Below are 41,073 nucleotides of genomic sequence, written 5' to 3'. Positions count from 1 at the left end.
TTTTTTGGAGTGATGGGCATTTCAAATGCGGACAAAGAGTTCGTGGTGAAGGTGCGATCCACTTGTTCGCACCTTCCCTAGTTCTGTGGCCTGCGGGTTCTTGTCATAGGTCATTTGCTCTCATTCCAGCTAACTCTTGCCAGCAGGTTACGAGCGTTCAAGCACCATGTCAACACATTTCGATCACACATTTTTATGGATGTCAATATTTATATTTACAAATATTTATAGGGGCTAATATTGACATGGGCGCATGATATGAATTGGTACTGCAACGACCCACCGTATTGAGATGGGTTGGCTCCTGCGCCCTGGCTATGGCACCAGATGTCATGCTGTCTGGGAGGGGCGCTAACCGCTACATACAGCGCTTAGCGACATATCCAGAGCTCAGGTGGCCTCTCTTCAAATGACGGTCACTAGATCCGCCGGTATCAACTCGATCTTCGCTTTCAACAGGGCAATGCTCACCCGTTTGCCGTAGCGGCCAAAGGTCAGCCCCTCCTTGCTGTGTCCTACCAGCTCCGCCACGATGTGCTCTGCCACATCCGCCTGCTGCAACTCATCAACAAAGGTGTGGCGCATGCCATAGATCGTCGGCCGCCCCTTACCGACAATGCCTGCATTGGTGAGATGGCGCTGGAACCGACACACCAGGTTGTGTGACCAGTCGGCGTCCTGGCCCGAGGGTTTATCGTCAAACAGGTACTGGCTGCCCTGGCTACGGCAGTGGCCGACATACTCTAGGAAGTGATGTCTGATCAGTGCACTGTGCAGCGGAACATCACGGTAGGCGTTGGCCGTCTTGAGCTGCTGATCTTCTTCGCCCGCCTCGACCACCAGACACCAGATCCCCTCGATCTGTTTGACGTTCCGGGTCTTGAGTTGACATGCCTCAGACGGGCGCAGTCCGGCGTAGAGGCAGAGCAGCGGCACCCAGAAGTCCTGGGGCTTGAGTTTTTTGCCTTTTTGGGATTGTTTGGCTCGCAGGCTCGCAAACAGGGTGTCCAGTTGCGGGCGATGCCAGCGTACCCTGGCTTCATCTGCCCGCTTTTTCACTGGCTTCTTGCCCGCCGTTAAGCTGTCGAACGGGTTGCGGCTGCAATAGCCCAGGATCATGCACCAGCGGAAGAACTGCTTGGTGGCGGCAAGGTAATCTGATTTGGTTTTGAAGCTGATACTGTCGTTACGGAGCAGAGTGTTACGGAAGGCTTGAGCTAGGGCAGGCGTTATCTCATCGACCATGTGCCCCTTGGCCCAAGTGACGAACGCCTGAACCCGCAGTTGGAGTTGTCCGACGGATTTATGCTGGATCCCCTCACTGGCCTTACTCTCAATAAACTTCGTCAGCGCCTGTCTGAGGGGGACCCCTGTAGTAGGTGGAGAGGTATCGACGGGTTGCTTGATGGTCTGGGGAACGGACGAAAGCGCAACAGAAAGAGCATGATATTGCGGTACGGTAAAGCCCGCCGCTTTGAATGCATCGATCTCAGCTCTGATCCAGGCATGAAAACTATGGGTCGTGGCATCGGCAGGTGTCGCCGCAATGAGGGTGCGGACACGCGCCGCCAGCACCAGATTACGGTCTACGGCAACTTGACGTTCTTTGGTAAGGAGGGAAGTGCGGATAGCAAACGGCAAGCCTCGGTCACGCAAATTCTTGGGCAAGGGAAGCCGAGTGTAGTAGGTGCCGGAGGCATTTTTGCTCAGATACATGATTGTTCCACCCAGTTGATCCAGGAAAAAAATCACGTAAGTCTAGAAATGNACGCAAATTCTTGGGCAAGGGAAGCCGAGTGTAGTAGGTGCCGGAGGCATTTTTGCTCAGATACATGATTGTTCCACCCAGTTGATCCAGGAAAAAAATCACGTAAGTCTAGAAATGAAAAAACCCGTTGAAATTCAACGGGTTATATTTGGCGGTGAGGGAGGGATTCGAACCCTCGATACGTTGCCGTATACACACTTTCCAGGCGTGCTCCTTCAGCCACTCGGACACCTCACCAAATTTTTGTCTGTGGTTTAACGTGTTCAGCCAACACGTTGTTCGCTGCGCTGTTGCGCTGGAACGGGGCGTAATTTAGGGGAAAGCCCCGCCCGCGTCAACGGCTTTTTTCACCTGGCGAATCATTCGAACACTTAATGCACAGATTCCGGAGCAACCTGGATTTCCGCCAGGTTGAGGAAGCCGGAACGTTCACATTCGGCAACCAGTTCGTGGGTGGCGGCGATGGTGCTTTGCACGAACAGCAGGAACTGCTCGACGCTGAGTCCGGCCTTGGTAAAGACGGTGTGGCCGACAACCAGCCGCGGCAGGTTGTCATCGATGATATCGAGGAACACCTTGAGGGAGGGGTACTGCATATTGAGTCGGCCCAGTTCGGCGACCAGCGGCAGCATTGCGGAGGGGCGCACTTCCAGCTCGGAGGAGAACAGCAGGCCTTCCTCTTCCACGAAGATCCGGCTCTCCTGAATACCATCGACCGACTGCAAAGAGACAATGTGGATACCGTGACACTGGTCGCAGACATAGTGCTCGATACGAGCCTGTTGCAACCAACGCATTATCATTTCGGAGCTGGGGATATTCATCATTTCCACGACAAGATTGAGATCAAGGGGCGCAGTCTAAACCAATTTGCTAGCAACAAAAAGCACGCCAACCCGATAACCCTGCGGCTCGCTTCTTTTTGGCAAGCGCTATGCATATACTCAGCCAAATCCACGACGACGCTTGCCCCACAGGGGGCCCCATGACCATCCAAGAAAAGTATCGCCTCCATCTGAAATCCCTCTCGGATGAGCTGCTCACCCTGCAAAAACCCATCCGTATTCTGGATGCCATCAAGTGGCCACGCCATCTGCAAGAGCGCTTTCTGGCAAGCGGTGGCAGAGAGCTGCCCGCTATCGACAGGCACTTCTATGATGCCCTCCCCCTCGGCTTCGATCCGCGCAACAAGTATCTGGAGCTCAAGGAGCTGCGGGACAGGATCCGCAGAAAGCTGGGGCCGCAGGACGATCTTGGCCGGATCCTGCAAGAGACGGTCGATCAGTACATGGTGGTGATCGAGATGCTGCGCCAGCGCGGCCAACCCGATTTTCAGCGTTACAGCCAACTGCTCTATGGCTCTGCCAGCGATCACCTTCGCGGGGATCGCAAGACCCTAAAGGAGCTGGGTGCCCGCCTGTGCGACATCTTCTCCCTGCCCGGGGCGCGCCATCTGGTGCGTCCCTATCCCAAGGAGTTCGAAGGAGAAGCCGCGGTCGCCAAACTGCAGGGCAAGCTGTCGAGCTACTTCAGTGACGGCACGGTGCAAGTGAAGCTGAGCGATGGCATCGTCTCCGACGCCGCGGCCGGTGGTGACTACATCAAGCTCAACTCCCACGCCCGTTTCTCCGAGCTGGACTTGCAGGTGCTGGAGGTACACGAGGGGTGGGTCCATGTCGGCACCACCCTCAACGGTCGCCAGCAGCCCTATGCCACCTGGCTGAGCGCCGGTTCACCGCGGATCACGGCGTGCCAGGAAGGGCTGGCAGTATTGATTGAGACGCTCACCTTCAGCTCCTTTCCGGATCGGGCCAAGCGCATCTCCGATCGGGTGATGGCCATCGACATGGCCGAGCGGGGCGCCGATTTTATCGAGGTGTTTCAGCACTTCGTGCAGCAGGGCACCAGCGAGCACGACGCCTACAAGATCACCCAGCGGGTCTTTCGTGGCGGTATGGTGGGCGGCGGCGCCTGCTTTACCAAGGATCTCTCCTACGTGCGTGGCTATGTGGAGACGGTCAACTTTATCCGCAGTGCCGTGCTGGAAGGGGTACCCGAAATCCTGCCGATGCTGTTTGTCGGCAAGGTGACGCTGGATGATATTCCGGTGCTCTATCAGCACTATCTGGAGGGGCTGATTGCCGCTCCTCGCTACCTGCCGCCGATGTTTCGCGATCTCACCGGCCTCTATGTCTGGTTCGGTTTTGCCTCCGGCATGTCGCTGGTCGATATCGGCCGGGTACAGCACCATTTTCGCCAGCTGTTTCAACGCCTGCCAGTGGCCGACCCCATCATCGCGCCGGTGGATATCGAGATTGACTGAACCGCAGTGAAGCAAGCAGGAAAATAAAAAGGGCGCCAGATTGGCGCCCTTCTCGACTATACAAATATCGCAGCCGGATTACTTGTAGGCCCGACCTTCCAGATAGTGCTTGCGGCACAGTGACACATAGCGATCGTTGCCACCGATCTCCACCTGTTCGCCATCGCGCATCACCTGACCCGCTTCGTTGACCCGGGAGTTCATGTGGGCCTTGTTGCCGCACCAGCAGATGCTCTTCAACTCTTCAAACTTGTCGGCCAGACAGAGCAGATGGTAGGAACCGGGGAACAGCTCGCCACGAAAATCGGTCTTGAGGCCATAGGCCATCACCGGAATATCCTGCTCATCGACGATGCGGGCCAGCTGGTAGACCTGCTCACGGGTCAGGAACTGGGCCTCGTCCACGATGAAAACATCGATATGTTTCTTCGCATGGCGCGCTTTCACCATTTCAAACAGATCACAGCTGTCGCTGAACACGTCCACCTTCAGCTCAAGGCCAACCCGGGCACTGATCACCCCGACCCCGAAACGGTCATCGATGGCTGGCGTCATCGCCAGAGGATGCATGCCCCGCTCCAGATAGTTGAAGTGCGCCTGAATGAGCTGGGTGGATTTGCCTGAATTCATGGTGGCAAATTTGTAGTGCAGAGAAGCCATGATACTGTTCCGAAACTGAATTTATGGGGCGCATGCTAACCAAAGCCCCCGACAAAACCAAGGGGCCCGCGGGCCCCTTGCTCTATAAATGTTACGCGGTGGCCAGAGCTGGCCGCGCTTTGGCCTTTTTCAGGTGATAGCTGGTAAAAAGCACGAACCAGAGGGCACTGACGCTGAAACCGGCCAGGCTGGAGTGCATCACCCCCATCGCCAGGTAACCGATAGCCGCACCGAAGGCGATGGCCAGTGCATAGGGCAGCTGGGTCATCACGTGATCGATGTGATGGCAGCCGGCGCCGGTGGCAGAGAGGATGCTGGTGCTGGAGATGGGTGAGCTGTGATCCCCGAATACCGAACCGGCCAGTACCGCGGCCAGCATCGGCAACATCAGGCTGATATCGCTGGCGGCGGCCATGTCACCGGCCAGCGGCAGCATGATGCCGAAGGTGCCCCAGCTGGTGCCGGTGGCAAACGCCATAGCGCAGGAGAGAATAAAGACCACGGCGGGCAGCACTTCGATCGGCAGGTTGCCGTTAGCCAGCGAAGCCAGGTACTTGCCGGTCTCCACATCGCGCACCACGGCACCGATGGTCCAGGCGAACAGCAGGATGTTGATGGCCGGCAGCATGGCCATGACACCTTGCGGCGCGGCCTTGATCCAGTTTTTGGCACCCAGCTTCAAGCGCATGGCCAGACCGATGGAGACCACCAGACTGCACAGGGCACCGTAGACCAGCGAAGAGCCGACGTTGGTGTTTTCGAACGAACCGAGCACGCTAAACGGCAGCCCTTTCTCGCTCAGCACCGCCGCACCGGAATCGATCATGAAATAGATGGTGGCAGCTGTCAGGGTCAGGATCGGCAAGACCATGTCGATCATGCCGCCGTTGCTCTCTTCCGGGCTCTCCATATCCAGACCGATGGGGCGCCCCTTGGACTCATCCCACAGCTTGCCTTCCAGCGCCCACTCTTCGTGTTGGCGCATCGGGCCGATATCGAGCTGACAGGCGATCACCACCAGCACCATGATCAGGGTGAAGACGGCGTAAAGGTTCATCGGGATCATCTCGACAAACGCCGCGATGGGGCTCTGTTCGGTCAGACCGTGGGCCGCCATGATGCCGCCAACCAGGGCGATGATATAGGCGCCCCAGGAGGAGATGGGCATCAGCACGCAGACCGGCGCCGCGGTGGAGTCCAGCAGATAGGCTAGTTTGGCGCGGGAAATCTGGAAGCGGTCGGTGACCGGACGGCAGATGGCCCCCACCGACAGGCTGTGGAAGAAGTCATCGATAAAGAAGGCAAACACCATCATGCCGGTCAGTGCTTTGGCACCCTTGCGGGTCTTGGCACGACGCTCGGCCCACTCGGCAAAGGCACGGGTCGCCCCGGAGACGCTCATCAGGCTGATGAGGCCACCCAGCAGCAGCATAAACAGGATCATGTTGACGTTGTCACGGTTGAGCGCGCCATCTACCCAGAAGATCTTGAGCACGGTATTCAACATGTAATGCAGGGAGTCGAGGGGGGAAAAATGATTGAGCAGCAGACTGCCGGTGACGATGCCCACACCAAGGGACAACAGTACGCGGCGGGTCAGGATCGCCAGCGCAACAGCCAACAGAGGGGGAAGTACGGACCAACCGGAGTCGGCGAAATGACTAATGTCCATGATCTCTTTGCACCTAAAGATTACAGGTGGAGATCTACCGAGAGGATCTAAAGAAACAAAACCTATGGGGAGGTCATACTCCTCAGCCCCTTCAGGTAGCGCTCCATAGTGGATGACTATGGCAGTCCTGCACCTATTAGATGCAGAACCAGCAGCCCGGTATGATGGCCTGGCCACTTCGGCGCTGACTCCTTTCCTTGTGCATCACAGGCATCACCCTCCGCACAAATACTCATAGGCAGCGCGCCTCTACTTAAAGGTATTCGCCAAGCATTTTATCGAGATGGCAGCTTATAGCAAGTTTTTTGATTAAATAGTCATGATAAACATATCAACGTCGGAAAATGGTAGTCAAATGATGCAACAACGCCAGCTTTGACGCTATTTTCACCTACTGCGGTTTCATTGGCATCCAATCACCAAGCCCTATTGCTGGGCATATTAAATATCTGCATTGATGATCGCTACGGATATAATATTTAACCCGGCTTGACTTATTTAAATCGCCAAGCAAGAATCAGCTGGAACATAATATTTTCTCTGACTCGACGTGGTAACTCCTATGAATGAATTTTTAAAGGTACTGCTTAATATCCGCAGTCTGCGTGCGACCTGCCGCGAACTTTCTCTGGAACAACTGGAAGAGGCACTGGAAAAACTCTCTGCTATCGTTGCTGAGCGTCAGCAGGATGAAGCTGCCGAGCGTCAGGCCCGTGAAGAGCATCTGCGGAAAATTAACGAATATAGCGAAATGCTGAAAGCCGCCGGTATTGACCCGGCAGAATTGGTAAGCGTTGTCGCCACCGCCCCCGGCAAATCAGAAAAAGCCAAACGCGCGCCACGTCCGGCCAAATATCGCTATCAGGATAATGGCGTAGAGAAAACCTGGACCGGCCAGGGCCGTATGCCTTCGGCCATTGCCAGTGCGGTGGCAGCAGGCAAATCACTGGAAGATTTTGCTATCTGACAGCTTTTGTGTTGCGAATAAAAAAACCTCGCCAAGGCGAGGTTTTTTATTGCCGCTTAAACGTGAAATATCAGATAGCCGATTGCGGGCGATCTGCAGCCTTTACCCACAGCACTTCACGCGCTCCTGCCACGCAGATGAGGTAGCGGGCAACGGTAAAGAACCAGTCACTCATCCGGTTCAGATAGGGCAGCACCTCGGGATTGACCCGCTCTTCCCGGCTCAAAGTCAGCAGCAAGCGCTCGCAATGACGCACCAAAGTTCGCACCACATGTGCTTGCGCCGCGGCACGGGAACCACCGGGCAATATAAATTGGCGCAGTGGTGGCAATGGCTCACTATAACGATCTATCTGCTGTTCAAGGCGAGTGGTCCAGGCGGCATTAACCTGCCAAATCGATTCATTCTGGGCATCGCTGGAGAATGCCAACTCGCCCCCCAGATCAAACAACTCCTGTTGCAACAACTGTAAATCAGCCAATAAGCCGACCTCTTGCGACGGCACATCACAAATCAGCAAGCCAATATGGGAGTTGAGCTCATCGATATAACCGTAGGTCTCGACCCGCAAATGATCCTTGGGCAACTGGATACCATCGGCCAGCCGGGTCATGCCCTTGTCGCCCTGCCTCGTATATATTCTCATACCGACATCCTGTTAATAATGGGAATAATCATGGACTCGAGTCCATTGAGTTTGATCTCGTAAGCCAGCGCCAGCGTCTGGCCCAATTTACCCGCCGGAAAACCGCTGCGCGCCATCCACACCAGATAGGGCTCGGGAATATCGATGATGCGCCGCCCCTGATATTTACCGTAAGGCATCTTGTTAGTCAGCGTCAGCAGCACCTGTTCGTCGGAGAGCCAATCCATATTAATCGATATCCAGATATTTATGAGTCTGGATGGAGAGTCGCCAGTTACGCGCGATACAGGTATCCATCGCCAATTGGGTAGCCCTTGGCTTCTGGCTGATCGGCTGCAAGGCAATGACCACATCCGGGCGCAGAGTCGCGGTAGCCAGCAGCGCATCCAGCTCTTCAATATGGTGCTCGGTGGCCACCGGATGCTTGATCTCGTTGGCCCGCTCCAGCGCCGAGACCAGCACAGGCAGCCCCCCTTTCATGCCAATCTTGGGGGAGACGGTCACCCAGGTCTGCTCATGGGTCTTGATCTCGCTGGTACCACTGGTTTCAATCTGCACCTGATAACCCGCCGCCAGCAGGGCTGACGAGAGTTCGTGCAGATCATAAAGGCAGGGCTCGCCACCGGTGATCACCACATGGCGCGCCTGATAACCCAGCTGGGCAAAGCTGGCGATGATCTGCGCGGTGCTGAGTTGGCTCCAGCAATCGGATTCGTTGGAGCGATCCAGCACCGCCTCTTTACCCACTTCACGAGCCGGATCAACAACCCAGGTATGGCGGGTATCGCACCAGGGGCAGCCCACCGGGCAACCCTGCAGGCGAACAAAGATGGCGGGCAGGCCGGTAAAGATGCCCTCCCCCTGGATGGTCTGGAAAATCTCGTTGATTGGGTAGTGCATCTCGATCACGGCTTGTTGCAAAAGTCGCGGATTATACCCCAAGCCACGGCAAGACGCAGGCTCACTCTGCGCTTTTCTCGCCCAGCCCGGTTTTCTCATACAGCCTAGTCATGATACCCGCCTTGTCGGCCAGATAGTTATTCAGACCGCGACTGCGCAGCTCGCAAGCCGGACACGTGCCGCAACCGTCACCGGCAATACCGTTGTAGCAGGTCAGGGTCTGCTGGCGTACCGTGTCGAGGTGACCATAGTGATCCGCCAGTGCCCAGGTCTCGGCCTTGTCGAGCCACATCAAGGGAGTGTCAAAACGAATGTCGCGACCCAGCCCCAGCGACACCGCCTGATTGAGGGCTTTGACGAACTCGTCACGGCAATCGGGATAGCCGGAAAAATCGGTCTCGCAGACACCGGTGATCACCGCTTCGGCGCCCACCTGATAGGCATAGATAGAGGCCAGCGTCAGGAACAGGATATTGCGGCCCGGCACGAAGGTGTTGGGCAATCCGTTATCCTGCAGCTCGCAGCTGACCGGGATGTCGTCACGGGTCAGGGCAGAGACCGCCAGCTCATTGAGCAGCGTCACATCCATCACCTTGTGGGCGGCAATCCCCAGCGCACTGCCCAGACGGCGCGCGGTGTCGATCTCTTCCCGATGGCGCTGGCCATAGTCGAAGGTGATGGCGTGCACTTCATCATACTGAGCCAATGCCTGTACCAGACAGGTGGTGCTGTCCTGACCGCCACTGAAAACCACGACTGCTTTTTTCATCTTGATAACTCCTTCAAATGTCACGCGCGGCGGCCTTCGGCAAAGTCCTGCCACTGAGTATTCAACCGGTTAAACAGGGTCAGCAAGGGCGCATAGCGCTCCGGCCTCCCCTCCCACCGGGACAAGAGGTGATAGCCCGCCTCTATGGTAGAGAGGGCATCGGGAAAGGGTTTCTTGCGAATGGCATATTGACCGGCAATAGCGCCAATGCCGATGCGGGGCAAGCGGGCCAATGCCGGATTGCTCTGCAACATGCGATAAGCTTTGCGCCAGGTGCCGTCGAGCAAGATAAAAGCAACGGCGGCCGAGTCAGAGGACTCACTCTCCCGCTGTTGGCGAAGATCAACCAGCGAAATAGCACCCTCATCCGGCCAGAGTAGATAGCAGCGACGGGAAGGATCGGCGAGCAGCCCGTTCAGCCACTCATCACGGGAAAAGTCCTCCCCCACATGGATCTCGCACTGTTGCAAAGAGGCCGCCAGCAGCGCCGCGGTGCCCTTGGGATGTGCCACCTCGTTGGGGTGCTGCAAGATGTAGAGGGGCGTGTGATTGTCAACCGGCACAATATAATCGCACAGGCAGGCTTTGAGGGCTCGGGTGCAACGTGTACAGTATCGACTGTTCTTGTCGTTGGACTGTTTCATGTTGTCAGACAAATCTGGATTGCTCTGGGTTATCACGCTCTCTCTCACCAGCTTGCTACTCTTCTTTACCGTTCCCAATCTTCAGCTCTGCTTCGATCGGCCCTTGATCGCAGGTGGCGAAGGGTGGCGGATCATAACAGGCAATCTGGCTCATACCAATCTGTGGCACCTGCTGCTCAACCTAAGTGGCCTCGCCATCCTCTACAGCCTGTTTCGCGACTATCTGGGTCAGGCCCGCCTGCCGCTGCTGATGTTGCTGCTCTGGCTGGCCGTGGGCTTGGGGATCTGGTGGTGGTGCCCGCAGACCCAGTGGTACATGGGGCTATCCGGCTCGCTGCATGGCCTGTTTGTCTGGGGAGCGATGCAGGATATCCGCCACGGACGCCGCACATCGGGCTGGCTGCTGCTGGCAGGGATGGGGCTCAAACTGGTGATGGACTTCTACAACGCAGGAGAGAGCCCGATCTCCACCCTGATCAATGCCAGGGTACACATCGGCTCTCATCTTATCGGGGCCGGTGCAGGCCTGTTGCTCGGCCTGCACCGTGTTTCACTGAGTGAGCCTGTTACGCACCAGCCAGCTCGGCATTGATACTGGCCAGCATGGCGGCCGGATCGGTAGCCTGGGTAATGGGGCGACCGATAACCAGATAATCGGCACCCGCCTCGACCGCCGCTTTGGGTGTCATCACCCGGCGTTGATCCCCCGCCGCTGAACCGGTCGGGCGAATACCCGGGGTCACCAGCTTGAAATCGACGCCCAGCAAGGCTTTCAGCTCATGGGCCTCGTTGGCAGAGCAGACCACCCCATCCAGACCGGATGCCTTGGTCAAGGTAGCCAGCCGGATCACCTGCTCGGCCGGGCTCACATCCAGACCAAGGGGGAGCATGTCGGACTGCTCCATGCTGGTCAGCACGGTCACGCCGATAAGCAGCGGCGCCTTGTCGCCATATGGCAGCAGCGCCTCTTTGGCGGCACGCATCATCCGCTCACCACCACTGGCATGCACGTTGACCATCCAGACACCGAGCTCGGCACTGGCTGCCACGGCTTTGGCAACGGTATTGGGAATATCGTGAAACTTCAGATCCAGAAAGACATCGAATCCCTTGGCCACCAGCTGACGTACAAACTGCGGGCCAAACAGGGTAAACATCTCCTTGCCTACCTTGAGACGGCACTGGGCCGGAGAGATACGTTCAACGAACGCTAAGGCATCTGCCTCGTGCTGATAATCCAGCGCTACCAGTACTTTGGGATCTTGCATCTCACATCCTATTGCTTGTTATTCACCGTCCAGACCACGGATCGGCTTGATGGAACCCCACTGGCGACAAGACGGGCACTGCCAGAACAGTGAGTGAGTGGCAAAGCCGCACTGCCGACACTTGTGGGTTGACTTGATTTTGATCTGCTCGCCGACCAGCTGTTGCAGCAGTTCGAGGCTCTCCTTGGCAGGTCCCTCCTCCGCACTGGCCAGCTGAAAACCCACCAGCTGGTAAAAACCTTTCATCGACGGATGACGACGCAGCTGACGCAACACCAGCGAACGGGCCTGGCTCAGGCCATCACGCTCTTCAACCAGCTTGGCAAGGGCAAGGGTCACGCTGACACCGGCGTGATCTTCCACCGCCTTTTCAAGCAGCGGGATCAAGGCAGGCGTGCGGTCCAACTGCTGATAGCACTCGAGCAATTTGGGCATTGCCTCGGACGCAAAATCGATATCCTGCTCGAACACCCGCAGCAGCTCCTTGCTGGCCTGCTCATACTCCCCCTCTGCCATGGCGAGCTCAGCGAGGCGCAAACTGGCTCGGGCACAGGCCGGATTGATACTGAGCGCCCGTTTGAGCTTGGCCTGCCCCTCCCCTTTATTGCCGTCGCGCAGCGCGATCTCGGCTTGTTCGCAATAGAAATGGGAGATGGGGTCGGCCAGCTTCTTGCCCTGATATTTTTGCAGACGAACCGCCACATCGATGGCCTTGTCCCAATCCCGCAACTGCTGATGGATGATCAACAGCTGTGCTAGCGCCGTCTCTTCATAATCACTGTCGTCACACAGCTCATTCCAGAGGGCTTCGGCCCGATCGAGCAGACCGGCAGCCAGAAAGTCACGAGCCAGCTCCTGCAAGGCCAGCTGGCGCTGCTCCCGGGTCAGTTGGCGGGTAACCAGATTCTGGTGGATCTTGATGGCACGATCGACCTCCCCGCGCTGGCGAAACAGGTTGCCGAGGGAGAGGTGTGTTTCGATGGTTTCACTGTCCACCTCAAGCAGCTGGATAAAGAGATCCACCGCCTTGTCGGATTCATCGGACAGCAAATAGTTGAGGCCCGCCACATACTGGCGGGAAAACTGGTTACTCTGTTTTTGGGTGTCCTGGCGAACACTCCTGCGACCCATGTACCAGCCATAACCGGCAGCGATGGGCAACAGCAGGAAAAGCAGTTCAAGCATTGAGGAACATTATTCCTTACCCGGTGACCGGGCCAGCTCCAACTCGCGGGATTGACGACGCATGGTGCGGTTGAGGGTGCGGTTTTGCATTTTCAGGCGCAGGAACAGCAGGCCGAATACCAGCCAACCCAGCAAAAAACCACCTGCGAAGAAGAAGCCCAACAACATGGCAAGCGAGAACTCGCCCTGAGCAATCAGGTAATTGAACTGAACCAGCTGGCCATTTTGTGAGCCCAGCGCCAGGGTCAGAACAAACACCAGCACCAGCGGAATGAGGGCCAAAATACGCTTCATAAGAGCTCCCTGTCAGTATCTAATGAGAGGCTGATTATCCTTAAAATCGCAGGCAGACTCTAGAGTGAATGGGAAAAGAGTTTAAGAAACAAGACGATTGGCACAGGAATAGGCGCCAAAAACAAAAAAGGCATACCCGAGGTATGCCCATTTCTGCATTATTCAATGATGTTGACGCGCTCGCGCAACTCTTTGCCAGGTTTGAAGTGCGGGACATATTTCCCGGTCAGTTCAACCTTGTCCCCGGTCTTGGGGTTGCGTCCCACGCGGGGCGCACGATAGTGCAGTGAAAAACTGCCAAATCCGCGGATTTCAATCCGGTCGCCGTTTTGCAAGGTCGACGCCATCTGTTCAAGGATCTCCTTGATGGCGGCTTCGACATCCTTGGCCGGCATATGCATGCGGCTGGATGCCAGTTGTTCGATGAGATCTGATTTGGTCATAACGTTAAATCTCCTTCCCCGATCACATGCAATATTCATTTTGCCAGGATAAAAAAGGGCGGCGCAATGCCGCCCTTTTCTTGCATCAAGGATTACTCACCCTTGGCGGCTTTGAACGCTTCCATCATAGCATTGCTGAACACAACTTCTTCTTGTTGGTTCAGGCTATCGATAGCAACACGCTCATCAGCCTCGTCCTTAGCACGGACAGACAGGCTTACGGTGCGGTTCTTACGATCAACGCCCATGAATTTAGCTTCTACTTCGTCACCAACAGACAGCACCAGAGTGGCGTCTTCTACGCGGTCACGAGCAGCGTCGGAGGCACGCAGGTAGCCTTCTACGCCGTCAGCCAGTTCGATAACGGCACCTTTGGCATCAACCTCGGTAACCTTACCCTTCACGATAGCACCTTTCTTGTTGTCAGCCAGGTACTTGTTGAACGGGTCTTCTTCGATCTGCTTGACACCCAGGGAGATGCGCTCACGCTCCGGATCCACTTGCAGAACAACGGCTTCGATCTCGTCGCCTTTCTTGAATTCACGCACGGCTTCTTCGCCCTGGTTGTTCCAGGAGATGTCAGACAGGTGAACCAGGCCGTCGATGCCGCCATCCAGACCGATGAAGATACCGAAGTCAGTGATGGACTTGATCTTGCCGGAAACACGGTCGCCTTTGGCGTGAGTTTCGGCAAACAGCTGCCACGGGTTGGATTTGCACTGCTTCAGACCCAAGGAGATACGACGACGCTCTTCGTCGATGTCCAGAACCATCACGTCAACCACGTCGCCAACGTTAACAACTTTGGACGGGTGGATGTTCTTGTTGGTCCAATCCATCTCTGATACGTGTACCAGGCCTTCAACGCCTTCTTCGATTTCAACGAAGCAGCCGTAGTCGGTCAGGTTGGTCACGCGGCCAGACAGACGGGTGGTCTCCGGGTAACGCTTGGCGATAGCAACCCAGGGATCTTCGCCCAGCTGCTTCAGACCCAGGGATACACGGGTACGCTCGCGGTCGAACTTCAGAACCTTGACAGCGATCTCGTCGCCAACGTTGACGATTTCGGAAGGATGCTTAACGCGCTTCCACGCCATGTCGGTGATGTGCAGCAGGCCGTCAACACCGCCCAGATCTACGAATGCACCGTAGTCGGTCAGGTTCTTGACGATACCCTTAACTTCTTGACCTTCTTGCAGGTTAGCCAGCAGGCTTTCACGCTCGGAGGTGTTCTCGGTCTCGATCACGGCACGACGGGAAACAACAACGTTGTTGCGCTTCTGGTCCAGCTTGATGACTTTGAACTCGAGTTCTTTGTTTTCCAGGTGAGCGGTGTCACGGATCGGACGCACGTCAACCAGAGAACCCGGCAGGAAGGCACGGATGCCGTTCAGTTCAACGGTGAAACCACCCTTGACCTTGCCGTTGATGATACCGATAACGGTAGCTTGCTCTTCGTATGCCTTCTCAAGCTGCAGCCAGGCTTCGTGGCGCTTGGCTTTTTCGCGGGACAGCTTGGTTTCGCCGAAACCATCTTCGATAGAGTCCAGAGCCACATCAACGGTATCGCCGACGTTGATTTCCAGCTCGCCCATGGCGTTCTTGAATTCTTCAGCCGGAATAGCGGACTCGGATTTCAGACCGGCGTCAACCAGTACGAAACCGTTCTCGATAGCAACGACAGTACCCTTGACGATGGAACCTTGACGGGTTTCAACGGCGTTCAGGGACTCTTCAAAGAGTTGAGCAAAAGATTCGATCATTGTTTATGTCACAAATGAAACATCCACTTGCAATCCGGCGCAAGCGGGGCTGTTTTAAATAATCTGCGCCATCCTTGGTGCAGACGACCGGGTGTCAGCTTGCGCTGGCATCACCAAGTTGTTGCTCTGCATAGGCGAGCACTGTTGCCAGTACTTCATCTATGGTCATGGCGGTAGAGTCTACCACCAGAGCATCTTCTGCCGGTTTCAGGGGCGCAGTAGCGCGATTTCTGTCGCGATCGTCACGTTCCCGGATCTCGGTTAAAAGACGCTCAAAGTTAACATCAAAGCCCTTATCTTGCAACTGCTTATAGCGGCGCTGGGCCCGTTCTTCGGCGCTGGCGTCGAGGAAAATCTTCACCTCGGCCTCGGGGAAAACCACGGTGCCCATGTCGCGGCCATCGGCGATCAGACCCGGGGCCTGACGAAATGCCCGTTGACGGCGCAGCAAGGCTTCGCGCACCCGGGGGAAGGCGGCGATTTTACTGGCGGCATTACCCACCTCTTCGGTGCGGATGGTGCGCGAGACATCTTCCCCTTCCAGGATCACCTTGACCAGATCCCCTTCAACCTGGAATTGCACATCCAGATTGGCGGCCAGCGGTACTAATGAGGCTTCACTGTCCAGCGCTACATCGTGATGCAGAGCGGCCAGGGACAACACCCGATAGATGGCGCCCGAGTCCAGCAAGTGCCAACCCAGCTTCTCGGCTAGCAGCTGACACAAGGTGCCTTTTCCTGCGCCACTGGGGCCATCAATTGTCATCACGGGGGCCATCTGAGGCATAACTTCTCTCCTGCACTGTGTTGCTCCCATCCCGAGGGGGTGGGTTAATGGGCGCCGATTATACCCGAATGTGGTGAGCCTGGCAGTCATCAATCCGCACAAAGGACCAAAACCCCGGCGGGCAGCGGTGCTTGTCTCTTACCTGGACATTTCATTAAGCAATGCAGGGACTTGTTCTTATGGTCGTTGCCGACAAGGCGCGCTAAACTGGCCCCCTTTTTTGAGCCGTTAGCAGTAAGGAGCAACCTATGAGCAGCGTTACCCTCGTGGCCAAATCAAAATTGCCAACCCCCTGGGGCACCTTCACGCTGGTAGGTTTTCAGGAAACCGGCACAGGCAAGGATCACGCCGCACTGGTGATGGGCGACATTACCGGTGAAGAGCCTGTACTGGGCCGGATCCACTCAGAGTGCCTGACCGGCGATGCCCTGTTCAGTCTGCGTTGTGACTGCGGTTTCCAGTTGCAGGCCGCCATGGAAAATATCGCCAAGGCGGGTCGTGGCGTGTTGTTGTATGTGCGTCAAGAGGGCCGTGGCATCGGTTTGCTCAACAAGATCCGTGCCTATCACCTGCAGGATCAGGGTGCCGATACTGTTGAGGCCAACGTGGCCCTGGGTTTCGCCGCCGATATGCGCGATTACACCATCTGCGCCGACATGCTCAAGCAGCTTGAGGTCAAGTCACTCAAACTGATGACCAACAACCCGCGCAAGATGAAGGCGATGGAATCCTTCGGCATTCCGGTGGCCGAACGGGTGCCGTTGCAGGAAGGGCGTAATCCCCACAACGAGTTCTATCTGTCGACCAAGGCCAACAAGCTGGATCACATGCTGAAGAAGTGAGCCTGCCTTGATGGATGCCAGATCGTCAAACGCCTCCAATTCGGAGGCGTTTTTCTTGAGACAGCCACATACCGACCCAGGCTATCGCACTGGCACGGTCAGATTGGCCAGCAGTGCATCAAGCTCTTCGCCAGTGCGGGCAGCGCAGTATTGGTCGACCAGCTCCCGGGTCAATTGCGGCGCGAGACGTCCAATCAGGTCATACAGATAGCCGCACAAAAACGCCCCCCTGCGCAGACCGATAGCGGCCACACCACCTGGTAGCCAGGGCACCGCCTTGAGCAGCAGATCGCCATCGCGCTGGGGCTCCCAGGCAAAGGTTGCCATCACCCCAATCCCCATCCCTTGTCTGACATAGGTCTTGAGCACATCGCTGTCGCTCGCACAACAGGCGATCCGGCTCTCGGCATGAGCGCAATCGCTACCATGAGTGGCAGAAAGCGGCCTTCCGTCGGTCACCAGTGCAAACTCAACCAGCTCGGCCGGGGTCAGCGATGTCGCTTTGGCCAACGGATGATCCTTTGGCAGCACCAAGCCCCGTTGCCACTGAAATGAGGGGAGCATCAGCAGATCGCTCCCCTCCTCCGGTTCATCCACCAGCAGCAGATCGGCAGCGCCATCATGCACGGCAGTACGGCACTGCGCCGCACTCCCCTGCATCACCGTTACGGCAACTTTGGGAAAGCGGGCCATGAATCCCTTGAGGATGGCGGGCAAGATATAGCGGGCCTGCAGATGAGTGGCCGCAATGGTGAGGGTTCCCTGCTCCGGATGCACATGCTGCCTGGCCATCACCTTGATGGTGGCGACCTTGTCCAGCACCTCGGCGGCCACCTTGATCACATCCCGACCGATGGGGGTGATCTGGGTCAGGTGTTTGCCACTGCGCTCGAAGATCTGGATCCCCAGTTCATCTTCCAGCATCCGCACCTGCTTGCTGATCCCGGGCTGGGAGGTAAAGAGGCTCTCGGCGGTGGCCGACAGATTCAGCCTGTGGTTCGCCACCTCGACGATATAGCGCAATTGCTGCAGTTTCATGGTGTAGCCCTCAAGCGAACCCACCATTAATAGTAACAAATTTTCAGCAATGACCCGCCGCCATCAGGTCGGGCGATCCTTGAGCAGGAAATCTCGCAAGGCACGATTGGCCATGGAGAGCGGATCGCCACGCCGCCACGCCACACAGAGATCGAGATAGATGGGCGGGTCGAAGGGCACACCACTCAGATCCGGCTCCTCTTCCAGCACCATCCGCAAGAAGGTGGTCACCGCAAAGCCTTGCCGCACCACCGCCTTGAGCAGAGGGATGAGATTGCTCTCGAAGGCGATATCGGGTTCTACGCCAAGGCTCTGGGCCTGCGCCTCCATATGCTCGCGGTGATAGAAACCGCGGCGAAACAGCGCCAACTCCTGAGCAAAAAACTGCGAGAGGGTCACGGCCGGTTCGCCGCGCAGGGGGTGATCGTCCCCCACCACCATCAACATCTCTTCGCTTAGCAGATGTGCCCCCTCGATGGCGGGCGGCAGATCACTGGTGATGAGGATGGCCAGATCGAGGGAGCCATCCACCATCCGGCTGAGCAACTCGCGGGTACCTGCCTCTTCGACCCGGATCTTGAGCCCGGGATAGCGATGCTTGAAGGCCATCAGACGAGGGGGAAAATAGTAGGAGCCCATCATATAGGGGATCCCGATCCGCACCTCCCCCCGCTCCAACCCCTTCAGTTCGGCCATCTCGGCCTCGGCCTGATGCATTTGCAACAGCAGGCGCTCGGCATGGCGACAGAGCACCTCCCCCTCCGGGGTGAGCCGTACCGTCCGGTCCTGCCGATCAAACAGCCGCAACTCGAGCTGCTGCTCCAGTTTGGCGATGGCCATGCTGATGGCAGGTTGTGCCACATGCAGGCTGTTGGCAGCCTTGGTAAACGAACCGGCATCCCTGACCGCCAGCAGATAGGTGAGCTGTTTCAGATCCATGTATCAATTCGTCTTATGAGATAGATAACTTAAATATATTATATTTATAACCGCAAGGACTCTACCCTGACCAAAAGCTGTCAGGACAATACGCAATGATTGAAGTCGGAAGTCGCGAGTGGATACGTGCAACCCTGGCCCTCAGCCTGGGCTCTTTTCTGGTGTTTCTGAACCTCTACCAGACCCACCCCCTGTTACCCCTGATTGCCGAGGTCTTCTCGGTCAACTCCCTCTCGGCCAGCTGGACCCTGGCAGGCTGTACCGCGGGCCTCGCCGCCTCCCTGCTGATCTGCGCCAGACTGGCGGATCGCCATGGCCGTCGGCAGGTCATGCTGGGCACCCTCACCCTGGCCATCATGCTCTCATTGTTGATCCCGCTGGTTGAACAGTTCAGCTCCCTGCTATTGCTGCGCATCCTGCAGGGGGCGCTGCTGGCCGGGTTACCAGCCACTGCGATTGCCTATATGGGGGAAGAGTTCAGCAAACGGGCGCTGCTCTCGGCGGTGGGGGTCTATATTGCAGCCAACTCCCTCGGTGGCATTGCCGGTCGGGTGGTCGGCGGCCTGCTGGCGGGCTGGTTTGGCGACTGGCAGCACACCTTTCTGGGGATTGGTGTTATCAGCCTGTCGCTGTTGCCGCTGGTCTTCTGGCTGCTGCCCCATCAGACCCGCTTTGTGGCAAGCGCCCCCGTTCGCGGTCAATTTGCCCGCGCCTTGCAGCAACACCTGACCAACCCCTTGCTGGTAGGGGCTTACCTTATCGGGGGACTTAACTTCATGGTGTTTCTGAACCAGTTCAGCTATCTCACCTTCCTGCTGGCCAAGCCCCCCTTCTCCCTGCCCACTCAATGGCTCGGCATGCTGTTTCTCACCTATCTTTCGGGGACGGTGGCCTCCTCCCTGAGCGGCCGCTTTGCCAACCGCTGGGGGGCACAACGGATGCTGCTGGTCGGGATCGCGCTGATGGCCATCGGCAGTCTGTGGCTGCTGCAGGGCAGTCTGCTTGGGATCCTGAGTGGCTTGCTGATCTCCAGCTTCGGCTTTTTTATTGCACACGCCTGCGCCAGTGCCTGGGTGGGTCATCATGTCGAACACAACCGGGCCCTCGCCTCCTCCCTCTATCTGGTGGCCTACTATCTGGGTGCCAGTCTGGGTGGACTTTACTTGCACCCGTTCTGGGAACGGGGTGAGCTGGGCGGTCTGGTCATGGGAATTGAACTGGTCCTCATCCTGACGGCAGGCTTGAGCCTCTGGCTCGGTCGTCTCAAGCAACGAACAGAATCGCCACTGCCCACCCAGCAGCCCCACCGGCACGGGTAACGGGATCCGTGCAACCAGGGTCACCCACGAGCAGATCACTATCTCGCTACCAAGTACCGCCAGATAGCAAAAGGGGTCACACCAGTGACCCCTTTTGCTGCGCTATTTACGAACCTGTCAGGCTCGCTCGGCATTGTGCGCAGGATCACTCCTGCTCGAAATAATCCGCAGGCACCGCCACCACAGAGCCGGTCGCCACCTCTTCGGCGATCACCTCTGCCAGCGGGCGCAGGTGAAACTTGATCTGACCGGAGGGCAACATCAGGCCAATATCGGGGTTGCGGGTATCTTGCATGTTGCCGGTTTTGCACGGCAGCCCGGGATAGCGAGCCACCAGCTCCTGCAGTGAGGCGACCACCAGTTCGATATGCTCCAGTCCGGCCTGATGGACACGACCCGGTTTCGGCGCCGCCAGTTCGATACAGGGTACCTGCACCTCACCGACCAGCAGCGGCTGATGCAACTGATAAGTGGCGATGGGACGACCGCCGATCATCCCCTCCACCAGCAAGGTGCCCGCCTCTGCCAGCACAGCGCATCGCGCGCGATACTCCGGCAAGGTGGCCGCCCGATAACAGAGGTGATCGACCGTTGGCTGGGGAATATTGATGCCAGTGGCGGCCAGTTCGGCCAACAGCTGAGAAACAAATGGGGCCATGGGCCCCAGTGTGGAATCGAGTGGATGAGACATGCTTACCATTTCTTCTTGGGTTGAAACAGGACATCGAGCTCGTCGGCTTCCTTGTCCTTGATGTTTTGCAGATCCTGCGCGCTGTTCTGCTGTTGCAGCTCTTCCAGCTCCTTGAGCCCCTGACGCATATCCTCTTCACGGGCCAGCAGATAGGGATCCTTGTCAGCCACGCTCGCCATCGCCGACAGGCCCTTGGTATAGAGCTGGCGGCAAGTGCCATATTGGCCCTGAATGCGAGCATCCATCGCCCGCTTGACCAGATTGGAGATATTGATCTTGAGCTGCATCAGCTCGAGGCGGCGCTCTTCCTGGGCGAACCCCTGCGGGTCAATCTTGCCCTTGTTGTGCTCGACACGCAGCACCGCCCGCAGCTTCTTGACCAGCTGCAACATCTGGATCGCCTGACGGTCGGACTCCGGCGTTTTGAAGTGCCCTTCATCCTGACTGCTGTAATTTTCCTGCACGTTCTTGATCTGGATCTGCACATCGGCGATGCGCTGTTTGATCTGGTTGTTGGGCATCACCTGCACGATGGCGCGATAGGCATCGAGGATCCGGTGCTGCAACAGCAACACCATGTTCTTGGAGAAAGGCACCAGATTGACGTTCAGCAGCACCTCTTCGGTCTCGTCGGCCACCGTCTTGTGTCTGGCAATGGCGTGACGCTTTTCCGCTTCTGCCTTCTGCTTATATTGCTGCACCACGTTATAGGCGATAACCAAAAACAGGAGTGCGCCGATAGACAGCAATACCAAAGTTAAAATCATAGGATGTCCAAACCCCTGTTCCTATCCAATTGCGTGATCCTACAACAGCTTACCCACTTAAGGTAGCCTGCAGATCCCCCCTTGCCCACGATTTGTCGCCAAGCTGTGCCCCCGGTCTCAGGGAGAGATTGCAGGATCAGGGGATGATGACCATGGTGGTCATCTCCCCATAGTATCGCCCATCAGCGCCATTACTTGAGGTTAAAGCCCCGTGATTGCAGGAAGCCCAGCATGAAAGGACGGGACTCCTTGCCCAGAATGGCGCGGATCTGGCCACTCCAGGTCTGCTGCTTGTTGTTGCTGCTGCGGGCCTGATAGTAGTCCGCGATCTGCTGATCGTATTGAGCCAGTAGGTCGCGATCCAGCTCGTGCCGGTAGCGCTCCTGATGCACCACCAACCCCCTGGGCAGACGGGGTTTCTGCTCCGGCTGCTGGGCAGGATGGCCAAGGCATAGTCCAAACAGCGGGATCACCTGATGGGGCAAGCCGAGCAGCTCGCTCACCTCGGCCGGATGGTTGCGAATGCCGCCGATATAGACCCCGCCCAGCCCCAGCGACTGCGCCGCCAGCAGGGCATTTTGCGCCATCAGGGCGCCGTCGATGGCACCGATCAGCAGCTGCTCCGCATAACCGGTATGGGCCTCAGGCACGATCTGGCTGTGACGATGGTAATCGGCGCAGAACACCAGAAACTCGGCTGCCTGCACCACATAAGGCTGATTGCCCGCCAGCACGGCCAGCTGCTGACGCGCCTCGGGCTCGCTGACTCGCACAATGCTGGTCACCTGCAAGAAGCTCGAGGTCGAGGCTGACTGGGCGGCGGCGAGAATGGCATCCAGCTGCTGCGGGGCGATCGGCTCGACTGTGAACTGACGAATAGAGCGATGGGAAAGGATAAGATCGATGGTCTGATTCATGGCACCTCCAAAATGAGGTAACACCATAACGAAAAAAACGAGGGAGCCCAAGGCTCCCTCGCACACCCGGCTTAAGGGGCCGGATAGACGTAAGGGGCTTGCAACCCGAGCGGGAAGCCGAGCGCCCAGTAAAGCAGCAGGAAGATGGTCCAGCTCACCAGGAAGGCCAGCGAATACGGCAGCATCATGGAGACCAGAGTACCGATCCCGGTGCTCTTCACATACTGCTGGCAATAGACCACCACCAGCGGGAAGAAGACCATCAGCGGGGTGATGATGTTGGAGGCAGAATCCCCGACCCGGTAGGCCGCCTGGGTCAGCTCGGGGGAGATCCCCACCGCCATCAGCATGGGCACCAGGATCGGGCTGATCAGCGCCCACTTGGCCGAGGCCGACCCCACCACCAGATTGACGCTGGCGGTGAGCAGGATCATCCCGACGATGGTCACCTCACCGGGCAGCGCCAGCGCATGGAGCACTTCGGCGCCGGAGAGCGCCAGCAGGGTGCCCAGATTGGAGTCGCCAAACGCCTTGATAAAGAGCGCGCAGAAGAAGGCCATCACCATGTAGGAGCCCATCTTGTTCATGGTGGCCGACATGGCGTCGATCACATCCTTGCCACTCTTGAAGCTGCCTGCGACAAAGCCGTAGACAATCCCGGGCAGGATAAAGAGCAGGAAGATGAGCGGTACGATGGACTTCATCACCGGCGCGGCGAAGGTGGTCAGGGAACCATCGGCGGCACGCAGCGGCGAATCGCTCGGGGAGAGCGCCAGCGCCAACAGCACGATGGCTGCCAGCATGGCAAACCCGGCCCAGTTGAAGGCCCGGCTCTCTTGCGCGCTGTAGCGCCCCATCTCGTCGGCACTCTCCAGATCCTCGTTGAGCGCGACATGCTTGAGGCGCGGCTCCACAACCTTCTCGGTAATAAACCAGCCGACGCAGATGATCAGCAGCGAAGAGGCACCGGTAAAGATGATGTTGCACAGGGTGTTGACCATGTACTCGGGGTCGAGGATCTGGGCGGCGGACTGGGTAAAGCCCTGCAGCAACGCATCCCCGCCGGAGGGCAGGAAGTTGGCGGCAAAACCGCCGGAGACGCCGGCAAAGGCGGCGGCGATCCCCGCCAGCGGATGGCGCCCGGCCGCGTGGAAGATGATGCCGCCAATGGGGATCACCAGCACATAACCCGCATCTGCGGCGGTATGGCTGACGATCGCCACCAGGATCAGCATGGGGGTGAGAAAACGGGCAGGCGTCACTTTCAGCAATTTTTTCAGACCGGTATTGATAAAACCGGACTGCTCGGCCACCCCGACCCCCAGCATGGCCACCAGCACAATACCAAGAGGTGCAAAGCCGGTGAAGGTAGTCACCATGGTGGAGAGAAACCCGGCCAGACCGGCGCCGGTCAGCAGGTTGTTGACCACCACGGCCTCCCCGGTGCGGGGATTGACCAGATCAAACTGGAATTGTGACAGCACCCAGGAGCCGACCCAGACGATCAGCAAGGCGTAGAGGAACAGCATGGCGGGGTCGGGTAATTTGTTCCCGGCTTTCTCGACGCCATTGAGGAAACGGTTCAGCCAGCCCTTGGGAGAGCTGGCCGGACGGTCATTGACAGCAGCATGACTCATTATTGCGATACTCCTTTCCCTAGAAATGAGCTCGCATGCTAACAATTCCTGCCAATCCGTCTCATGACGGGCCGCAAAAAGATGATTAATATTGATTAAATACGGCGGGATAAAATCCCAAATTGTGGCCTAACGCACACTTGTTACTCTGCCATTACAGCATTAAGTAGTGGATAACGCCCAACCTGACACTCCACCACGAAGCCGCTCGCCTCGACTTGCGCCACCGTCAGCGGCTTGCTGAACAGATACCCCTGGAACACATGGCACCCCTGGGTCTGCAGGGCTGCCAGCTCGTGAGGCTCCTCCACCCCTTCCGCCATAATCCCCAACCCCAAATTGGTGGCCATGGCCGCAGTCGCCCGGATCACCGGCAAGTTGAGACCGACCACGAAGGATCGATCCAGCTTGATATTGTTGATCGGCAAGCGGTTGAGGTAGGCCAGCGAGGAGTAGCCGGTGCCGAAATCGTCGATGGCAATCTTGATCCCCTGCTCGCTCAAATCATCGAGGATGCCGAGGCACCCCTTCATATCCAGCATCAGCACGGTTTCGGTCAGCTCCAGTGTCAACAGGGAGGCATCCACCCCGTGCAGCTCCAGCTGCTGGCGAACTTGCCCGGGCAGCGCCGACGAGAGCTGGAAACCGGAGAGGTTGACGGAAACCGGCACCCGCTGCTGGAAACGCTTCTGCCAGCTTGCCATCTGGGCCAACGCGGTGGAGAGCACCCAACTGCCGATCTCGCGGATCAGCCCCATCTCTTCGGCCAGCGGGATAAACTCCACCGGCGAGACATGGCCCAGCACCGGGTTGTACCAGCGCAACAGCGCCTCGTAACCGATCAGGCGCTTTTTGGCGGCATCGACCTGTGGCTGGTAACAGAGACTCAGCTCCTGACGACCGATGGCCTTGGCCAGAAACTGCTTGAGGTTGAGCTTGCGCTGCAGGGTCTGCTGCATGCTGGGGGTGAAACGCTGCCAGCGCAGCCGCCCCATCTGTTTGGCCTGATACATCGCCATGTCGGCACGGGTGATGAGGTTGTCCCCGTCATCGGCATCATCGGGATAGATGGCAATGCCGATACTGCCGCCAATGGTCACCTCCGGCAGCCCGCTCAGTTGCAGCGGTTTGGTCATCTGGGAGAGCATCTGATCGGCCACCTCTTGCGCCCGATCCCCCTGGTTGCCCAGCGGCACCAGCGCAGTGAACTCGTCGCCACCGAGGCGAGCCAGCTCCACATCCCGCGGGCAAATCTGCTTGAGGCGACCGGCAACGCGCTCCAGCAGGCGATCTCCCGCCTTGTGGCCGTAGTTGTCGTTGACCAGCTTGAAGTTGTCCAGATCCATGAACACCAGCGCGAAACGCTCACCCAGACCGCAATAGGCCTCGAGGGATTTCATCAAACCATAACGGTTGAGCAGGCCAGTCAGGGAGTCGTGCCAGGCGAGGTGGCGATGCTCCAGCTCCTCGAGTTTGCGGTCGGTGATATCGCGCATGGTGAGCAGAATGCGGGCACCCTGCTGGATATAGCGGAACTGATACTGGAACCAGCGCATCCCTTTGAGGGTGCGGCACTCTCCCTCGGTCACCACCTCATCGAGGCGGGAGAGCTTCTGGTAAAAGCTGTCGTCATTACCGGAGAAGACCTGGGAGAGCCGGGCAACCTGTTGACCGAAACAGATCTCGAAGTGGTAGTTACCGCTCTCGAAATTGCCCTTGCTATCAAACAGGCTGGCCAGGGTATCGCCGCTCGCCAGAGATGACTCCTGATAGAGGGCATCGGAGTCGAGCACCGCCTCGGTCATCATCATCAGACGACCAGCCAGCTGAATGCCGGAGAGGCGCAGATAGATCTGCTTCTTGACCCCCTTCGGGGAGAGGGTCCACCACTCGTTGTAACTGCGCCCCTGCTGGAAATCCCCCAGATAGCGCTGCAACAGCAGATCGATGGCGGTCGCCATATCGGCAGAAAAGTCGCGAGCGCAGAGCTCGTCGAGTGAGGTCGCCTCCCACACCGGGAGCGCGGCGCTGTTTGCCCAGAAAATACGATGATGCTCGATGTCATAGACCCAGATCGGGGTATGCAGAACATCCATCGTCTTCAGTAACCGTTCGTCAAGCGTATTCATCTGGTCAAGGTCATTCATGCGGGATGGTCACTGGTTAAAAACAGATCTAGCAAACCGCTAGATGGAGAATGCAAGGTGCGAACACCTCCCGGCCATCATCTTTTTTAACATGGCCAAGAGCAGACAACACTATTTCAGACATGAGCAACAGGGGGAGCATATCCTGAAATACAGAAACGGACTCAGCCAAACAACCTGTTAATCAGAACAAATCACACTGTCGATTTTTATCTTTTTTCCCCAGTAAAAACAAGTACTAAGAGCTACCCACTCGAGACCTTGAAACACAAATTCATTATTCGCTGCAACAACACAACTATTAACAATTAAATCAACGACAGAAATAGTCGTCATTCATTGCCACAAAGCTTTCATTAATTAACCAAGTGGGTGGGTAAACAGCCAAAAAACCACCAAGATGGACAAAAATAGTGCGCCCGGGAGGAACAGATATATCCAGGATGGTTTTTTCCATGGTCGGTATGCAAAAACCGAATATATGACCTTGGTCACATTCTTCAAAAAGGAGAAACAGCTCGGTGAGGCAGATCTGGCTGACTTTTGCCCCCTCCTCACCCTCAGATTCGCCCCGTGACCACTGCGTTTGGCCGCCTTGAACGGTGTCGCTGACCGGGACGGGTTGACGCGCGCATAGTGATGAGCGCAAGCGAGCAGGTAGCAGGAGTGTGAACGAAGAGTCGAAAACTGGTATCAGCAGAAATCGAATCCAGATCAATTAAACGCTGAATTACCCTTGCCAACCCGGAACGCTCTTTTTATGGTTGCCCCCTTGTTACACCCAGAACAGCGTTTATGAAGCACATCGAAGAGTTCTACCTGTTCGTCAAGGTGGTGCAAGAGGGAGGATTCTCCCACGCTGCCGCCGCACTGGGCATGCCAACAGGCACCATCAGTCGACGCATTTCCCAGCTGGAAGAGCAACTGGGTTGCTCCCTGCTACATCGCTCTACCCGCAAGCTCCGCCTTACCGATGAGGGGCTCAGATACTATGAGCGCCTCTGCACGCCGCTAGCCCAAATCGAACAGGCCACCAGCGAGATCCAGGGTAAAGAGGCCGATATCACCGGGCTTATCCGGGTAGCGGCGCCGATCGCGCTCTCCAACACCATCCTCATCGATATGCTGGCCGAATTCGGACTACACTATCCCGAGGTGCAGTTCGACATCACCCAGACCAATGATCACCAGCACCTGTTCGACAATGATCGGGATCTGGTCTTTTTCAACGGTGAGCTGCCCCAATCCCTGCCCAATGCGATCTGTCTCGGTCATATCGAGTACGGCCTGTTTGCCTCGCCGCTCTATCTGACCAAGAAGGGGACCCCGTCTCACCCCAACCAGCTGGAAGATCACGATCTCATCTACTGCTGGCCGCACCAGCATTGGCAGCTGACCGACAAGGATGGCCAGAGCGTCTGCGTCAAACGCAGCGCCAAGCTGACCGTCAACCAGACCCAGGCCGCGGTGCGCGCAGCCCGGCGCCATCTGGGGATCGTCAACGCCCCCTTGCACTATCTGAACAACTTCCTTCATGACGAGCAGTTGGTGCCGGTATTGACCGACTGGCAAACCGGCAATCGCCCCTTCTACATGTTGTGTTGCCAACACCAGTTTGCGCCGTTGCGTGTTAAGATGTTCGTTGAATTTGTTGAAAAATACTCAGCGCGCTATCGCAACCGGCAATGGGACAACCAATTTTCACAAGGTGACACCCTCACTCATTGCATCTGACCGTTAGCGGGCCACACTTATAGCAACCCTTGCCAACAGAGCCTGCCTAACGCCATGAATGTATTGATATGTGATGACTCCGGGTTCGCCCGCAAACAGCTGGCACGGGCACTCCCGGCCGACTGGAAAGTCGATTTGCACTACGCAGCCAATGGTCTCGAAGGGATCGAACAGGTGCTGATGGGTCATGGCGATCTCATCTTCCTCGATCTGACCATGCCGGAGATGGACGGTTACGGCGTGCTGGAGACCCTCCAGCGGGAGGGGCTGCGTAGCAAGGTATTCGTGGTCTCCGGCGACATCCAGCCGGAAGCCTATCAGCGGGTCATGGGGCTGGGGGCGCTCGATTTCATCAAGAAACCCGCCGCCCCCGATACTCTGCTCGCCCTGCTCAAACAAAACGGCTTCTGGAGTGCCGCCCCGAGCGGTTTGCCAAGCGCCACCGAGCCGTTGCCCAGCGGCGTGATAGCCGATGCGGGCGTCAAGATCACCCCCGAAATCCGCGATGTCTATCAGGAGCTGGCCAACGTCTCCATGGGTCAGGCGGCCGACTTGCTGGCCCGTCTGCTCAACGCCTTCGTGGTGCTGCCCATCCCCAACGTCAACGTGCTGGAAGTCTCCGAGCTGCACATGGCCCTCTCGGCGGCCGCGGATTCGGATACCCTCTCCGCCGTCTGTCAGGGCTTTATCGGGGCGGGGATCGCCGGCGAAGCGCTGATCCTGTTCCATGACTCCAGCTTCAAGGATTTGGCCAAGCTGATGAACCATCAGGGGACGCTGGATCGCACCGCCGAACTGGAGCTGCTGATGGATACCGCCAACGTGCTGATCGGCGCCTTCCTGCGTGGCTACGCCAACCAGCTCGATACCCCCTTCAGTCAGGGCCACCCGGTGGTGCTCGGCCAGCACAGACCCATCAACGAGCTGATCAACACCAACAAGAGTCGCTGGCGCCGCACGCTCGCCATCGAGATCAACTACCGGATCCAGGATTACGCGGTGCAGTGTGATCTGCTGCTGCTGTTTACCGAAGATTCCATCGCCACCATGAACAACAAAATCATGCACATGCTCTAGGAGTGACTATGGAAATCCGTGAATTTCATTGGCTGATGAACATAGTCCAGAACCTGGACGTAGGCCTGGTGGTGCTCGACAAGGAGTATAAGGTTCAGGTGTGGAACGGCTTTATGGAGAGCCACAGCGGCCGACTGGCCGGTGAAGTGCGCGACGGCGTACTGTTCGAGCTGTTCCCCGATGTGGACAGAGCCTGGTTCGAGCGCAAAGCCAACATGGTCTTCAAGCTCAACAACCGCGCCTTCAGCACCTGGGAGCAGAAGCCCTACCTGCTGCGTTTCTCCAACTATCGCCCCATTACCGGCTCGGCCCCCCACATGTTCCAGAACCTGACGCTGGTTCCACTGGCCGATTTCGGCGGTCAGGTGACCCATATCGCGGTGATGATCTACGACGCCACCGATGAGGCCATGCTGATGAGCGGTCAGCGGCAGGTTTAAGCCTGCTGTAAACAACCCAAAAACAGAGGGCGCCGCGGCGCCCTCTGTTGTTTCGGTATCAACAAGTATCGGGATAACGGCTACCTCACCAAGCCGTCTCAACGCGCCCCGAGATACTCGGTGAAGGCGTCGATCACCTCTTCGATATCGTCATCGTTGATCTGCAGATGAGTCACCAGCCGCAGTTCGCCGTAACCGGAGAAGAGGATCCCCCGCTCCTTCATAAAAGCGAGCAGAGGGGCTGATTCCCCCTCACTCAGCCGCAGGAACACCATGTTGCTCTGCACCAGCGAGAGGTCGAGCTCGATACCCGGCAGTGCCGCCAGCCCTTCGGCCAACCGTTTGGCACGACGGTGATCATCGGCCAAGCGGGCCACATGCTGCTCGAGGGCAAACAGGCCCGCTTGCGCCAGAATGCCGGCCTGGCGCATACCACCCCCCAGCATCTTGCGCAGGCGGCGCGCACGGGCGATGAAGTCGTGACTGCCCACCAGCAGCGAGCCAACCGGTGCACCCAGCCCCTTGGAGAGGCAGATCGAGATGCTGTCAAACGGCGCGGCGATCACCGCGGCCGCTGTCTCGCTGGCTACGGCGGCGTTAAACAGCCGGGCACCATCGAGATGAAGCTTCAAGCCGCGTTCGGCAACGAATGCCCCCATCTCCTGCAGATAGGAGAGCGGCAGCACCTTGCCATTGTGGGTGTTCTCAAGGCAGATCAGGCGAGTCTGGACGAAGTGGGCATCATCAGGCGCCAGCGCCGCCTTGATATCATCGAAGGCCAGCGTGCCGTCACGCTGCATCGGCAAGGGTTGCAGGGCCACGGAGCCCAGCACGGCACTCCCCTGCGCTTCGTAACGATATATGTGAGCGGCGGATCCCAGTATGGCCCCTTCACCGCGCTGACAGTGGCTCATCACCGCCAGCAGGTTGGACATGGTGCCGGACGGCACAAACAGCGCCGCCTGTTTGCCCAGCAATCTGGCCCCATGGGCCTCCAGCGCGTTGACGCCCGGATCTTCACCATAGACATCGTCACCGACTTCGGCGTGGAGCATGGCCTGACGCATGGCATCAGTAGGCTGGGTGACGGTGTCACTTCGTAAATCGATATAGCGCATGAGATCCCTCCTGAAACAGGAGAGTGACGTTAGCCATGCGCCCCTCGCTTGGCAAGGGGCGCATGAGCAGAATGTGAAGCGAATGGGCGTCTGGCGAAGCCGTTAGCGAGATTTACCAGGGCAGCGGCTGACCGTTGAGATCCACTAGCTGGCCCGATTGAGTCAACGATAACCCCTTGATGAGATTGAGCAGTTTCACCGCCACCTCGGCAGGATCCTGCAATTGCTCCGCAGGCAACTCGCTCAGAAAGGGGGTATTCATCGGGGAGTCCATCAAGCCGGGCGCCACCGCCACCACCCCCGCTTGCGGGAAACGTTGCGCCCACTCGAGGGCCAGGGTTTTCACCCCCATGTCGAGGGCCGCCTTGCTCATCCGGTAGCTGTAACGTCCCCCCTCCTGATTTGCGGTGATGGAGCCCGCCAGATCGGAGATGGCGCAGAGCCACAGCGGATGGTCATTGCCCATCAACCGGCTGAAACGGGCAGCCAGCGCCAGCGTTGGCCAGGCATTGGCCAGCAGACTGTCGCACAGCCACTTGGGGTGCACCTCTTCGACCCGCCGCTCCGGCATAAAGCTGACATCGTGCAACACGCCGATGGTGTTGATCACCACAGTGGGGAGCGGATCGGTGTCGTAGAGGGTAAACAGGGCATCGAACGAGATGGCGTCCACCTCTTGCAGCGGGAAGAAGGCCCCCATCTCGATCCCTTTTGGATAGGTGCGCCCGGCCAGCAGGAAGGATTCCCCCCTTGCCATCAGCTCTCTTGCCAGCGCCGAGCCCAGCGCACCGCTTCCGAGGATCAAGTAGCTCATCGCCCATTCCATGGAGAGTTATCTTGCTTAGAGCGTATCAGAATAATCAACCGGCCGTGACACGACCAAAGGGTAATATGCCCCTCATCACGCTTCCCCCAGATGGCGACCAAACTCCCGCGCCAGCGCTAAGTCGAGAAAACCGTCCGCTTTCTTGTGGGTGCGCAAAAACTGGTAATAGGCGAGCAGGGTGACCAGCGCCTCCTCATCGGGCAGCCCAACCCCGGGTTGCTGCTCGCCCAGCAGTTGCTGCGCCGCCGCCAGCGCCTCCCTGTCCACCACTTCCGCCTGACGGTAGAGATAACCGCAGCCGGTTGCCAGCCACTCCAGCGAGCAGTTGGCCCCCATGGCGATCTGGTTGGCCCGCACCAGGCCAGGCTCGGCCCCCTTCAAATATTTGCGGATCAGCGCTTCACTGAGCCCCACCTTGCGGGCAAAGGCGCTCACGCTCATCTCCCCGATCAGACTCTGCAAGCGCTCGGCAAATCCTTCCATCCAACTCTCCCTACTCTGCGGTCAGAACCAAAGTTCGAATCATGCCACTGCCCATGATTGCTTTGCCAGCCACATGGCGCCAAGATGCCCGCTGTCATCTATATTGCACATCGTTTTCGCATCGCGTTTTTCAAGGAGTCAACCATGTCTGTATCCCGTGTCGCACTGCATCCGCAAGGCCCCACCTTCTCTCGCCTCATCATGGGTTACTGGCGCCTGATGGAGTGGCAGCTATCCCCGGCGGCCCTGCTCAGTCTGATGAAATATCATCTGGATCTGGGGGTCACCACCATCGATCACGCCGATATCTATGGCGGCTATCAGTGCGAAGAGGCCTTTGGCCACGCCCTGCGCCTTGAGCCCTCACTGCGCGATCGAATGGAGATCGTCAGCAAATGCGGCATCGCCCTCACCGCCAAGCCGGAGCATGCCCTCAACCACTACAACACCGGCAAGGGTCATATCATCGCCAGCGCCGAGGCCTCGCTGCGCAAACTCGGCACCGACCATCTGGACTTGCTGCTGATCCACCGCCCGGATCCCCTGATGAACGCCGATGAAGTGGCCGACGCCTTTATCACCCTGAAACAGGCGGGCAAGATCAAACACGCCGGGGTATCCAACTTCACCGCTCGTCAGTTCGAACTGCTGCAATCGCGCCTTCCCTTCCCGCTGGTCACCAACCAGCTGGAGATCTCACCGCTCCATCAGGAAGGGACCCTTGATGGCACCCTGGATCAGTGCCAGCAGCTTGGTATCAAGCCGATGGCCTGGTCATGTCTCGGCGGCGGCCGACTGTTCAGCGATGACGCCTATGCCCCGCTGCGTGCCGAGCTGGAGCAGATCCGCCAGGAAGTCGGTGCCCAGACTATCGAGCAGGTGGTCTACGCCTGGGTGATGATGCTGCCAAGCCAGCCGCTGCCATTGATTGGCTCCGGCAAGCGGGAGCGGATTGCTGCCGCCGTGGCTGCCGAATCCATCGCCCTCAATCGCCAGCAGTGGTTCCGCATCCGCAAAGCGGCGCTCGGCTACGACGTCCCCTGATCACAGCAAAACGTCCAGAAACAAAAACGGCATGGGGGAAACCCATGCCGTTTTTCATTGCCGAGGCACCTTAGCGGTGGCGCTGTTGCGGGCGACCACGAGGAGCATCTGTCTTCGGTTTGGCCTGGTTGACGGTGATGGTACGGCCACCGACTTCAGTGCCATGCAGACCGGCGATGGCCTTTTCGGCATCACCATTGACCGGCATTTCAATAAAACCAAACCCCTTTGACTGGCCGGTATCGCGGTCGATGATGATATCAACCTTGTCGACCTGTCCAAACTGGCTGAACAGGGTTTTCAGTTCGTCGGCCGTCATCCGGTACGACAGATTTCCTACGTAAATCTTCATGCCATCCACTCTCGATTCAAGGTGCCTTCTCTATGCAATTCCCAGCATAACGGTAAGGGCACAACCCCTATGCCGGACCTGCCATGGCTTCATGCCGTGGCCTTCTCCACACTGTCGTCAAGTGATTGATCTCTTGGGTGAACAGTGCAGACAAGATCAATTCGAGTCACTGGCAGTATCTGAGCTTTGCCGGGAATTGTCGAGAAAATAGTCGATTCAGGCCGCTTGCAGATCTGACAACCGTTGCGCCAGCATCCGGCGACCGTGCCAGGCCCGTTTAAAGCCGAAGCGATAGACCGACGGGCTCACCAGATGCAACTCCCCCGCCTTGAGATCCAGCAAGGCCATGGCCGCCGCCAGCTCCTCTTCACTCAGTTGCAGATCGAGGCTGAAGTCGAGCCACTGACCGTCATGGCCCACTCGCCGCTCCCGCTCAAGCGCTACCAGCTGACTGCGCGGCAGCGCCAGCGCTTCATCCTTGTTGCCATTGAGCAGATAGATATGCTGTTCATCCCAGCCCAACTCCGCAAGCCGCCAGGGCTGCCAGCTGCGGGGCAGCGACACCATGATCCCGGTGATGCCACCAAAGACCACGCCCACCCAGTTGAGCAGCGCCATGGCGCCCCAGCCATCCCACAAGGAGGCTGCCACCACGCCCCAACTCACCAGCAACAGCAGAAAAATGACGCAGCGATAGCGAACCGCTGGCGGCATCAACAGCTGCACCTGCGAATCGGCAAGCAAGGATGTAATACGCATGAAAAGCTCCTGTCATCACGAAATGGCGCCATTGTGAATAGCCATCAGGATGCTGACAAGGGAGTTTTCTTTGTCATCCCCCTATAAAATCAATACCATGGCGTAAATGATTCTCAGTGGAACCCGCGTCTTGACCAGCTCGCAACCCTGTGTGCGCTTTTGTGGCGTCGACAAATTCTATGGCGACTTTCAGGCTCTTCATCACATCGATCTCACCATTGAACGGGGAGAGAAGTGGGTCATCTGTGGCCCGTCAGGCTCGGGGAAATCGACGCTGATCCGCACAATCAACGGGCTGGAGGGGATCGACGGCGGCCAGCTGTTCCTGTTTGGCGAGCCGGTGACCCCCGCCTACCTGCGCCTCCTGCAAGGTCGGGTCGGCATGGTGTTTCAGCAGTTCAACCTCTTCCCCCATATGACGGTGCTGGAAAACCTGATGGTGGCGCCGGTGCATACCCTGGGGTTGCACCCTCAGGAGGCCAAAGCCCGGGCGCTCGGACTGCTCGAGCGGGTGCGCATTCAGGCGCAGGCCGACAAGTACCCCCACCAGCTCTCCGGCGGCCAGCAGCAGCGGGTCGCCATCGCCCGCTCCCTCTGCATGCAACCCGAACTGATGCTGTTTGACGAGCCCACCTCCGCCCTCGACCCCGAGATGATCCGCGAAGTGCTCGATGTGATCCGCGAGCTGGCTGACGAGGGAATGACCCTTATCTGCGTCACCCACGAGATGGGTTTTGCCCGTCAGGTGGCAGATCGGGTGCTCTTTATGGACGAAGGCAAGATCATCGAATCGGCCCCGCCCGCCCAGCTGTTCAGCGCCCCCCGGCACCCGCGTACCCAAGCTTTCCTCGAACAGGTACTCAGCTATCATGGCTAGGCTCAAACGCCCCCGACTGCTCGGCTGGCTGTCAGGCATCACAGTGTTGTCTCTGTTGCTCGGTTGGACGCTCTACAGCGGCGCTCGCCAGATGGGTTATGAGTGGCAATGGCATCGCATATTGCCCTTTCTCGGCGAGTGGGATGAGGGAACCTTTTATGCGGGCCCCCTGCTAAACGGCCTGCTGGTCACCCTGCAGGTGGCACTGCTCAGTCTGCTGGGCACTCTGGCAATCGGGGTGTGCGTGGTCAGCCTGCGGCTGCTCCCCTCCCGGCTCGGCCCCTGGCTCGCCATCGCCTATCTGGCGCTGGTGCGCACCACGCCCCAGCTGGTGCAGCTCTATATTCTCTATTTCTTGCTGGGCCCCATGCTGGGATTAGCCCCCCTTGCCTGCGCCGTGTTGAGCCTCTCCCTCTATCAGGGGGCCTTCACCGCCGAGGTGTTGCGCGCAGGAATCCAGGCCATTCCCAAAGGGCAGTGGGAGGCGGCCCGCTCGCTTGGCTTGTCGCGAGCCATCACCCTGAGAAAGGTGATCCTGCCGCAGTTGGTGCGCATCACCTTGCCGCCGCTCACCAACGAACTGGTGTCGCTTATCAAACATTCGGCGCTGGTGAGTGTGATCGCCATCTTCGATCTGACCAACGAAGGGCGTACTCTGGTTGCCGATACGTTTCTGACCTTTGAGGTGTGGTTCACCGTAGCCACCCTCTATTTGCTGTTAACCCTGACGCTGTCAGCCTGTTCACGGGCGCTGGCCCGTCATCTGGATCCGGATCAACAAGGACGCTAACCATGAATTTATCGTTCAAAACCGCCCTGTCGGGCGCAGCCATGCTGTTTACTACCCTGTTTGCCCTTGCGCAATTTGCCCAGGCAGAAGAGCCATCATCCACCCAGGCGCAGATCGAGCAGAGCGGTACCCTGCGGGTCGGCATGTCCACCTTCGCCCCTTGGGCGATGCGCGACAAGCAGGGCGCCCTGATCGGTTTCGAGATTGACGTGGCCCGTCGCCTCGCCACCGACAACGGCTGGCAGGTGGAGTTCGTCCCCACCGCCTGGGATGGCATCATCCCCTCCCTGCTGGCGAAAAAATATGACGTCATCATCGGCGGCCTCACCATCACCCCCGAGCGGGAGAAGAGCGTGCGTTTCACCCAGGCCTACTCCCACTCGGGGGTGCAGCTGGCCGCCGCCAGCACCATGGCCAAAGAGAAGAAAACCGTGGCGGACTTCAACCAGCGCGGAGTGATCCTGGCGGTACGTCGTGGCGCTTCGCCGGTACAGGTGGCCAAAGCGCACTTCCCCAAGGCCACCCTGCGCCAGTTTGATGACGAGTCACAGGTGTTTCAGGAGGTGCTGAACGGCCGCGCCCACGGCGCCCTCTCCTCCTCACCCAAACCGGAGCAGGAAGCGCTGCGCCACCCGGATGCCCTCTTTATGCCGTTTGCCAAACCGCTGGCAGAGGGGAGTGAAGGGTTTGCCCTGCGCAAGGGGGATGATGCCCTGGCTGAACAGTTCAACGAGTGGATCGCCGCCCGTCAGGCCGATGGCTGGCTCAAAGCGCGCCATGACTACTGGTTCAAGTCGCTGGCGTGGGAAGCGCAGGTCGCCAACCCCTGATGCTGATTGCCCTCAAACAGACCGTCCGGCGCATCAACTGGCTGGATGGGGTGATCGCCCTGCTCCTGCTGCTGGCTGGTCTCTGGCTGGTCAGCCGCTTGCACATCGGGGTGGCCTATCAGTGGCGCTGGCATGAAGCCTTCGACCTGCTGTTCACCCCCGGCCCTCACGGCGAGTTACCCTACTTTTTCAGCGGTCTGCTCACCACCTTGCGCATCGCCCTACTCGGCATGGTGCTGGCGCTGCTGCTCGGCACTGCGCTGGGGGTAGCCGCCTTCAGCCGCCGCCCCTGGCTGGTGATGCCCGCGACCCTGTTTATCCAGCTGATCCGCAATCTGCCACCGCTGGTCTTTATCTTCATCTTCTACTTTTTTATCGCCAACCAGCTGCTGCCCGCGAGCGGCCTCTCCCGCTGGCTCGGCACCGTTTCGCTCTCCCCTTGGCAAGAGGCGCTGTTTGGCCCACCTGCCCGCTGGGAAAACCTCATCTCAGGCACCCTCTGCGTTGGCATGATCAGCGCCGCCTTCGTCGCCGAGATCGTCCGCGCCGGGCTGGCCGCCATCCCCCGTGGCCAGTGGGAGGCGGCGCAGAGCCTCGGGCTCTCCCCCTGGGTGCGGCTACGCCATGTGATCCTGCCGCAGGCCATGCTGCTGATGCTGCCCCCTCTCACCGGCCAGCTCATCGCGCTGGTGAAGGATACCGCCATCGTTTCCCTTATCTCGGTGCAGGAGCTCACCTTCGTCGGCACCGAGATGGCCAACTCCAGCGGGCTGGTCTACGAGATCTGGTTGCTGGTGGCTATCGCCTATTTATCGATATGTTTGAGTCTGTTCGTACTGCTGAGCCGACTCGAAGCAAGACAAGGAGCACGCAAATGCTGACGTCCCTGTTGCTGGCGACCGTATTGCAAGCGGAAGCCATCGGCGGTTATGCCGCCGGTTGCCTGAAAAACGGCGTATCCCTGCCCCTCGAAGGGCCGGGTTATCAGGTTATCCGCACCAAGCGGCTGCGCTACTACGGTCACCCCGACCTTATCCACTATCTGCAGGCGCTGGCCAACCAGACCCGCATGGCTGGCCTGCCGGATCTCTACATTGCCGATCTGGCGATGGCCCGTGGCGGCCCCTTTACCTCCGGTCATCGCAGCCACCAGACTGGCCTTGATGCCGATATCTGGTTTCGCATGGCTAACCGTCCCATCAGCAAGTGGGAACAGGATGCCCCCAAGGAGTGGGCGTTGATCGATGAGCCCCGCTACAAGATGCTGCCGGGGCGCTTTGGTACGCAGCAGCTCACCCTGCTGCGGCTGGCGGCCAGCAAACCCGAGGTAGCCCGCATCTTTGTCAATCCGGTGATCAAATCCGCGGTCTGCCAGCAGGCGGGTGATGAGCCCTGGGTCGCCAAGCTGCGCCCCTGGGTGGGCCACTTCAGCCACTTCCACGTTCGGCTGCGCTGCCCGGTGGGTAGCCACGATTGCGAGCCCCAGGCCCCCATTCCGCCCGGCAACGGCTGCGGAGAAGAGCTCACCTCCTGGCTCAAGGACAAGCCCCAGCTGCCCAAAGTCTCCGGTATCAACAAGCGACCTGAGCTACCTGCGCGTTGTGGCAACTGACCCCAAGCTGGTATGGTGATGCACTCTTGGTCGTGCACCATCCATGGCGCACTATCGACTCGAAATTTCAAAGGAGAACAACAAGATGGCCACATCACTCTGGCGCAGAACCACGCAGAGCCTGTTGACCCTGACCCTACTGCTCGGCCTGACCGGCTGCGGCATGAACAACATCCCGACCCTGGATGAGCAGGTCAAGGCGAGCTGGGGACAGGTGGAGAACCAGTATCAGCGCCGCGCCGATCTCATTCCCAATCTGGTAGCGACCGTCAAGGGCTACGCCAGCCATGAGCAGGAGACCCTCAAGGCGGTCACCGATGCCCGCGCCCGGGTCGGCAGCGTGCAGGTGAGCGATCCTGCCCAGCTCAAGGAGTTTGAAGCGGCGCAGAACCAGCTCTCCAGCGCCCTCTCCCGCCTGATGGTGGTGGTAGAACGCTACCCCGAGCTGAAAGCGGATCAGCAGTTCCTGACCCTGCAGGCCCAGCTGGAAGGGACCGAGAACCGCATTTCGGTTGCTCGCCGCGACTATATCGAGGCGGTGCGCCAGTTCAATACCGAGATCCGCACCTTCCCCGGCGTTATCTGGTCCAAATTGCTCTACTCGGATCTGGAGGCCAAACCCAGTTTCAGTGCCAAACCCGGTGCCGATGAGGCGCCCAAGGTCAGCTTCCAATGAAGATGATGTTGCGTGCACTGCTCCCTCTTCTGCTGCTCTGGACGGCAGCGCTGCAGGCCGCGCCAAACTTTCCGGCCCTGAGCGGACGGGTGGTGGACGAGGCGGCGCTGATGTCCCGCAAACAGGCCCATCAACTGACCCAACAGCTGGCCGCCTTTGAAAAACGCAGCGGTATCCAGCTGGTGGTGGTCTCCGTTGACAGCCTCGATGGGGAGACTATCGAGGAGTATGGCTACCAGCTCGGTCGCCACTGGGGGATCGGCCAGAAAGGCAAGAACAACGGTGTGCTGTTGCTGATCGCCCAGGATGAGCGCAGGGTGCGGATCGAGGTGGGATACGGGCTGGAGGGCGCCTTGCCCGACGCCATCGCCGCCAACATCATCCATGGCCGCATCCTGCCCGCCTTCAAGCGCGGCGATATGGTGGCCGGGATCATGGCGGGCAGCCAGAGCATCATGAAGGCACTCGCCGGGGAATATCAGCCGGTCGAGCAGCAGAAGGATGAGACATCCGGCGGCCCTTGGCTGTTTATTCTGGTGGTGATTGCGATGATCGTGCTCCACAACCTGCGTGGAGGTGGCGGCGGTGGGCCGGGAGGACGACGTCGGTCGGCCTACATGGCCGGTGGATTGGGTGCCGGCTCCTTTGGTGGTCGCTCCGGCGGCGGATTCAGCGGTGGCGGCGGCAGTTTTGGCGGCGGCGGAGCCTCCGGTGGCTGGTAACAGGAGTAAAGAGACAAATCATGATTTCTAAACAGTTCTTCCACACGCTTCAGGCCAAGGTGCGCGAAGCGGAGCTAGAGACTGATGCCGAACTGGTCACCGTGCTGGCACCAGCCAGCGATGGCTATCGCTACATACCCACCCTCTGGGCGGCGCTGCTGGCCATGCTCACCCCGCTGCTGGTGTTCCAGCTCGGTTTCTGGCTCGGCTGGTACGAGATCCTGCTGGTGCAGTGGTCGGTCTGGCTGTTGCTGAGCCTGCTGTTCCACTGGACCCCCATCAAGATGCGGCTGATCCCGAAGAAGGTTCGCCAACACAGGGCGGCGCTGATGGCCCGCCTGCAATTTGTCGAGCAGGGTCTGCACCGCACCCGCGACCGGCTCGGGGTGCTGATCTTCGTCTCCGCCGCCGAGCACTATGTCGAAATACTGGTGGATGACGGCATCGCCCAGCATATCGACAATGGCCAGTGGCAGGAGATCATTGATGACTTCGTGGCGCGAGTGCGCAACAAGGAGATCGAACAGGGTTTTCTGGAGTGCGTGGAGCGCGTCAGCGCCATTCTGACCGACGCCTTCCCGGCCACCCGGGATCAAAACGAGCTGCCGGACGGTCTGATCATCCTCGACAAGCCCTGATCCGGTTTAAAAAACCGGCATTCTGCACAAGGGTTAGGCATTCGGAAAAGATTATGAAAAATAAGGGGAAAAGAGGTTGACCCACACAGCCCTTTCCCCTAAATTACGCCCCGTTCCAGCGCAACAGCGCAGTGAACACCGTGTTGGCTGAACACGTTAAACCACAGACCAAAATTTGGTGAGGTGTCCGAGTGGCTGAAGGAGCACGCCTGGAAAGTGTGTATACGGCAACGTATCGAGGGTTCGAATCCCTCCCTCACCGCCAAATATAACCCGTTGAATTTCAACGGGTTTTTTTCATTTATAGACTTACGTGATTTTTTTCCTGGATCAACTGGGTGGAACAATCATCTATCTGAGTAAAAATACCTCTGGCACCTACTACACTCGTCTCCCGCTGCCTAAGTCATTACGTGGCCGTGGCTTGCCCTTTGCTATCCGTACTTCCCTTTGCACCAAAGATCGTCAGCTCGCCGTAGATCGAAATCTGGCTGTGGCAGCTCGAACTCGCGCACTTATCGCGGCTACCCTTGCCGATACTGCCCCCCGCAGTTTCTATCGCTGGATCCGCGCCGATCTTGACGCTTTCAACGCTGCGGGGAACATCCCTCCCCAGACACCTTCACACCTAAGGAAGGTGCGAACAAGTGGATCGCACCTTCACCACGAACTCTTTGTCCGCATTTGAAATGCCCATCACTCCAAAAAA

General features: G+C 58.3%; 45 protein-coding genes, 2 tRNA genes and 1 riboswitch. Of the genes, 18 read left to right on the top strand and 29 right to left on the bottom strand.

The features are described from left to right. Positions 1–405: 405 nt before the first annotated feature. From BSP75_RS21520 to BSP75_RS08240, 3 genes are all read right to left on the bottom strand, one after another. Complete coding sequence (locus BSP75_RS21520; RefSeq protein WP_148140660.1) at positions 406–1,716, bottom strand: site-specific integrase; 1,311 nt, start codon at positions 1,714–1,716, stop codon at positions 406–408. Between the two features lie 201 nt (positions 1,717–1,917). After that, positions 1,918–2,005, bottom strand: a tRNA-Ser gene (locus BSP75_RS08245). A gap of 134 nt (positions 2,006–2,139) precedes the next feature. Further along, complete coding sequence (locus BSP75_RS08240; protein WP_082628315.1) at positions 2,140–2,595, bottom strand: YbjN domain-containing protein; 456 nt, start codon at positions 2,593–2,595, stop codon at positions 2,140–2,142. Between the two features lie 158 nt (positions 2,596–2,753). On the opposite strand from BSP75_RS08240, the gene BSP75_RS08235 reads away from it, so the two are divergent. Next, on the top strand, positions 2,754–4,091 hold the full coding sequence (locus tag BSP75_RS08235) for a flavohemoglobin expression-modulating QEGLA motif protein (RefSeq protein WP_042657869.1): 1,338 nt from the start codon (positions 2,754–2,756) through the stop codon (positions 4,089–4,091). 78 nt (positions 4,092–4,169) lie between these two features. Here the strand turns inward: BSP75_RS08235 and BSP75_RS08230 are convergent, their stop codons facing one another. After that, a complete protein-coding gene (locus BSP75_RS08230; protein WP_005351181.1) occupies positions 4,170–4,751 on the bottom strand; it encodes a thymidine kinase in 582 nt (193 codons plus the stop codon). Positions 4,752–4,842: 91 nt separating this feature from the next. Further along, positions 4,843–6,423, bottom strand: coding sequence for a Na+/H+ antiporter NhaC family protein (locus BSP75_RS08225; protein WP_075112870.1), 1,581 nt, complete (start codon positions 6,421–6,423; stop codon positions 4,843–4,845). An 88-nt stretch (positions 6,424–6,511) separates the two neighbouring features. Beyond that, a riboswitch (Lysine riboswitch) is annotated at positions 6,512–6,683 on the bottom strand. Positions 6,684–6,985: 302 nt separating this feature from the next. Here BSP75_RS08225 and BSP75_RS08220 point away from each other — a divergent pair. Continuing rightward, the gene (locus BSP75_RS08220) at positions 6,986–7,390 is read left to right on the top strand and encodes an H-NS family nucleoid-associated regulatory protein (protein WP_042057292.1); all 405 of its coding nucleotides are present in this window, start codon (positions 6,986–6,988) and stop codon (positions 7,388–7,390) included. 70 nt (positions 7,391–7,460) lie between these two features. Here the strand turns inward: BSP75_RS08220 and BSP75_RS08215 are convergent, their stop codons facing one another. The 5 genes from BSP75_RS08215 to BSP75_RS08195 all read right to left on the bottom strand — a co-directional run bounded on the left by BSP75_RS08215 (position 7,461) and on the right by BSP75_RS08195 (position 10,349). Further along, positions 7,461–8,036: a cob(I)yrinic acid a,c-diamide adenosyltransferase gene (locus BSP75_RS08215; RefSeq protein ID WP_075112869.1), complete on the bottom strand. Its 576-nt coding sequence runs from the start codon at positions 8,034–8,036 to the stop codon at positions 7,461–7,463. Continuing rightward, a complete protein-coding gene (locus BSP75_RS08210; protein WP_005337126.1) occupies positions 8,033–8,263 on the bottom strand; it encodes a DUF3820 family protein in 231 nt (76 codons plus the stop codon). Before BSP75_RS08210 ends, BSP75_RS08215 begins: the two co-directional genes overlap by 4 nt. A gap of 1 nt (position 8,264) precedes the next feature. Next, on the bottom strand, positions 8,265–8,936 hold the full coding sequence (gene queE / locus BSP75_RS08205; protein WP_075112868.1) for a 7-carboxy-7-deazaguanine synthase QueE: 672 nt from the start codon (positions 8,934–8,936) through the stop codon (positions 8,265–8,267). 61 nt (positions 8,937–8,997) lie between these two features. Beyond that, positions 8,998–9,705: a 7-cyano-7-deazaguanine synthase QueC gene (gene queC / locus BSP75_RS08200; RefSeq protein ID WP_058051763.1), complete on the bottom strand. Its 708-nt coding sequence runs from the start codon at positions 9,703–9,705 to the stop codon at positions 8,998–9,000. Positions 9,706–9,725: 20 nt separating this feature from the next. Continuing rightward, positions 9,726–10,349 carry a tRNA-uridine aminocarboxypropyltransferase gene (locus tag BSP75_RS08195; protein WP_075112867.1) on the bottom strand — a complete coding sequence of 208 codons (624 nt, stop codon included), beginning with the start codon at positions 10,347–10,349 and terminating at the stop codon, positions 9,726–9,728. On the opposite strand from BSP75_RS08195, the gene rrtA reads away from it, so the two are divergent. Then, positions 10,348–10,941, top strand: a complete 594-nt coding sequence (rrtA, locus tag BSP75_RS08190; protein WP_075112866.1) for a rhombosortase — start codon at positions 10,348–10,350, stop codon at positions 10,939–10,941. The two genes, BSP75_RS08195 and rrtA, sit on opposite strands and share 2 nt — an antisense overlap. On the opposite strand, the gene pyrF is transcribed toward rrtA, so the two are convergent. The 6 genes from pyrF to cmk all read right to left on the bottom strand — a co-directional run bounded on the left by pyrF (position 10,916) and on the right by cmk (position 16,089). Continuing rightward, positions 10,916–11,617: an orotidine-5'-phosphate decarboxylase gene (pyrF, locus tag BSP75_RS08185; protein WP_075112865.1), complete on the bottom strand. Its 702-nt coding sequence runs from the start codon at positions 11,615–11,617 to the stop codon at positions 10,916–10,918. The two genes, rrtA and pyrF, sit on opposite strands and share 26 nt — an antisense overlap. An 18-nt stretch (positions 11,618–11,635) precedes the next feature. Next, on the bottom strand, positions 11,636–12,802 hold the full coding sequence (lapB, locus tag BSP75_RS08180; protein WP_058051761.1) for a lipopolysaccharide assembly protein LapB: 1,167 nt from the start codon (positions 12,800–12,802) through the stop codon (positions 11,636–11,638). Between the two features lie 9 nt (positions 12,803–12,811). Further along, positions 12,812–13,096 carry a lipopolysaccharide assembly protein LapA domain-containing protein gene (locus tag BSP75_RS08175; protein WP_005337143.1) on the bottom strand — a complete coding sequence of 95 codons (285 nt, stop codon included), beginning with the start codon at positions 13,094–13,096 and terminating at the stop codon, positions 12,812–12,814. 158 nt (positions 13,097–13,254) lie between these two features. Further along, positions 13,255–13,539 carry an integration host factor subunit beta gene (gene ihfB, locus BSP75_RS08170; protein ID WP_033136607.1) on the bottom strand — a complete coding sequence of 95 codons (285 nt, stop codon included), beginning with the start codon at positions 13,537–13,539 and terminating at the stop codon, positions 13,255–13,257. 92 nt (positions 13,540–13,631) lie between these two features. Next, positions 13,632–15,302, bottom strand: coding sequence for a 30S ribosomal protein S1 (rpsA, locus tag BSP75_RS08165; RefSeq protein WP_042013223.1), 1,671 nt, complete (start codon positions 15,300–15,302; stop codon positions 13,632–13,634). A 94-nt stretch (positions 15,303–15,396) separates the two neighbouring features. Further along, entirely contained in the window at positions 15,397–16,089 is a 693-nt protein-coding gene (gene cmk / locus BSP75_RS08160) for a (d)CMP kinase (protein WP_058051760.1), read from the bottom strand. 248 nt (positions 16,090–16,337) lie between these two features. On the opposite strand from cmk, the gene ribA reads away from it, so the two are divergent. Continuing rightward, positions 16,338–16,931 carry a GTP cyclohydrolase II gene (ribA, locus tag BSP75_RS08155; protein ID WP_005337152.1) on the top strand — a complete coding sequence of 198 codons (594 nt, stop codon included), beginning with the start codon at positions 16,338–16,340 and terminating at the stop codon, positions 16,929–16,931. An 81-nt stretch (positions 16,932–17,012) separates the two neighbouring features. Here the strand turns inward: ribA and BSP75_RS08150 are convergent, their stop codons facing one another. Together BSP75_RS08150 and BSP75_RS08145 are read right to left on the bottom strand one after the other, a co-directional pair. After that, complete coding sequence (locus BSP75_RS08150; protein WP_075112864.1) at positions 17,013–17,969, bottom strand: LysR substrate-binding domain-containing protein; 957 nt, start codon at positions 17,967–17,969, stop codon at positions 17,013–17,015. A 63-nt stretch (positions 17,970–18,032) separates the two neighbouring features. Beyond that, positions 18,033–18,908 (bottom strand): LysR substrate-binding domain-containing protein, encoded by an 876-nt coding sequence (locus tag BSP75_RS08145; protein WP_075112863.1) that lies wholly within the window; start codon positions 18,906–18,908, stop codon positions 18,033–18,035. A gap of 95 nt (positions 18,909–19,003) precedes the next feature. Here BSP75_RS08145 and BSP75_RS08140 point away from each other — a divergent pair, with 95 nt between their 5' ends. After that, a complete protein-coding gene (locus BSP75_RS08140; RefSeq protein ID WP_075112862.1) occupies positions 19,004–20,227 on the top strand; it encodes an MFS transporter in 1,224 nt (407 codons plus the stop codon). A 145-nt stretch (positions 20,228–20,372) separates the two neighbouring features. Here the strand turns inward: BSP75_RS08140 and BSP75_RS08135 are convergent, their stop codons facing one another. The 6 genes from BSP75_RS08135 to BSP75_RS21515 all read right to left on the bottom strand — a co-directional run bounded on the left by BSP75_RS08135 (position 20,373) and on the right by BSP75_RS21515 (position 27,104). Continuing rightward, positions 20,373–20,927 carry a VOC family protein gene (locus tag BSP75_RS08135; RefSeq protein WP_075112861.1) on the bottom strand — a complete coding sequence of 185 codons (555 nt, stop codon included), beginning with the start codon at positions 20,925–20,927 and terminating at the stop codon, positions 20,373–20,375. After that, the gene (locus tag BSP75_RS08130; protein ID WP_058051754.1) at positions 20,921–21,685 is read right to left on the bottom strand and encodes a hypothetical protein; all 765 of its coding nucleotides are present in this window, start codon (positions 21,683–21,685) and stop codon (positions 20,921–20,923) included. The genes BSP75_RS08135 and BSP75_RS08130 overlap by 7 nt, the downstream gene beginning before the upstream one ends. A 191-nt stretch (positions 21,686–21,876) precedes the next feature. After that, entirely contained in the window at positions 21,877–22,602 is a 726-nt protein-coding gene (gene nfsA / locus BSP75_RS08125) for an oxygen-insensitive NADPH nitroreductase (protein WP_075112860.1), read from the bottom strand. A 71-nt stretch (positions 22,603–22,673) separates the two neighbouring features. Then, positions 22,674–24,239, bottom strand: a complete 1,566-nt coding sequence (locus BSP75_RS08120; protein ID WP_075112859.1) for an AbgT family transporter — start codon at positions 24,237–24,239, stop codon at positions 22,674–22,676. 143 nt (positions 24,240–24,382) lie between these two features. After that, positions 24,383–26,335: an EAL domain-containing protein gene (locus BSP75_RS08115; protein ID WP_075112858.1), complete on the bottom strand. Its 1,953-nt coding sequence runs from the start codon at positions 26,333–26,335 to the stop codon at positions 24,383–24,385. Between the two features lie 364 nt (positions 26,336–26,699). Further along, entirely contained in the window at positions 26,700–27,104 is a 405-nt protein-coding gene (locus tag BSP75_RS21515) for a hypothetical protein (protein WP_148140658.1), read from the bottom strand. A 77-nt stretch (positions 27,105–27,181) separates the two neighbouring features. Between BSP75_RS21515 and BSP75_RS08110 the strand changes: the two genes are divergently transcribed. The 3 genes from BSP75_RS08110 to BSP75_RS08100 are packed head-to-tail and all read left to right on the top strand — an operon-like array spanning position 27,182 to position 29,637. Next, positions 27,182–28,120: a LysR family transcriptional regulator gene (locus tag BSP75_RS08110; protein WP_075112857.1), complete on the top strand. Its 939-nt coding sequence runs from the start codon at positions 27,182–27,184 to the stop codon at positions 28,118–28,120. 54 nt (positions 28,121–28,174) lie between these two features. Beyond that, positions 28,175–29,197 carry a response regulator gene (locus BSP75_RS08105; protein WP_075112856.1) on the top strand — a complete coding sequence of 341 codons (1,023 nt, stop codon included), beginning with the start codon at positions 28,175–28,177 and terminating at the stop codon, positions 29,195–29,197. An 8-nt stretch (positions 29,198–29,205) separates the two neighbouring features. Beyond that, on the top strand, positions 29,206–29,637 hold the full coding sequence (locus tag BSP75_RS08100; protein WP_075112855.1) for a PAS domain-containing protein: 432 nt from the start codon (positions 29,206–29,208) through the stop codon (positions 29,635–29,637). 98 nt (positions 29,638–29,735) lie between these two features. On the opposite strand, the gene ltaE is transcribed toward BSP75_RS08100, so the two are convergent. The 3 genes from ltaE to BSP75_RS08085 all read right to left on the bottom strand — a co-directional run bounded on the left by ltaE (position 29,736) and on the right by BSP75_RS08085 (position 32,064). Further along, entirely contained in the window at positions 29,736–30,755 is a 1,020-nt protein-coding gene (gene ltaE / locus BSP75_RS08095; RefSeq protein ID WP_075112854.1) for a low-specificity L-threonine aldolase, read from the bottom strand. 112 nt (positions 30,756–30,867) lie between these two features. Continuing rightward, entirely contained in the window at positions 30,868–31,569 is a 702-nt protein-coding gene (locus BSP75_RS08090; protein WP_075112853.1) for an SDR family oxidoreductase, read from the bottom strand. An 87-nt stretch (positions 31,570–31,656) separates the two neighbouring features. Continuing rightward, entirely contained in the window at positions 31,657–32,064 is a 408-nt protein-coding gene (locus BSP75_RS08085; protein ID WP_075112852.1) for a transcriptional regulator, read from the bottom strand. 144 nt (positions 32,065–32,208) lie between these two features. Here BSP75_RS08085 and BSP75_RS08080 point away from each other — a divergent pair, with 144 nt between their 5' ends. Next, positions 32,209–33,108 (top strand): aldo/keto reductase family oxidoreductase, encoded by a 900-nt coding sequence (locus BSP75_RS08080; RefSeq protein ID WP_075112851.1) that lies wholly within the window; start codon positions 32,209–32,211, stop codon positions 33,106–33,108. Positions 33,109–33,178: 70 nt separating this feature from the next. Here BSP75_RS08080 and BSP75_RS08075 read toward each other — a convergent pair whose 3' ends face one another. After that, positions 33,179–33,460, bottom strand: coding sequence for an RNA-binding protein (locus BSP75_RS08075; protein WP_005337180.1), 282 nt, complete (start codon positions 33,458–33,460; stop codon positions 33,179–33,181). Between the two features lie 216 nt (positions 33,461–33,676). After that, the gene (locus tag BSP75_RS08070) at positions 33,677–34,219 is read right to left on the bottom strand and encodes a hypothetical protein (RefSeq protein WP_075112850.1); all 543 of its coding nucleotides are present in this window, start codon (positions 34,217–34,219) and stop codon (positions 33,677–33,679) included. Positions 34,220–34,325: 106 nt separating this feature from the next. Here BSP75_RS08070 and BSP75_RS08065 point away from each other — a divergent pair, with 106 nt between their 5' ends. The 9 genes from BSP75_RS08065 to BSP75_RS08025 all read left to right on the top strand — a co-directional run bounded on the left by BSP75_RS08065 (position 34,326) and on the right by BSP75_RS08025 (position 40,629). Further along, positions 34,326–35,096, top strand: coding sequence for an amino acid ABC transporter ATP-binding protein (locus BSP75_RS08065; RefSeq protein WP_075112849.1), 771 nt, complete (start codon positions 34,326–34,328; stop codon positions 35,094–35,096). Beyond that, entirely contained in the window at positions 35,089–35,886 is a 798-nt protein-coding gene (locus BSP75_RS08060) for an amino acid ABC transporter permease (protein ID WP_075112848.1), read from the top strand. Before BSP75_RS08065 ends, BSP75_RS08060 begins: the two co-directional genes overlap by 8 nt. A gap of 2 nt (positions 35,887–35,888) precedes the next feature. Beyond that, positions 35,889–36,716 (top strand): transporter substrate-binding domain-containing protein, encoded by an 828-nt coding sequence (locus BSP75_RS08055; RefSeq protein ID WP_075112847.1) that lies wholly within the window; start codon positions 35,889–35,891, stop codon positions 36,714–36,716. Further along, positions 36,716–37,597, top strand: coding sequence for an amino acid ABC transporter permease (locus BSP75_RS08050; protein ID WP_075112846.1), 882 nt, complete (start codon positions 36,716–36,718; stop codon positions 37,595–37,597). Before BSP75_RS08055 ends, BSP75_RS08050 begins: the two co-directional genes overlap by 1 nt. Next, a complete protein-coding gene (gene mepA / locus BSP75_RS08045; RefSeq protein ID WP_075112845.1) occupies positions 37,591–38,328 on the top strand; it encodes a penicillin-insensitive murein endopeptidase in 738 nt (245 codons plus the stop codon). Before BSP75_RS08050 ends, mepA begins: the two co-directional genes overlap by 7 nt. Positions 38,329–38,413: 85 nt before the next feature. Next, positions 38,414–39,004, top strand: a complete 591-nt coding sequence (locus BSP75_RS08040) for a LemA family protein (RefSeq protein WP_075112844.1) — start codon at positions 38,414–38,416, stop codon at positions 39,002–39,004. Beyond that, positions 39,001–39,726 (top strand): TPM domain-containing protein, encoded by a 726-nt coding sequence (locus BSP75_RS08035; protein WP_075112843.1) that lies wholly within the window; start codon positions 39,001–39,003, stop codon positions 39,724–39,726. Before BSP75_RS08040 ends, BSP75_RS08035 begins: the two co-directional genes overlap by 4 nt. 20 nt (positions 39,727–39,746) lie before the next feature. Next, positions 39,747–40,364, top strand: coding sequence for a TPM domain-containing protein (locus tag BSP75_RS08030; protein WP_075112842.1), 618 nt, complete (start codon positions 39,747–39,749; stop codon positions 40,362–40,364). Between the two features lie 177 nt (positions 40,365–40,541). Further along, a tRNA-Ser gene (locus BSP75_RS08025) sits at positions 40,542–40,629 on the top strand. Positions 40,630–41,073: the final 444 nt, after the last annotated feature.

Source organism: Aeromonas sp. YN13HZO-058, from assembly GCF_001921245.1.
Taxonomy (GTDB): Bacteria; Pseudomonadota; Gammaproteobacteria; order Enterobacterales; family Aeromonadaceae; genus Aeromonas; species Aeromonas allosaccharophila.
Note: the sequence above shows the minus strand (reverse complement) of the source record. Positions and strands in the feature narration are given on the sequence as shown.

Excerpts from the sequence above, each read along its gene's own strand:
- BSP75_RS21520 (WP_148140660.1), bottom strand. The coding sequence starts at position 1,716 with ATGTATCTGAGCAAAAATGCCTCCGGCACCTACTACACTCGGCTTCCC.
- BSP75_RS08240 (WP_082628315.1), bottom strand. The coding sequence starts at position 2,595 with ATGATGAATATCCCCAGCTCCGAAATGATAATGCGTTGGTTGCAACAG.
- BSP75_RS08235 (WP_042657869.1), top strand. The coding sequence starts at position 2,754 with ATGACCATCCAAGAAAAGTATCGCCTCCATCTGAAATCCCTCTCGGAT.
- BSP75_RS08230 (WP_005351181.1), bottom strand. The coding sequence starts at position 4,751 with ATGGCTTCTCTGCACTACAAATTTGCCACCATGAATTCAGGCAAATCC.
- BSP75_RS08225 (WP_075112870.1), bottom strand. The coding sequence starts at position 6,423 with ATGGACATTAGTCATTTCGCCGACTCCGGTTGGTCCGTACTTCCCCCT.
- BSP75_RS08220 (WP_042057292.1), top strand. The coding sequence starts at position 6,986 with ATGAATGAATTTTTAAAGGTACTGCTTAATATCCGCAGTCTGCGTGCG.
- BSP75_RS08215 (WP_075112869.1), bottom strand. The coding sequence starts at position 8,036 with ATGAGAATATATACGAGGCAGGGCGACAAGGGCATGACCCGGCTGGCC.
- BSP75_RS08210 (WP_005337126.1), bottom strand. The coding sequence starts at position 8,263 with ATGGATTGGCTCTCCGACGAACAGGTGCTGCTGACGCTGACTAACAAG.
- queE (WP_075112868.1), bottom strand. The coding sequence starts at position 8,936 with ATGCACTACCCAATCAACGAGATTTTCCAGACCATCCAGGGGGAGGGC.
- queC (WP_058051763.1), bottom strand. The coding sequence starts at position 9,705 with ATGAAAAAAGCAGTCGTGGTTTTCAGTGGCGGTCAGGACAGCACCACC.
- rrtA (WP_075112866.1), top strand. The coding sequence starts at position 10,348 with ATGTTGTCAGACAAATCTGGATTGCTCTGGGTTATCACGCTCTCTCTC.
- BSP75_RS08195 (WP_075112867.1), bottom strand. The coding sequence starts at position 10,349 with ATGAAACAGTCCAACGACAAGAACAGTCGATACTGTACACGTTGCACC.
- pyrF (WP_075112865.1), bottom strand. The coding sequence starts at position 11,617 with ATGCAAGATCCCAAAGTACTGGTAGCGCTGGATTATCAGCACGAGGCA.
- lapB (WP_058051761.1), bottom strand. The coding sequence starts at position 12,802 with ATGCTTGAACTGCTTTTCCTGCTGTTGCCCATCGCTGCCGGTTATGGC.
- BSP75_RS08175 (WP_005337143.1), bottom strand. The coding sequence starts at position 13,096 with ATGAAGCGTATTTTGGCCCTCATTCCGCTGGTGCTGGTGTTTGTTCTG.
- ihfB (WP_033136607.1), bottom strand. The coding sequence starts at position 13,539 with ATGACCAAATCAGATCTCATCGAACAACTGGCATCCAGCCGCATGCAT.
- rpsA (WP_042013223.1), bottom strand. The coding sequence starts at position 15,302 with ATGATCGAATCTTTTGCTCAACTCTTTGAAGAGTCCCTGAACGCCGTT.
- cmk (WP_058051760.1), bottom strand. The coding sequence starts at position 16,089 with ATGCCTCAGATGGCCCCCGTGATGACAATTGATGGCCCCAGTGGCGCA.
- ribA (WP_005337152.1), top strand. The coding sequence starts at position 16,338 with ATGAGCAGCGTTACCCTCGTGGCCAAATCAAAATTGCCAACCCCCTGG.
- BSP75_RS08150 (WP_075112864.1), bottom strand. The coding sequence starts at position 17,969 with ATGAAACTGCAGCAATTGCGCTATATCGTCGAGGTGGCGAACCACAGG.
- BSP75_RS08145 (WP_075112863.1), bottom strand. The coding sequence starts at position 18,908 with ATGGATCTGAAACAGCTCACCTATCTGCTGGCGGTCAGGGATGCCGGT.
- BSP75_RS08140 (WP_075112862.1), top strand. The coding sequence starts at position 19,004 with ATGATTGAAGTCGGAAGTCGCGAGTGGATACGTGCAACCCTGGCCCTC.
- BSP75_RS08135 (WP_075112861.1), bottom strand. The coding sequence starts at position 20,927 with ATGGTAAGCATGTCTCATCCACTCGATTCCACACTGGGGCCCATGGCC.
- BSP75_RS08130 (WP_058051754.1), bottom strand. The coding sequence starts at position 21,685 with ATGATTTTAACTTTGGTATTGCTGTCTATCGGCGCACTCCTGTTTTTG.
- nfsA (WP_075112860.1), bottom strand. The coding sequence starts at position 22,602 with ATGAATCAGACCATCGATCTTATCCTTTCCCATCGCTCTATTCGTCAG.
- BSP75_RS08120 (WP_075112859.1), bottom strand. The coding sequence starts at position 24,239 with ATGAGTCATGCTGCTGTCAATGACCGTCCGGCCAGCTCTCCCAAGGGC.
- BSP75_RS08115 (WP_075112858.1), bottom strand. The coding sequence starts at position 26,335 with ATGGATGTTCTGCATACCCCGATCTGGGTCTATGACATCGAGCATCAT.
- BSP75_RS08110 (WP_075112857.1), top strand. The coding sequence starts at position 27,182 with ATGAAGCACATCGAAGAGTTCTACCTGTTCGTCAAGGTGGTGCAAGAG.
- BSP75_RS08105 (WP_075112856.1), top strand. The coding sequence starts at position 28,175 with ATGAATGTATTGATATGTGATGACTCCGGGTTCGCCCGCAAACAGCTG.
- BSP75_RS08100 (WP_075112855.1), top strand. The coding sequence starts at position 29,206 with ATGGAAATCCGTGAATTTCATTGGCTGATGAACATAGTCCAGAACCTG.
- ltaE (WP_075112854.1), bottom strand. The coding sequence starts at position 30,755 with ATGCGCTATATCGATTTACGAAGTGACACCGTCACCCAGCCTACTGAT.
- BSP75_RS08090 (WP_075112853.1), bottom strand. The coding sequence starts at position 31,569 with ATGAGCTACTTGATCCTCGGAAGCGGTGCGCTGGGCTCGGCGCTGGCA.
- BSP75_RS08085 (WP_075112852.1), bottom strand. The coding sequence starts at position 32,064 with ATGGAAGGATTTGCCGAGCGCTTGCAGAGTCTGATCGGGGAGATGAGC.
- BSP75_RS08080 (WP_075112851.1), top strand. The coding sequence starts at position 32,209 with ATGTCTGTATCCCGTGTCGCACTGCATCCGCAAGGCCCCACCTTCTCT.
- BSP75_RS08075 (WP_005337180.1), bottom strand. The coding sequence starts at position 33,460 with ATGAAGATTTACGTAGGAAATCTGTCGTACCGGATGACGGCCGACGAA.
- BSP75_RS08070 (WP_075112850.1), bottom strand. The coding sequence starts at position 34,219 with ATGCGTATTACATCCTTGCTTGCCGATTCGCAGGTGCAGCTGTTGATG.
- BSP75_RS08065 (WP_075112849.1), top strand. The coding sequence starts at position 34,326 with ATGATTCTCAGTGGAACCCGCGTCTTGACCAGCTCGCAACCCTGTGTG.
- BSP75_RS08060 (WP_075112848.1), top strand. The coding sequence starts at position 35,089 with ATGGCTAGGCTCAAACGCCCCCGACTGCTCGGCTGGCTGTCAGGCATC.
- BSP75_RS08055 (WP_075112847.1), top strand. The coding sequence starts at position 35,889 with ATGAATTTATCGTTCAAAACCGCCCTGTCGGGCGCAGCCATGCTGTTT.
- BSP75_RS08050 (WP_075112846.1), top strand. The coding sequence starts at position 36,716 with ATGCTGATTGCCCTCAAACAGACCGTCCGGCGCATCAACTGGCTGGAT.
- mepA (WP_075112845.1), top strand. The coding sequence starts at position 37,591 with ATGCTGACGTCCCTGTTGCTGGCGACCGTATTGCAAGCGGAAGCCATC.
- BSP75_RS08040 (WP_075112844.1), top strand. The coding sequence starts at position 38,414 with ATGGCCACATCACTCTGGCGCAGAACCACGCAGAGCCTGTTGACCCTG.
- BSP75_RS08035 (WP_075112843.1), top strand. The coding sequence starts at position 39,001 with ATGAAGATGATGTTGCGTGCACTGCTCCCTCTTCTGCTGCTCTGGACG.
- BSP75_RS08030 (WP_075112842.1), top strand. The coding sequence starts at position 39,747 with ATGATTTCTAAACAGTTCTTCCACACGCTTCAGGCCAAGGTGCGCGAA.